The sequence below is a fragment of the Enterobacter sp. JUb54 genome, from assembly GCF_014298075.1.
Classification (GTDB): Bacteria; Pseudomonadota; Gammaproteobacteria; order Enterobacterales; family Enterobacteriaceae; genus Klebsiella; species Klebsiella lignicola.
In genome coordinates this window covers 862,890-919,192 of sequence record NZ_CP060418.1, presented here as the reverse complement: position 1 = coordinate 919,192, position 56,303 = coordinate 862,890, and the positions used below count along the sequence as shown (strand labels likewise).

The 56,303-nt window shown below is 55.6% G+C and carries 55 protein-coding genes, 1 other RNA gene and 1 other annotated feature (2 of these 57 cut by a window edge); of the genes, 20 read left to right on the top strand and 36 right to left on the bottom strand.

All coding sequences use genetic code 11. From position 1 onward, the window contains the following. From HF679_RS04115 to HF679_RS04105, 3 genes are all read right to left on the bottom strand, one after another. Positions 1–562 carry the 5' portion of a shikimate dehydrogenase family protein gene (locus HF679_RS04115; RefSeq protein ID WP_123754687.1) on the bottom strand. 275 nt of this gene lie to the left of the window's left edge, so only the first 562 of its 837 coding nucleotides appear in the window; the start codon lies at positions 560–562; its stop codon lies beyond the left edge, outside the window. A gap of 11 nt (positions 563–573) precedes the next feature. Further along, entirely contained in the window at positions 574–1,896 is a 1,323-nt protein-coding gene (locus HF679_RS04110; protein WP_123754688.1) for an MFS transporter, read from the bottom strand. Between the two features lie 81 nt (positions 1,897–1,977). Beyond that, on the bottom strand, positions 1,978–3,831 hold the full coding sequence (locus HF679_RS04105; protein ID WP_187042631.1) for a bifunctional sugar phosphate isomerase/epimerase/4-hydroxyphenylpyruvate dioxygenase family protein: 1,854 nt from the start codon (positions 3,829–3,831) through the stop codon (positions 1,978–1,980). Positions 3,832–3,955: 124 nt separating this feature from the next. Between HF679_RS04105 and HF679_RS04100 the strand changes: the two genes are divergently transcribed. Next, positions 3,956–4,603 (top strand): TetR/AcrR family transcriptional regulator, encoded by a 648-nt coding sequence (locus HF679_RS04100; protein ID WP_123754690.1) that lies wholly within the window; start codon positions 3,956–3,958, stop codon positions 4,601–4,603. Between the two features lie 26 nt (positions 4,604–4,629). Here HF679_RS04100 and fumD read toward each other — a convergent pair whose 3' ends face one another. Then, on the bottom strand, positions 4,630–4,845 hold the full coding sequence (fumD, locus tag HF679_RS04095) for a fumarate hydratase FumD (RefSeq protein ID WP_123754691.1): 216 nt from the start codon (positions 4,843–4,845) through the stop codon (positions 4,630–4,632). Positions 4,846–5,350: 505 nt separating this feature from the next. Here fumD and pykF point away from each other — a divergent pair. Both pykF and lpp read left to right on the top strand, forming a co-directional pair. Beyond that, entirely contained in the window at positions 5,351–6,763 is a 1,413-nt protein-coding gene (pykF, locus tag HF679_RS04090) for a pyruvate kinase PykF (protein ID WP_123754692.1), read from the top strand. A 307-nt stretch (positions 6,764–7,070) separates the two neighbouring features. After that, positions 7,071–7,307, top strand: a complete 237-nt coding sequence (gene lpp, locus HF679_RS04085; RefSeq protein WP_003029373.1) for a murein lipoprotein Lpp — start codon at positions 7,071–7,073, stop codon at positions 7,305–7,307. A 92-nt stretch (positions 7,308–7,399) separates the two neighbouring features. On the opposite strand, the gene HF679_RS04080 is transcribed toward lpp, so the two are convergent. The 7 genes from HF679_RS04080 to sufA form a co-directional block, all read right to left on the bottom strand. Beyond that, positions 7,400–8,404, bottom strand: coding sequence for a L,D-transpeptidase family protein (locus HF679_RS04080; RefSeq protein WP_123754693.1), 1,005 nt, complete (start codon positions 8,402–8,404; stop codon positions 7,400–7,402). A gap of 102 nt (positions 8,405–8,506) precedes the next feature. Next, the gene (gene sufE / locus HF679_RS04075; RefSeq protein WP_123754694.1) at positions 8,507–8,923 is read right to left on the bottom strand and encodes a cysteine desulfuration protein SufE; all 417 of its coding nucleotides are present in this window, start codon (positions 8,921–8,923) and stop codon (positions 8,507–8,509) included. A gap of 11 nt (positions 8,924–8,934) precedes the next feature. Further along, positions 8,935–10,155 (bottom strand): cysteine desulfurase SufS, encoded by a 1,221-nt coding sequence (sufS, locus tag HF679_RS04070; protein WP_123754695.1) that lies wholly within the window; start codon positions 10,153–10,155, stop codon positions 8,935–8,937. Then, positions 10,152–11,426: a Fe-S cluster assembly protein SufD gene (gene sufD / locus HF679_RS04065; protein WP_154145096.1), complete on the bottom strand. Its 1,275-nt coding sequence runs from the start codon at positions 11,424–11,426 to the stop codon at positions 10,152–10,154. The genes sufS and sufD overlap by 4 nt, the downstream gene beginning before the upstream one ends. Continuing rightward, positions 11,401–12,147, bottom strand: a complete 747-nt coding sequence (gene sufC, locus HF679_RS04060) for a Fe-S cluster assembly ATPase SufC (protein ID WP_123754697.1) — start codon at positions 12,145–12,147, stop codon at positions 11,401–11,403. Before sufC ends, sufD begins: the two co-directional genes overlap by 26 nt. Positions 12,148–12,178: 31 nt before the next feature. Beyond that, positions 12,179–13,666 (bottom strand): Fe-S cluster assembly protein SufB, encoded by a 1,488-nt coding sequence (gene sufB, locus HF679_RS04055; RefSeq protein WP_187042630.1) that lies wholly within the window; start codon positions 13,664–13,666, stop codon positions 12,179–12,181. 2 nt (positions 13,667–13,668) lie between these two features. Further along, entirely contained in the window at positions 13,669–14,046 is a 378-nt protein-coding gene (gene sufA, locus HF679_RS04050; RefSeq protein ID WP_123754699.1) for a Fe-S cluster assembly scaffold SufA, read from the bottom strand. 767 nt (positions 14,047–14,813) lie between these two features. On the opposite strand from sufA, the gene HF679_RS04045 reads away from it, so the two are divergent. Beyond that, positions 14,814–15,140: a hypothetical protein gene (locus tag HF679_RS04045; protein ID WP_123754701.1), complete on the top strand. Its 327-nt coding sequence runs from the start codon at positions 14,814–14,816 to the stop codon at positions 15,138–15,140. Between the two features lie 141 nt (positions 15,141–15,281). Here the strand turns inward: HF679_RS04045 and HF679_RS04040 are convergent, their stop codons facing one another. Further along, positions 15,282–15,530 (bottom strand): GlsB/YeaQ/YmgE family stress response membrane protein, encoded by a 249-nt coding sequence (locus tag HF679_RS04040; protein ID WP_123754702.1) that lies wholly within the window; start codon positions 15,528–15,530, stop codon positions 15,282–15,284. Positions 15,531–15,695: 165 nt separating this feature from the next. On the opposite strand from HF679_RS04040, the gene HF679_RS04035 reads away from it, so the two are divergent. Beyond that, positions 15,696–15,887, top strand: coding sequence for a YegP family protein (locus HF679_RS04035; protein ID WP_123754703.1), 192 nt, complete (start codon positions 15,696–15,698; stop codon positions 15,885–15,887). Positions 15,888–15,994: 107 nt separating this feature from the next. Here HF679_RS04035 and menI read toward each other — a convergent pair whose 3' ends face one another. Continuing rightward, positions 15,995–16,405 carry a 1,4-dihydroxy-2-naphthoyl-CoA hydrolase gene (menI, locus tag HF679_RS04030; protein WP_123754704.1) on the bottom strand — a complete coding sequence of 137 codons (411 nt, stop codon included), beginning with the start codon at positions 16,403–16,405 and terminating at the stop codon, positions 15,995–15,997. Further along, positions 16,402–19,458, bottom strand: coding sequence for an FAD-binding and (Fe-S)-binding domain-containing protein (locus HF679_RS04025; protein WP_123754705.1), 3,057 nt, complete (start codon positions 19,456–19,458; stop codon positions 16,402–16,404). Before HF679_RS04025 ends, menI begins: the two co-directional genes overlap by 4 nt. Positions 19,459–19,854: 396 nt before the next feature. Here HF679_RS04025 and ydiK point away from each other — a divergent pair, with 396 nt between their 5' ends. After that, positions 19,855–20,979, top strand: a complete 1,125-nt coding sequence (gene ydiK / locus HF679_RS04020) for an AI-2E family transporter YdiK (protein ID WP_123754706.1) — start codon at positions 19,855–19,857, stop codon at positions 20,977–20,979. A 171-nt stretch (positions 20,980–21,150) separates the two neighbouring features. Beyond that, positions 21,151–21,258, top strand: an RNA gene (gene rprA, locus HF679_RS04015) — antisense sRNA RprA. A 78-nt stretch (positions 21,259–21,336) separates the two neighbouring features. Here the strand turns inward: rprA and HF679_RS04010 are convergent. The 3 genes from HF679_RS04010 to ppsA form a co-directional block, all read right to left on the bottom strand. Beyond that, the gene (locus HF679_RS04010) at positions 21,337–23,706 is read right to left on the bottom strand and encodes a glycoside hydrolase family 3 N-terminal domain-containing protein (RefSeq protein ID WP_187042629.1); all 2,370 of its coding nucleotides are present in this window, start codon (positions 23,704–23,706) and stop codon (positions 21,337–21,339) included. 4 nt (positions 23,707–23,710) lie between these two features. Beyond that, positions 23,711–25,108: an MFS transporter gene (locus HF679_RS04005; protein ID WP_154145090.1), complete on the bottom strand. Its 1,398-nt coding sequence runs from the start codon at positions 25,106–25,108 to the stop codon at positions 23,711–23,713. Positions 25,109–25,351: 243 nt separating this feature from the next. After that, on the bottom strand, positions 25,352–27,730 hold the full coding sequence (ppsA, locus tag HF679_RS04000; protein ID WP_123754709.1) for a phosphoenolpyruvate synthase: 2,379 nt from the start codon (positions 27,728–27,730) through the stop codon (positions 25,352–25,354). A 341-nt stretch (positions 27,731–28,071) separates the two neighbouring features. Here ppsA and HF679_RS03995 point away from each other — a divergent pair, with 341 nt between their 5' ends. From HF679_RS03995 to hemP, 3 genes are all read left to right on the top strand, one after another. Then, a complete protein-coding gene (locus tag HF679_RS03995; RefSeq protein ID WP_123754710.1) occupies positions 28,072–28,905 on the top strand; it encodes a pyruvate, water dikinase regulatory protein in 834 nt (277 codons plus the stop codon). 154 nt (positions 28,906–29,059) lie between these two features. Then, entirely contained in the window at positions 29,060–30,106 is a 1,047-nt protein-coding gene (aroH, locus tag HF679_RS03990; protein WP_123755496.1) for a 3-deoxy-7-phosphoheptulonate synthase AroH, read from the top strand. A 184-nt stretch (positions 30,107–30,290) separates the two neighbouring features. Beyond that, complete coding sequence (hemP, locus tag HF679_RS03985; RefSeq protein WP_174509949.1) at positions 30,291–30,470, top strand: hemin uptake protein HemP; 180 nt, start codon at positions 30,291–30,293, stop codon at positions 30,468–30,470. A 42-nt stretch (positions 30,471–30,512) separates the two neighbouring features. Here hemP and selO read toward each other — a convergent pair whose 3' ends face one another. The 4 genes from selO to HF679_RS03965 form a co-directional block, all read right to left on the bottom strand. Further along, positions 30,513–31,955: a protein adenylyltransferase SelO gene (gene selO / locus HF679_RS03980; protein ID WP_123754712.1), complete on the bottom strand. Its 1,443-nt coding sequence runs from the start codon at positions 31,953–31,955 to the stop codon at positions 30,513–30,515. 127 nt (positions 31,956–32,082) lie between these two features. Next, positions 32,083–32,547, bottom strand: a complete 465-nt coding sequence (locus HF679_RS03975; protein ID WP_123754713.1) for a C40 family peptidase — start codon at positions 32,545–32,547, stop codon at positions 32,083–32,085. Positions 32,548–32,628: 81 nt separating this feature from the next. Further along, positions 32,629–33,378, bottom strand: a complete 750-nt coding sequence (gene btuD, locus HF679_RS03970) for a vitamin B12 ABC transporter ATP-binding protein BtuD (RefSeq protein WP_123754714.1) — start codon at positions 33,376–33,378, stop codon at positions 32,629–32,631. Then, on the bottom strand, positions 33,378–33,929 hold the full coding sequence (locus tag HF679_RS03965; protein WP_123754715.1) for a glutathione peroxidase: 552 nt from the start codon (positions 33,927–33,929) through the stop codon (positions 33,378–33,380). Before HF679_RS03965 ends, btuD begins: the two co-directional genes overlap by 1 nt. Positions 33,930–34,152: 223 nt before the next feature. Between HF679_RS03965 and HF679_RS03960 the strand changes: the two genes are divergently transcribed. Next, positions 34,153–34,953, top strand: a complete 801-nt coding sequence (locus tag HF679_RS03960; protein ID WP_123754716.1) for a MetQ/NlpA family ABC transporter substrate-binding protein — start codon at positions 34,153–34,155, stop codon at positions 34,951–34,953. 54 nt (positions 34,954–35,007) lie between these two features. On the opposite strand, the gene btuC is transcribed toward HF679_RS03960, so the two are convergent. Then, on the bottom strand, positions 35,008–35,994 hold the full coding sequence (btuC, locus tag HF679_RS03955) for a vitamin B12 ABC transporter permease BtuC (protein ID WP_123754717.1): 987 nt from the start codon (positions 35,992–35,994) through the stop codon (positions 35,008–35,010). Between the two features lie 150 nt (positions 35,995–36,144). Then, entirely contained in the window at positions 36,145–37,578 is a 1,434-nt protein-coding gene (locus HF679_RS03950) for a gluconate:proton symporter (protein ID WP_123754718.1), read from the bottom strand. A 277-nt stretch (positions 37,579–37,855) separates the two neighbouring features. On the opposite strand from HF679_RS03950, the gene HF679_RS03945 reads away from it, so the two are divergent. Genes HF679_RS03945 through HF679_RS03935 form a run of 3 tightly spaced genes read left to right on the top strand, consistent with a single transcriptional unit; the run spans position 37,856 to position 40,424 of the window. Then, complete coding sequence (locus tag HF679_RS03945; RefSeq protein WP_123754719.1) at positions 37,856–38,770, top strand: LysR family transcriptional regulator; 915 nt, start codon at positions 37,856–37,858, stop codon at positions 38,768–38,770. A 50-nt stretch (positions 38,771–38,820) separates the two neighbouring features. Continuing rightward, positions 38,821–40,074: a D-amino acid dehydrogenase gene (locus HF679_RS03940; protein WP_123754720.1), complete on the top strand. Its 1,254-nt coding sequence runs from the start codon at positions 38,821–38,823 to the stop codon at positions 40,072–40,074. Next, positions 40,071–40,424 carry a RidA family protein gene (locus tag HF679_RS03935; RefSeq protein WP_123754721.1) on the top strand — a complete coding sequence of 118 codons (354 nt, stop codon included), beginning with the start codon at positions 40,071–40,073 and terminating at the stop codon, positions 40,422–40,424. Before HF679_RS03940 ends, HF679_RS03935 begins: the two co-directional genes overlap by 4 nt. Before the next feature lie 62 nt (positions 40,425–40,486). Here HF679_RS03935 and ihfA read toward each other — a convergent pair whose 3' ends face one another. From ihfA to HF679_RS03885, 10 genes are all read right to left on the bottom strand, one after another. Continuing rightward, a complete protein-coding gene (gene ihfA / locus HF679_RS03930; protein WP_004851790.1) occupies positions 40,487–40,786 on the bottom strand; it encodes an integration host factor subunit alpha in 300 nt (99 codons plus the stop codon). A 4-nt stretch (positions 40,787–40,790) separates the two neighbouring features. Then, positions 40,791–43,178: a phenylalanine--tRNA ligase subunit beta gene (gene pheT, locus HF679_RS03925; protein ID WP_154145088.1), complete on the bottom strand. Its 2,388-nt coding sequence runs from the start codon at positions 43,176–43,178 to the stop codon at positions 40,791–40,793. A gap of 15 nt (positions 43,179–43,193) precedes the next feature. Further along, positions 43,194–44,177 carry a phenylalanine--tRNA ligase subunit alpha gene (gene pheS / locus HF679_RS03920; RefSeq protein WP_032687130.1) on the bottom strand — a complete coding sequence of 328 codons (984 nt, stop codon included), beginning with the start codon at positions 44,175–44,177 and terminating at the stop codon, positions 43,194–43,196. A 168-nt stretch (positions 44,178–44,345) separates the two neighbouring features. Next, positions 44,346–44,471: a sequence feature (Phe leader region), on the bottom strand. Then, the gene (gene pheM, locus HF679_RS03915; protein ID WP_001386830.1) at positions 44,422–44,466 is read right to left on the bottom strand and encodes a pheST operon leader peptide PheM; all 45 of its coding nucleotides are present in this window, start codon (positions 44,464–44,466) and stop codon (positions 44,422–44,424) included. (Overlaps the previous feature by 45 nt.) Before the next feature lie 145 nt (positions 44,472–44,616). Then, positions 44,617–44,973 (bottom strand): 50S ribosomal protein L20, encoded by a 357-nt coding sequence (gene rplT, locus HF679_RS03910; protein ID WP_004102963.1) that lies wholly within the window; start codon positions 44,971–44,973, stop codon positions 44,617–44,619. Positions 44,974–45,023: 50 nt separating this feature from the next. Then, positions 45,024–45,221: a 50S ribosomal protein L35 gene (rpmI, locus tag HF679_RS03905; protein ID WP_001124225.1), complete on the bottom strand. Its 198-nt coding sequence runs from the start codon at positions 45,219–45,221 to the stop codon at positions 45,024–45,026. 97 nt (positions 45,222–45,318) lie between these two features. After that, complete coding sequence (gene infC, locus HF679_RS03900) at positions 45,319–45,861, bottom strand: translation initiation factor IF-3 (protein WP_123754723.1); 543 nt, start codon at positions 45,859–45,861, stop codon at positions 45,319–45,321. Positions 45,862–45,864: 3 nt separating this feature from the next. Then, positions 45,865–47,793 carry a threonine--tRNA ligase gene (gene thrS / locus HF679_RS03895; RefSeq protein WP_123754724.1) on the bottom strand — a complete coding sequence of 643 codons (1,929 nt, stop codon included), beginning with the start codon at positions 47,791–47,793 and terminating at the stop codon, positions 45,865–45,867. A gap of 438 nt (positions 47,794–48,231) precedes the next feature. Further along, entirely contained in the window at positions 48,232–48,465 is a 234-nt protein-coding gene (locus HF679_RS03890) for a hypothetical protein (RefSeq protein WP_123754725.1), read from the bottom strand. A 282-nt stretch (positions 48,466–48,747) separates the two neighbouring features. Then, positions 48,748–49,506, bottom strand: a complete 759-nt coding sequence (locus HF679_RS03885) for a YdiY family protein (protein WP_123754726.1) — start codon at positions 49,504–49,506, stop codon at positions 48,748–48,750. Positions 49,507–49,928: 422 nt separating this feature from the next. Between HF679_RS03885 and pfkB the strand changes: the two genes are divergently transcribed. From pfkB to HF679_RS03870, 3 genes are all read left to right on the top strand, one after another. Next, a complete protein-coding gene (gene pfkB / locus HF679_RS03880) occupies positions 49,929–50,861 on the top strand; it encodes a 6-phosphofructokinase II (protein ID WP_123754727.1) in 933 nt (310 codons plus the stop codon). Positions 50,862–50,950: 89 nt separating this feature from the next. After that, positions 50,951–51,235 (top strand): type V toxin-antitoxin system endoribonuclease antitoxin GhoS, encoded by a 285-nt coding sequence (gene ghoS, locus HF679_RS03875; protein WP_123754728.1) that lies wholly within the window; start codon positions 50,951–50,953, stop codon positions 51,233–51,235. A gap of 105 nt (positions 51,236–51,340) precedes the next feature. Next, positions 51,341–52,213, top strand: coding sequence for a fructosamine kinase family protein (locus HF679_RS03870; protein WP_123754729.1), 873 nt, complete (start codon positions 51,341–51,343; stop codon positions 52,211–52,213). Positions 52,214–52,245: 32 nt separating this feature from the next. On the opposite strand, the gene tonB is transcribed toward HF679_RS03870, so the two are convergent. Beyond that, positions 52,246–52,989, bottom strand: a complete 744-nt coding sequence (tonB, locus tag HF679_RS03865) for a TonB system transport protein TonB (protein WP_123754730.1) — start codon at positions 52,987–52,989, stop codon at positions 52,246–52,248. Between the two features lie 211 nt (positions 52,990–53,200). Between tonB and HF679_RS03860 the strand changes: the two genes are divergently transcribed. Continuing rightward, entirely contained in the window at positions 53,201–53,497 is a 297-nt protein-coding gene (locus HF679_RS03860) for a YciI family protein (RefSeq protein ID WP_123754731.1), read from the top strand. 65 nt (positions 53,498–53,562) lie between these two features. Here HF679_RS03860 and HF679_RS03855 read toward each other — a convergent pair whose 3' ends face one another. Then, the gene (locus tag HF679_RS03855) at positions 53,563–53,736 is read right to left on the bottom strand and encodes a YciY family protein (protein ID WP_123754732.1); all 174 of its coding nucleotides are present in this window, start codon (positions 53,734–53,736) and stop codon (positions 53,563–53,565) included. 144 nt (positions 53,737–53,880) lie between these two features. Between HF679_RS03855 and cls the strand changes: the two genes are divergently transcribed. Both cls and HF679_RS03845 read left to right on the top strand, forming a co-directional pair. Further along, entirely contained in the window at positions 53,881–55,341 is a 1,461-nt protein-coding gene (cls, locus tag HF679_RS03850; protein WP_187042628.1) for a cardiolipin synthase, read from the top strand. A gap of 34 nt (positions 55,342–55,375) precedes the next feature. Continuing rightward, positions 55,376–55,705: an HI1450 family dsDNA-mimic protein gene (locus HF679_RS03845; RefSeq protein WP_123754734.1), complete on the top strand. Its 330-nt coding sequence runs from the start codon at positions 55,376–55,378 to the stop codon at positions 55,703–55,705. Between the two features lie 77 nt (positions 55,706–55,782). Here HF679_RS03845 and HF679_RS03840 read toward each other — a convergent pair whose 3' ends face one another. Continuing rightward, positions 55,783–56,303: the 3' portion of an ion transporter gene (locus tag HF679_RS03840; RefSeq protein WP_123754735.1), read on the bottom strand. Its footprint extends 316 nt past the window's final position; the window shows 521 of its 837 coding nt (coding positions 317–837); its start codon lies off the right edge, out of view — the gene reads right to left on this strand; it ends in the stop codon at positions 55,783–55,785.

The following is a 56,303-nucleotide window of genomic DNA, read 5'->3' as shown; positions in this document are numbered from 1 at the left end:
CTTGCGGATCGCACTGCATCAGGCTGATATCCAGCGTCGGATAGTGTTGCCATAGCCGGTCCGCCAGCGCTTTGGCGGCCTCCTGGCGGCTATCGAACAGCGTCAGGGCGCGCACTCCCGCCGCCGCCAGCGACGCGGCAATGGCCGAGCCGACGCCGCCGCAGCCAATCACCAGCGCCCGGGTACCCGCCGGCTGAAAGCCTTTCCGGCGGATGCCGAGGACAAAGCCGTCGCCGTCAAACATATCGCCGCTCAGGCTGCCATCCGCTTCGCGGCGAATGGCGTTACAGGCCCCGGCAATCATCGCCGCCGGGCTGAGGTGATCGACCAGCGCGCAGGTGGCAATCTTGTGCGGCATGGTGACCAGCGCGCCGATGATGTTGGTCATCGTAAACAGCGCCGGCACCAGGGTCGCGTACGCCTCCGGCTTCACCCCCGTGGGCACCACTTTGACATCCACCTGCTGATGGTCAAACCACGGGTTGTAGATCATCGGCGCTTTAAAGCTGGCGGTCGGATAGCCCAGATGGGCGATCAGGCGCGTATTACCACTAATTATCATCCCCTGCTCCTTTACTGCGATAACTCAATACGTTTGACATCGCCCAGAATAAACAGATACGCCACCACGCCGAGCAGCGCCGCGCAGCCGATATAGACCAGCGCATAGAAGAAGCTGCCGAAGGCCGCCACGATAAAACCGATCACCAGCGGAGTGAGGATCCCGGCAAGGTTGGCGCAGAAGTTAAACAACCCGCCGGTCAGGCCGCCAAACCCCTTCGGCGCAATGTCAGAGATCAGCGTCCAGCCTAAGCCGACCATCCCCTGGCCAAAGAAGGCGAACGACATCACCAGAATGACGGCTAGATCGCTGGTCAGCCAGTTGGCGGAGATAATGCTGCTGGCCATCAGCAGGCCGGCGACGATCGGTAATTTACGCGCCAGGTTGGCCGAGCCGGTGGCTTTCAGCAGTTTATCGGAGACCCATCCGCCGAACATGACCCCGCCGGCGGCGGCAAGAAACGGCAGAATGGCGAAGAACCCGACCTTCAGCCACGGCATATGACGTTCGGTCGCCAGATAGGTCGGGAACCAGGTCAGGAAGAACACCAGCACCGAATTGCCGGCGAACTGGCCAATGCTGGCGCCGAGAATCTGCCGTTTCGCCAACAGCTGACCCACAACCGACCAGCTGAACGCCACCTGCTGGTCGCTGACCGTCGCCAGGCCGCCGCCGTTGACGATATGATCGCGCTCCTGCTGGCTGAGGCGTTTGTCTTCATGAGGCTCGCGATAGCAGCGCCACCACACCAGCGCAAATAACACGCCCGCCACGCCGACGCTGATAAACAGCGCGCGCCAGCCGAAGCTGCCCATGATCCAGAACAGCAGCGGCGAGAAGCAGGCCAGCCCAAGATATTCGCCGACGGTATACACCGCCGTGGCCTTGGCCCTCTCCTGCTGGGGGAACCATACGCTGACCACCCGGCTGTTGACCGGGAAGCACGGCGCTTCGCTGACCCCTAAGCCAAAGCGGCACAGCAGCAGCGTTTTCAGGCCGATGGCCATGCCGTGAAACAGGGTAAACAGCGACCACAGGGTTAACGACAGAAAGTAGGTGATCTTGTTGCCGAAGCGGTCAAGGAACAGGCCGCCGGGAATTTGCGCCAGGGCGTAGGTCCAGGCAAAGGCCGAAAAGACGATCCCCATGACCGCCGCGTCGATACCCAGTTCAGAGGTTAAGCCGGGGGCGGCAATCCCGAGTATCGTGCGGTCGAGATAGTTAATCATTGTGCCGACGGCCAGCAGCGCGAGGATCCCAATGCGCCGCCGGGAACGCGGAACGGTAGCCGCGGCGTCCGCCGCCGCCGTCGGGTTATGGCTGTACGAGTTCATAGTCGTTTCCTGTCGTAGGGTGCAGATGAATGTTGTTGTTATGTTTGGGTTGTTATTTTTAATGAACCATTTGATACAAAACTAGCTGTACTGCATCGCCGAAAGACGCACGGCCGCGTTCGCCGCGCCATACAGCGCGTAGCCGCCCCGCCTTTCGGTCAATTCGAAGAAAAAGCGCCCCGCCGAGAAGGGCCGGGTGTACAGATGCAGGAATTCGCCGTCGTGCGGCCCCCGGTCATAGAGGATCTGCAGGCGTTTCAGGGTCTCCACGTTGGCCGCGTCGCCAAAGCGCGCCAGCAAATCGTCGTAGTAGTTTGCCGGGATCGGCAGCGCGTTCAGCGACACCTGCGGCAGGTCGTCAAGGGTAGCCGGCAGGTCGTGGCAGGCGAACGCCGCATGCTGCAGGCCCGCACCCTGGTAACAGGCGACGGAGCGGGCAATCTGGGTCGCGCGGCTCTGCGAGATATTCAGCGCCAGGCGAATATTGCCCTGCGGGCTGTGCACCGCCAGGCTGCGTACCAGGCCGTAAGGGTCCGGCAACGTCTGCTCATGCTCCAGCGTGAAGCCGAAAACGCTGCGGAAAAACATCACCCAGTTGTCGCGTTGATCGGCTTCCATGCCCAGCGCCAGGTGGTCGATACCGCTGTAGTCATGGCGCAGCGTCGGGCTATCGGACAGATGGAAATCGCGGGCGTAGATATCGTCCCCGGCTTCGATGAGGTAGATCAGGCTACCGTCGGGGGCGCAAATCGCGGGTATCGGGCTTTCATTGGGTCCGGCATCGCCCTGCCAGGTGGCGTAGCCGTAGGCACGGGCCCGTTCAACAATCGCGGCGCTGTGGCTCACGCGCAGGGCCATGGCGCACAATGAGGCGCCGTGACGCTGGTGAAAATGGTCGGCCCAGCTGTGGGGCTGATAGTTAACGATCGCCCGCGCTCCGCCGTTGCGCCACAGCGCTACCTGCTTCGAGCGATGGCGCCCCTGCTGGCAAAAGCCGAGCTGCGTCAGGCGCTCGCCAAGCGCTTTCGCTTCCGACGGGCTGGCGGCAAATTCGATAAACTCCAGTCCGAGGTACTGCGGCAGAGCTGCCGGTGCAAACAGCTGCGCGTCGCTGTGCCCCAGCTGCAGGCGGGTCTGCTCTTCCAGCCACTGCAGCGAACGGTAGCCATCTTTGGCGGTGGCGCCGTTTGGCGAGGCGCGGAAGCTGTCATTGAAGATCTCCAGCGACCACGACCCGCGATAGCCGCAGCGGGTTAACTCGCAGGCAAACTCCACCAGCGGCAGCTGCCCCTGTCCAGGGAAGCAGCGGAAATGGCGGCTCCATTCGAGCACGTCCATCTTCATCAACGGCGCATCGGCCAGCTGCAGGAAGGTGATCTTGTCGACCGGGACATCTGACAGACCCTGCAGCGTGTCGCCGCGGGCCAGAATATGGAAGCTATCCAGCACGATCCCCAGCGCCGGGCTGTCGACGCTTTTCACCCGCACCCACGCCTGATGCCAGCGGTTTACGTGGGTGCCCCAGGCTAGCGCTTCATAGCCGATGACAATCTTTTCCTGCTCGGCCAGCTGCGCCAGCGCCGTTAAGTCCGCTATCTGCAGCGAGACGTCCGCGGAGCAGTCTGGCTGGACGTTGCTGCACAGTAGTAAGGTGTCACAGCCCAGTTCATGCATCAGCTCAAATTTGCGCTTCGCCCGCTCCATGTTGGCGGCGAACTGGCTGCGGCTTGCCCCTTCGAAATCGCGAAAGGGTTGAAAAAGCGTGATTTTTAGCCCTAAATCCGCTGCCAGATTACGAATATCCGTCGGCGTACCGGTATAATAGAGCAGGTCGTTTTCGAAGATTTCGACGCCCTGATAACCCGCAGCCGCAATAGCATGGAGCTTTTCGGGCAAGGTGCCAGAAATCGAGACGGTGGCAATGGATCGCAGCATAAGTCCTCGTGTCATCAGTCGACGTGAGCACTGAATATGTATCATTTGGTTCACTCACGCCACATAAGGTTGCAAAATTGTGATCGTTATGTGTATTTTTTGTCCATTGGAAAAAGGAGTCGTTATGTCTGTCGTGGATCACGTGGATCAAGATGAAGCGCAACCGCTAAAGGAGCGGATTTTTGCCGCCGCCATCGTCGTCTTTGCCGAACATGGCTTGTCCGGGGCGCGAATGGAGCAAATTGCAACCGAAGCGCAGACAACCAAGCGGATGGTGGTGTACTACTTCAAAACCAAGGAACAGCTGTACCAGGCGGTGCTGCAACACGTCTATGCGCGCATTCGCGAAACCGAGCAGCAGCTCGGGCTGGAGCACCTGCCGCCGGTAGAGGCGCTGGTGCAGCTGGTACGCTGGAGCGTGCGCTATCACGCCACCCATGCGGACTATATGCGGGTTATCTGTATGGAGAATATGCAGCGCGGGAAGTGGCTGAAGTCGTCAGGGCAGTTAAAGCCGCTGAACCGTACCGCCCTGTCGATTCTGGAGGATATTCTCCAGCGCGGACAGCAGCAGGGTGTTTTTCAGGAGGGGCTGCAGGCACGGGATGTCCACCGGCTTATCAGCAGCTTTAGTTTTTATCAGGTCTCGAACTTTTACACCTTCAATAGCCTGTATCTCGACGATCCGCTGCCGGCCATCGACGATGAAGCGATGGTGGCGCACCACTGCGATATCGCGGTGAAAGCGGTGGTTCGCTTTGTGATTTCCTGAGAGCCTTTTAGCGTGATGCCGGCTGACTACTCATGGCCGGACAACGCATGAACCACTTTCTCCATGGCGGCTCTGGTCAGTTCGCTGCGCGCAATTTTCGGGTTGGCCAGCGCGGTGCGAACCACCCCGGCAATGACAATGTGTTTCGGCTCCTGGCCCAAATCGCGCATTTCCAGCACCACTTTCCCGACAACCCGGCACATTTCCTGATACAACTCGTCGTCTTTGGCTTTATTTCCCATTCTTTTTTGCTCATAAATTATCATTATCAATCAAATCATTATTGATAGGATTTTGGGATAAATCAAACTCCCCTCCTTTTTTCCCGCCAACGGACTATTTTTATTGCTGAACCGTGACAGGCAACCCCTGATAGCCATCAGTTAACTGTGCGACTGGTGGAAATTTGTGTTGCGAATACGATTGCTATTAGTGTGAGTTTTGTTACATTTTTATGGCATATAATGAAACGCTGTTTTCATTTTCTTTTTTTGTTTCAGCGTCGTATAATGCCCACCGATTCTTTCTTGAATGGTTTCAGCGCATTGGACTGCACAACTAAACGCATAAAATACTGCTCCTTTTTATGGGCTGAACCGCCAGCACACTTTCTTCTGCACGCTCTTTTGTTGTCATCTATTCTTAGAGCTTGGCATAGCAACTTTCGCAATACAGGTTTGACTCCACGGCGGCATGCCAACGGAGCGAGTTTTCCATATCCTTCACAACTTAAAGACTAAAACTTTCATGAAAAAGACCAAAATTGTTTGCACCATCGGTCCGAAAACCGAATCCGAAGAGATGCTGTCCAAAATGCTGGACGCGGGCATGAACGTCATGCGTCTGAACTTCTCTCACGGTGACTATGCTGAACACGGTCAACGCATCCAGAACCTGCGTAACGTGGTGAGCAAAACCGGTAAGACAGCCGCTATCCTGCTGGACACCAAAGGTCCGGAAATTCGTACCATCAAGCTGGAAGGCGGCAATGACGTCTCCCTGAAAGCGGGCCAGACCTTCACCTTCACCACCGACAAATCCGTAGTCGGCAACAGCGACATCGTGGCAGTTACCTATGAAGGTTTCACCACTGACCTGTCCGTCGGTAACACCGTACTGGTAGACGATGGTCTGATCGGTATGGAAGTCACCGCCATCGAAGGTAAAAACGTTATCTGTAAAGTGCTGAACAACGGCGACCTGGGCGAAAACAAAGGCGTTAACCTGCCGGGCGTTTCCATTGCCCTGCCGGCACTGGCAGAAAAAGACAAACAGGACCTAATCTTCGGTTGCGAGCAAGGCGTCGATTTCGTTGCCGCTTCCTTTATTCGTAAGCGTTCTGACGTGGTGGAAATTCGTGAGCACCTGAAAGCCCACGGCGGTGAGAACATTCAGATCATCTCCAAGATTGAAAACCAGGAAGGCCTGAACAACTTCGACGAAATCCTCGAAGCGTCTGACGGCATCATGGTTGCTCGTGGCGACATGGGCGTTGAGATCCCGGTTGAAGAAGTTATCTTCGCACAGAAAATGATCATCGAAAAATGTATCCGCGCACGTAAAGTGGTTATCACCGCGACTCAGATGCTGGATTCCATGATCAAAAACCCGCGTCCGACCCGCGCAGAAGCCGGCGACGTCGCTAACGCCATCCTCGACGGTACCGATGCGGTAATGCTGTCTGGCGAATCCGCTAAGGGTAAATACCCGCTGGAAGCGGTCACCATCATGGCGACCATCTGCGAACGTACCGACCGCGTGATGACCAGCCGTCTGGAGTTCAACAACGACAACCGTAAACTGCGTATCACTGAAGCAGTGTGCCGTGGCGCTGTAGAAACGGCTGAAAAACTGGAAGCACCGCTGATTGTGGTCGCAACCAAAGGCGGTAAATCTGCACGTGCCGTACGTAAATACTTCCCGGATGCGACCATCCTGGCGCTGACCACCAACGAAACCACCGCCCGTCAGCTGGTGCTGACCAAAGGCGTTGTGCCGCAGCTGGTTGCACAGCTGGACTCCACCGATGACTTCTACCGTCTCGGCAAAGAGCTGGCGGTACAGAGCGGCCTGGCGCGTAAAGGCGACGTGGTTGTGATGGTATCTGGTGCGCTGGTACCGAGCGGAACGACCAATACCGCTTCCGTACACGTGCTGTAATCTTTTACAAGTTAATTATTTTTATAAAACGCCTCTTCGGAGGCGTTTTTTTTATTCAATCCTTAGCTCCTCTTAATAAAAATGCAAATCGGAATTTACTATTTAATAAGAGATTATCTAAGATGAATCCGATGGAAGCGTGCTGTTTTCACAAAGAATTTTTAACTCGCCTGTCAAATTCGATGCTTCTTTGAGCGAACGATCAAAAATAAGCGTATTACCGTAAAAAAATATTCTCATCCCAAAAAAGTTTGTGTAATACTTGTAACGCTACATGGAGATTAACTCAATCTAGAGGGTATTAATAATGAATCGTACTAAACTGGTACTGGGCGCGGTAATCCTGGGTTCTACTCTGCTGGCTGGTTGCTCCAGCAATGCTAAAATCGATCAGCTGTCTTCTGACGTTCAGACTCTGAACGCTAAAGTTGACCAGCTGAGCAACGACGTGAACGCAATGCGTTCCGACGTTCAGGCTGCTAAAGACGACGCAGCACGCGCTAACCAGCGCCTGGACAACGCTGCTACCAAATACCGTAAGTAATAGTATTTGTAGCTGTGTTATAAAAATGGCGCACATTGTGCGCCATTTTTTTTGTCTGCCGTTTGCCGTTCCCTTCCCTGTTTATCCATCCGTTATTGCGTGACCCGCGTTTCTGACGCCGTCGCCGGCGTACCGTTCAGGACTGACTGCACCGAACTGGCCCCACTCGCATCAGGCGTCGCCCCGGTTGAAACCACCACCGGAACCCCCATGCGACGATGCATCGCTTTATCCGCCATCGCTTTATCCGTTCCCTTGTCGTTGGCGAACTGCGCGTAGCCTTCCGGCAGCACGTAGGCAATGGTCTGCGGGTTCTGCGTTTCGCTCTGGGTCATCGGGCGATGCACTTCCAGATAGCGCGTGCCGTTCGATTCGATGGAGAACTTCACCGGCTGGTTGATCACCCGCACCGGCGTGCCCACGCGAACCTGGGCAAACAGCGCTTTAATATCGTCGGTAAACATCCGCATGCAGCCGGAGCTGACGCGCAGCCCGACGCTGTTCTGCGCATTGGTACCGTGAATCAGGTATTCGCCGTTACCGTACGCCAGGCGCAGGGCAAAGCGGCCTAATGGGTTGTTCGGCCCGGCCGGCACCACCGCCGGTAAGGTGATGCCTTTTTCCAGCGAGCGCTGGCGAATACCGGCGGTCGGGGTCCAGGTCGGATTAGGAATTTTTTGCCCGACGCGGGTGGTCATCTCCGGCGTTTCAAGCCCGAGTTGCCCAATCCCTAACGGATAGACCTGCACCGTGTTGCCGTCCGGCGGGAAATAATAGAGCCGCAGCTCTGCCAGGTTCACCACAATCCCTTCACGCGGCACATCGGGCAGTAGCAGCTGTAGTGGAATAAGCATCTGCGTCCCGGGCTGTGGGACGGGTGCAACGGTGTTGTTGGCTTCCAGCAGGATCATCGCCGCGGTGTCAAAGCGCCGGGCAATGGTTTGCAGGCTGTTATCGCCCTCCTGCACCGTGTAGGTCTGATTCTGTCCCACCAGACGGCTACCGTTGGCCGGTAATGTGTATTCAACCGCTCTGGCGGCCTGAGACGCGCCGAGAGCACCTAAAAGCATAAGAGTGAGTAGAGACGCGCGTTTCATACTGAGTTTCCCTCTTAGTCACTGACAGGCCGTCAGAAAGTTGAACCACCCGCGAGACGGATACCCCGTCTCGCTTAACAGAATGAAAGCTTCAACAATAGTTTAGCTAAAAGTGAGAGCCTGCGCGCGAATTGCGCGGATCATTGCTTCCAGCCCCTGCGAGCGCGAGGGCGTGAGGTGTTGCGTGAGCGCCATTTTTTCAAACCACGGGCGCACGTCGAAATCAGTGATGTCTTTGGCGGTCATCTGGTCATACAGAATGAACACCACGGCGATCAACCCTTTGACAATCGCGGCGTCGCTATCCCCGCGCAGCGAAAGCACGCCGCCGTCACGCTGCTCCACCACAATCCACACCTGGCTCTGGCAGCCCTGAATGATGTGTTGCGCGGTATGTTCTTCAGCCGGCAGCGGTGCCAGGCGCTGGCCGAGCTCGATTATATAGAGGTACTTCTCTTCCCAGTTGGCGCAACGACTAAAGTTGCGCAGCAGTTTGTCTTTATCCGGTAACGCCGCCATGATTGCTTCCTTTAGCCTAATAGCGTGTGGATGCGCTGTAGTCCTGCGACCAGCCGATCCACCTCTTCCGTCGTATTGTACATCGCCAGCGATGCCCGACACATTGCCGGCACCTGATAGAACGCCATCAGCGGCATCGCGCAGTGGTGACCGGTGCGTATCGCAATGCCGTAGTTATCGAGGAAGCTGCCCACGTCGTAGGCGTGATGTTTGCCAAGGTTAAAGGCAATCACGCCCAGGCGATGGTCAGGCCCATAAATGGTCAGATCGGGCACGTTCTTCAGCGCCTGTAGCGCATAGTGCATCAGTGTCTGCTCATACTCGGCAATCTGGGTCAGGCCCAGCGCGTTAATATACTCGAAGGCCGCCCCGAGGCCGATAATGCCGCCGGTATTGGGCGTTCCCGCCTCAAAGCGCCACGGCGCTTTCGCCCAGGTGGTTCCTTCGGTCAGACTGACGGTGGCAATCATCGCCCCGCCGCCTTCCCACGGCGGCATCGCCTGCAGCAGCGCCTCTTTGACATACAGGACGCCAATCCCGGTGGGGCCATACAGCTTGTGTCCGGAAAAGACATAAAAATCGCAGTCCAGCGCCTGAACGTCGACCGCATGGTGCATCACCGCCTGTGCGCCATCGACCAGGACTTTAGCCCCATGCTGATGGGCCAGCGGGATCAGGGCCGCCAGCGGGTTTTCCGTGCCCAGCACGTTGGAAACCTGAGTAATCGCCAGCAGCCGGGTACGATCATCGAACAGGCCAGGGATCGCGTCCAGCTGCAAGGTGCCGTCTGGATTGAGCGGAATGACCCGCAGCTCTGCCCCAACCCGGGCGCACAGCATCTGCCACGGCACGATATTGGCGTGGTGCTCCATGGCGCTGATGATAATGTTATCTCCGGCACCAACGTTGGCATTCCCCCAGCTGTTGGCCACCAGATTGATCCCTTCGGTGGTCCCGCGCACGAACACCAGCTCTTCTGCAGAGCGGGCATTCAGGAAGTTGGCCGCCTGCTGGCGCACCTGCTCCATCCGCGCCGTGGCTTCCGCGCTGAGGGTGTGGATACCACGGTGAACGGCGGCGTAGCCATGGCGATAAAACTCCGCCTCGGCGCGAATCACCGCCTCTGGTTTTTGCGCGCTGGCGGCGCTGTCGAGATAGGCCAGCGGCTGACCGTTAACCTCCCGGCTGAGCACCGGAAAATCCGCGCGTATCCGTTCGGCAGAAAATGTCATGCTGATTCCTCCGGTAAACGTTGGCCAATGCGCGCCAGAATGGCAGCCCTGAGCGTGTCATCGGCGACCGCTTCCGTCAGTTCGGCGGCGAAAGCGTAGAGGATCATGTGCTGCGCCGCCTGCCCGGAGATACCGCGCGAACGCAGATAGAACAGCTGTTCGTCGTCGATCCGCCCGATGGTGGCGCCGTGGCTGCACTTGACGTCATCGGCATAGATTTCCAGCTGCGGCTTGGTATCCACTTCAGACAGGCGCCCCAGCAGCAAATTGTTGTTGGTCATCTGACCATCGGTTTTAATCGCGTGTTTCGCGACATTGATCAGGCCGTTAAAGACCGCCCGCCCTTTATTGTTGACGATGGTCTTGTGCAGCTGGCGGCTATTGCAGTAGCCCACCTGATGGTCCAGCCAGGTGCGGCTGTCGCACACTTCATTGTTCACCGGCATCGCCAGCGAGTTGATCCGCAGATCGCTGTTCTCGCCCTGCAGCCGGGTGCTGGTGTGGTGACGCAACACCGCGCCGCCGAGCAGGAAACTGCTGCTAAAGGCCGAGGCATCACGGCCAAGCGTAAGGTCATTGTGGGAGAAGTGATAGCTCCGGGCATTTTCAAACGCCAGCTTGAGATGCTGCAGGTGGGCGTTATCCGCCACCGTCATGGTCAGGCGCGCACCGGTAAAGTGGCGCTGTTCATCGAGGCTCAGATAGTGTTCGACGATGGTCGCTTCGGCACCGCTCTCCAGCTCAAGATGGTGGCGGTAATGGGCGCTGTTCATCTCGCCACCCGCCAGACCACGCGTCACATGCATCAGCAGCAGCGGCTTTTCCGGGCGCTGATGGCGTTTAACGCGGATGCGGGTCACCGTCTGCGCCAGGCTTTCGGTAAGGTGCAGGAAGACTTCCGGCTGTAGCGCCTCGGGGAGCCCCTGGCGCTGGTTGTCGACGCTGACCTCATAACCACTGCCGGCCAGATCGTCGCTCAGCGCTGGGCTAAACTGTCCGTCGATAAACACCAGACGCCAGGCATCCAGCCCCAGCGCGCGTTCGTCCCGCTGCGCCGCGCTGAAGTCGCCGGGCTGCAGGGCCACGAAGGTCTCGTTGCACAGCGCCTCCAGCGGCGTATATTTCCACTCTTCATGTTTGCGCGTCGGCAGGCCAAGACGCAGCACCTGCTGGAGATGCTGGCGGGCCTCTGGGGTGCGCTGCGCGCCCTGCGCCTCAAACAGATGGTGCCATTGCTGCAATGTGTTACTGCTGTTCGGTAAGCCAGCCATAGCCCTGCTCCTCCAGCTGTTTGACCAGCGTAAAATCACCGGATTTGACGATCCGCCCTTGATAGAGCACGTGCACAAAGTCCGGCTTGATGTAGTCGAGAATACGCTGGTAGTGCGTCACAATAATAAACGCGCGCTTGCCGTCGCGAAGCGCGTTGACGCCTTCAGAGACGATTTTCAGGGCATCGATGTCCAGCCCGGAATCGGACTCATCAAGGATGCACAGCTCCGGCTCCAGCACCGCCATTTGCAGGATGTCATTACGCTTTTTCTCGCCGCCGGAGAAACCGACGTTGACCGAACGGGTCAGTAAATCTTCCGGCATCTTCAGCAACTGAATTTTCTCTTCCATCAGGTCCTGGAAGTCGAAACGGTCCAGCGCCTCCTGACCACGATATTCGCGTACCGCGTTGAGCGCGGTTTGCAGAAAGAACTGGTTGCTGACGCCGGGGATTTCGACCGGGTACTGGAAGGCCATGAAGATCCCTTCGCCCGCGCGATCTTCCGGCGCGAGGCTCAGCAGATCTTTGCCTTTAAACTCCACGCTGCCGCCGGTGACTTCATAGTCTTCCCGTCCGGCAAGGGTCGCGGAGAGCGTACTTTTCCCGGAGCCGTTCGGCCCCATAATGGCATGCACTTCGCCAGGACGGATTTCCAGATCCAGGCCACGCAGGATCGATTTGTCTTCAACGGCAACCTGCAAGTTTTTAATACTTAACATCTTGTTTCCCTTAATTCGTGTCGCCTGGCGCTTAGCCGACGCTGTGTTCCAGACTGATAGCCAGCAGTTTTTGCGCCTCGACGGCAAATTCCAGCGGCAGTTCTGAGAAGACGTCTTTACAGAAGCCGTTGACGATCATCGAGATAGCATCGTCTTCGCTGATCCCGCGCTGCAGGCAGTAGAACAACTGGTCTTCGCCGATCCGCGAGGTGGTCGCTTCGTGCTCAAGCTGCGCGCTGTTGTTGCGGCATTCAACGTACGGGAAGGTATGCGCCGCGCAGTCCGGCCCAATCAGCATCGAGTCACACTGGGTGAAGTTGCGCGCATTGGTGGCGGTGGGCATGATTTTCACCAGCCCCCGGTAGCTGTTCTGGCTTTTCCCGGCGGAGATCCCTTTCGAGATGATCGTCGAGCGGGTGTTTTTGCCGATATGAATCATTTTGGTGCCGGTGTCTGCCTGCTGGTGACCGCTGGTCAGGGCGACGGAGAAGAACTCGCCGATCGAGTTATCACCGCGCAGAATGCAGCTCGGGTACTTCCAGGTGATGGCGGAACCGGTCTCGGACTGTGTCCACGACATTTTGCTGTTCTCGCCTTCGCACAGCGCACGCTTGGTGACGAAGTTGAGGATCCCGCCGGTGTTGTTATCCCCGGGGAACCAGTTCTGCACCGTGGAATATTTCACTTCGGCGTCTTTGTGAATAATCACTTCGACCACCGCCGCGTGCAGCTGATAGCTGTCGCGCACCGGCGCCGAGCAGCCTTCGATATAGCTGACGTAGCTCCCCTCATCGGCCACCAGGATGGTTCGTTCGAACTGGCCGGTTTTTTCGGCGTTGATGCGGAAGTAGGTGGACAGCTCCATCGGGCAACGAACGCCTTTTGGCACGTAGATAAAGGTGCCGTCAGAGGCCACCGCCGCATTCAGCGCGGCAAAGAAGTTGTCGTTGCTCGGTACCACGGTCCCGAGATATTTTTTCACCAGCTCCGGGTGGTCGTGAATAGCCTCCCCGAACGAGCAGAAGATAATCCCCTGCTCCGCCAGTTTTTCGCGATAGGTGGTCGCCACCGACACCGAGTCAAAAATCGCGTCGACCGCCACTTCTCGCCCTTCACGGACCGGGACGCCCAGCAGATTAAAGGCCTCTTCGACCTCCTGCGTCAGGTAGGCCGCCGGGCCGGTTTGCTGTACCGCACCGGGCTCGGATGCGCAGGTGTCATCGCAGTTACCGCAGGACGGTGCGGAGTAATAGCTGTAATCCTGGTAATTCAGTTGCTCATAATGCGCTTTCAGCCAGTGCGGCTCTTCCATCTCCAGCCAGGCGTTAAACGCGCGCAGGCGGAACTCGAGCATCCACTCGGGCTCATTACGACGGGCGGAGATGGCGCGCACCACCTCTTCATTAATGCCTTTCGCCAGCTCATCGGTTTTTAGTTGGGTAAAAAAACCTTCTTTATAATTCAGAGAGCCGTCGGACCAGGTTTTGACATCGTCAGTTGCTTCAGTATTACGAGACATAATTACTCCGCCTGAACCCCAAAGCTTTCACCGCAACCACATTCGTGCTGCGCTTTTGGGTTATGAAACTTAAAGATTTCATTTAATCCTTCCCGGACGTAATCCAGCTCCGTGCCATCGATAAACGGCATGGCCTGCAGCGGCGCCCACAGCTTCGCGCCGTCACGTTCAAACAGCAGATCGTCTTTCGCCGGTTCGGCAATCAGTTCGAGTACGTAGGCAAATCCGGCACAGCCGCTGGTTTTAATCCCCAGACGCAGGCCTTGCTTGTCGGGCTGCTTCGTCACCAAATCGCGAATATGGGCAGCGGCGGTCGGGGTCATCATCAGACCACGCCAGCTAAACTCATCGGGATTGAAGGTTCCAGTATCTAATTCCATCGCTCTACCTCATTGGTTGGCGCCATCAGGGCATGCAGCTATGTTAATGATAACGATTATCACTTCAACCCAGCTGGAGAAGGGATATTCCCTGCTCTGATGCTTTTTTAGCGCTTTTTATAAGCATAGACCCTGCCTCGCAGGTTAACAGCGGACTATTTACAAACGTAATGCATTGATAAATAGATAGTTAATGAGGATATAAGCGGGTGTTCGGGCGCAAGATAAAAGATGCATCGGAAATGCCTATTTTTGAAATAGAAAATGGCACCTTCTGTGAACAACAGGCATAACAAAATCAATGAATTAATTGTGAATAACGTTTTTCAGTGGTTATTTCATCCATTACCAACCAGAACAATCTATAAACATCGGTCGGGAAGATTGTTAGTTATCCGGAAAAATGAAGCGGCGATTCAGATAAATTCGGACAAAACCCTGGATTAAAGCGTATTAGTCTACTGGTAACTTGATGTACAATTCCCGCTTAAATTTCCTACAGTTTTCGGCCCAATGTCGTCGGAGTCACTGCTCACCCGGAGCTACGCAGTACAGAATGATAGATATCAGTATTATGTCGATGTGCATGGTAGTACTGCTGGTGATGAGCGTACTGCTGAACTAAATTAGCCCCCTTTCCGCTGTACGCCGCCAGGACTTCACATTCGTGATGAAATGAGGAGTTTTGGAGGATTCGCCCCCCGTGGGATTGTTCGCCAACCAGGTTATCTCTAAGCTTCCAGGCACACTCTAAAGAGGTAACTAAGATGAAAAGAACGATTATTGCTCTGTTAGCCACCGTATCTGTTGTCGCCGCCAGCGCATTTGCGGCAGATAAAACCGAGAGTCCAGCCCCTGCCGACCATTATGCCGGTCAGCCGATGATGGATATGCCCCAGGGCCGCGGCGCGATGCCCATGCCTTTACCACCATTCCCGCCGAGAAAGCCGGTGATATTCTCCGCCACCGTTGCCACCGACAACCCGGCTGAGACCATTAGCAAACTGACTCCGCTGATCCCGACGGATAAAGCCAAACATTATGAAGTGCGTGTGGAAGTGGTTCCCGTCCCTGATATGCCGGAACGCGGCTGAATTCATTCACTGACCTAATCTTTGAAGACAAAAAAAGCTGCCGGTGTTGAGGGCAGCTTTTTATTTTACGTCTAACTTCGTGCTACAAATCTTTATCCTCGTGGCAACCTGCGCCGAGGACGCATGAATGACGACGGGATATTAACTTTTAATCTTTCTGTAGATAAACAGTACAACTAATGCACCAATGACCGCGACTGCAAAGCTGCCGAAATTAAATCCATCGACCTTGCCGAAGCCAAAAAATGTGCTAATCCAACCACCTACAACTGCACCGATAACCCCCAGAACGATAGTGACGATAAAGCCGCCGCCGTCTTTGCCTGGCATAATCCACTTAGCCAAAATACCGGCAATAAGACCAAAAATGATCCAGGAAATGATACCCATAGTTAACTCCGTCCTCTATGTTACTCACAAGTATATCGTTCTTAAATAGTAGCATAAATAACGTGAATGATTCATGAATTATATTTTTAATAGTGATGACTTGCTGCATAAGCAATCATAGTCTACATATCAAGGGGTCATTGTTAATCCGCAAAGGAGTTAAAGATGGGTTATTACGTTATTAAAAAGTCTGAGAAAAGCGTGTCCCAGCCGTGGTATTTCCTGCTCAAAGCCGATAACCACGAAACCATTGCTACCAGTGAAATGTATTCCTCGAAGGATGCAGCGAAAAAGGGGATTGCCTCGGTGCAGAAGAATGGGCCGAGCGATACTATCAAGGATGAGACCGCATCCTGACGCGTAACTGAAGCGAGAAGATAAGGGGGAAACTACGCCCCCTTATTGGCTAACGAACGGCGCTAAACGCCGTGGGGCGAAGAGAGATGCTCTCTTCGCCGATGACCTCAGACAACCGCGGTGGTGAGCCGCGAAGAACAGCACAAACGCCCCTGTTCATCAGAGATATCAATCTGCCACACCTGATGACGAGAGCCGACATGGAGCGCCCGGCATACGCCGCGCACCCGGCCGCCGCGCACCGAACGAATGTGGTTGGCATTGACCTCCAGCCCCACCACTTTTTGCTCACCCTCACTGCACAAATAGCCGGCAACCGAGCCGAGCGTTTCCGCCAGGACCACAGAGGCCCCGCCGTGCAGCAGACCAAACGGCTGATGCGTGCGCTGATCCACCGGCATGGTGGCTTCGATAGTCTCATCGGTAAAGACATCAAAATGAATATCCAGCAGCCCGACCATGTTGCCTTCGCCCATACCGTTGAGCTGTTCCAGCGTTGTCTGACGTTTCCAAATCATCCAATAATCTCCAGCAGCGCCTGCAGCGGATGACGAACCCCGCTGCCTTCAATACGCTTCACCTGACTACGACAGGAGTATCCGGTCACCAGGCAACGATTGCGCGGTAAACGCTGAATCGCCTGTTGCCAGGAAAGCGCGTAGATATCCAGCGAGTTGGCATGGTTTTTCACCTCATGGCCATAGGTCCCGGCCATACCACAGCAGCCAACGCTGACGTTTTCCAGCTTCGCGCCAAAGCGCGCAAAAATCTCAGCCCACTGCTTCGGCGCGGCGGGTAGCGCCGTCACTTCGGTGCAGTGACCAAACAGATACCACGCTTCCCCGCTGCAATCCTGCTCGCGGGTCTCCGGCAGCGCTTTGGGCAGCCACTCGTGGACCAGCATCACGTGGAAATCGCCGCGCTTGTCGCCCAGCACCTGGTTGTACTCATCGCGATAACACAGCACCAGCGCCGGGTCGACGCCAACCATCGGCATGCCCAGCTGCGCCACGCGGTTGAGGAAATCTGCAGTCTTTTGCGCCGTGCGGGCAAAGCGCGACAGGAAGCCTTTGATGTGCTGGGCCTTGCCGTTCGGTGAAAACGGCAGCAGCACCGGCTGGTAGCCAACCTTTTCAACCAGACGGACGAAATCCGCCACCACCTGCGCGTCGTAGTAGCTGGTGAACGGATCCTGCACCACCAGCACCATCCTGGCTTTTTGCTCCGCGCTGAGGGTTTCCAGCAGCTCCAGAGTCATGTTCGCCGAACGATGCCCGACCATTTGTTGCTTCAGCGACGGCGTCGAGAGTAACGGCAGATCGACCATGCCGATATGCTTCTCGGAAAGCTTGCGCACCCACGGCTGATTAATAAAGAAGTTGAAGGTCTTCGGCGCATGAGCCATCAGCGGCGCGTAGGACTCGACCGTCGCCACCAGGTGGTCGCGCACCGGCCGCAGATAGCGGCTGTGATAGAGCTGCAGGAAACGCGAGCGGAACTCCGGCACGTCAATTTTAATCGGGCACTGGGTTGAACAGGCTTTACAGGCCAGACAGCCGGACATCGCCTCTTTCACTTCGTGAGAGAAATCATACTCGCCCTTGCGCGCATGCCAGCTATTGCGGGTACGCTCCACCAGGGTACGCAGGCTGGCGCGTTTTTCCGGCAGCCCCTTCTCCAACTGATTCGGGTCAACGCCGCGGTCGGCCAGCAGGCGCAGCCATTCGCGCACCAGCGTTGCCCGCCCTTTCGGCGAATGGATACGGTGATTGCTGACCTTCATTGACGGACACATCGGGCTTTTCACGTCAAAGTTAAAGCACAACCCGTTACCGTTACACTCCATCGCCCCACGCCAGGAGGTGCGCACCGCGATAGGGATCTGGCGATCCCAGGTGCCGCGCTTCACCGCGTCCACCTTCATCATCGGCGCGTCCACGCCTTCCGGCGGACAGATTTTGCCCGGATTGAGGCGGTTATGCGGATCGAACGCCGCTTTAATTTTGCGCAGCTCGCTGTACAGGGCCTCGCCAAAGAAGGCCGGGCTGTATTCCGCCCGGAACCCTTTGCCGTGTTCACCCCACAGCAGGCCGCCGTATTTTGCCGTCAGGGCCACGACCTCGTCGGAGATCTGCTTCATCAGCACTTCTTGCTGCGGATCGCACATATCCAGCGCCGGGCGGACGTGCAGCACGCCGGCATCCACGTGGCCGAACATGCCGTAGCTCAGGCCGTGCCCGTCCAGCAGAGCACGAAACTCAACGATATAGTCGGCAAGATGTTCCGGCGGGACGCAGGTATCTTCGGCGAACGGAATCGGCTTGGCGGCGCCTTTGGCGTTCCCCAGCAGGCCGACCGCTTTTTTACGCATCGCGTAGATTCGCTCCACGCCGTCCAGCTCGTTACACACTTGCCAGCCGATGACGCCGGCCTCGCTGGCGGCGATCAGTTCATCCAGGCGCTGGCACAGCGTGGTCACCTGGTCGTCGATAAGCGGTGCTTCATCGCCGGCAAATTCGACAATATTCAGCCCCAGCATCTCTTTATCCGGGACATCGGTGATCAGCTCGCTGACCGAGTGCCAGACGATATCTTCCCGCGCCAGGTTAAGCACTTTCGAGTCGACGGTTTCCACCGACAGCGCTTTTGCCTCGACCATAAACGGCGCGTTGCGTAACGCCGAGTCAAAGGAGTCATATTTGATATTTACCAGACGGCGCACTTTCGGCAGGCGGGTAATGTCCAGGCGCGCTTCGGTGATAAAGGCCAGCGTCCCTTCCGAACCGGTGAGAATCCGCGTCAGGTCGAACTCGCTCATATCGTCATTAAAGACGTGGCGCAGGTCGTAGCCGGTCAGGAAGCGGTTCAGTTTGGGGAATTTATCGATGATCAGCTGACGCTGCGCTTTACAGCGCTGGTATACCGTCCGGTAAATGCGCCCTATCGCCGACTGCTCCTGGCTTAGCGTTTCAGCCAGCGCTACGGGGACCGCCTGGGTATCAAGAATGTCGCCGCCCATCAGCACCGAGCGAACGCCCAGCACATGGTCTGAGGTTTTGCCATATACCAGCGATCCCTGGCCGGAGGCGTCGGTGTTGATCATCCCGCCCAGCGTCGCACGGTTGCTGGTCGACAGTTCCGGGGCAAAAAAGTAGCCGTAGGGTTTCAGATATTGGTTGAGCTGATCTTTAATCACCCCCGCTTCAACCCGCACCCACCCTTCTTCAGGGTTAATTTCGAGGATGCGGTTCATATAGCGGGACATATCGACAATGATCCCGGCGTTCAGCGCCTGACCATTGGTTCCCGTGCCGCCGCCGCGTGGGGTAAAGACCAGTGATTTAAAACGTTCTTCCGCCGCGATCCTTGCCAGCAAAACCACATCTGCCGTTGAGCGGGGAAATAATATTGCATCCGGCAGCAGCTGATAAACGCTGTTATCTGTCGCCATGGTTAGCCTGTCGGCGTAACTTGTGGCGGTATCGCCGGTAAATCCTTGTTGCTCCAGTACCTGCAAAAAATTCAATACCAGTTGAACGACACCTGGTGCTTGAGAAATTTGTGGGATCATAACGCTTGACCCTGCCTGACTATGTTGTGTTGTATAAACTTCATCCTTCAGACTGCCTCTCGTTGGCGCATTGGTGTGCGAGCCCGGGATGATTTTATGTATGGCTAATATACCCAAAATATTTCGAGTTGCTTGTAGGCGGCAAGGCCGTGAATCCCCAGGAGCTTACTCAGGTAAGTGACTGGGGTGAACGGGTGCAGCCAACACCCAAGCAACTTGAAGTATGACGGGTATAAACGATTGCGTAGCGCACTCAACTTTTTATCACATTTTTTTCATATGCGCCCACCAGATTTATGTGCAAAATCAGGCCCGTGAAATTATTGATATTATTATCAGTACATGGATTTACGCAGCGTCAGCATTTTGACGCCACTGGAAAGGTAAAATTTCTCTATGATTAACGATCGCCAGCCCCGGGATATACCGCAAGTTCTGCTGTCGGTACTGTTCTTGTCCCTGATAATTATCTCCTGCTTATGGGTGGTACAACCCTTTATTCTGTCTTTCGCCTGGGCAGGCACCGTCGTCATTGCCACCTGGCCGGTGCTGTTACGCCTGCAGCGTGTGCTGTTTGGTAAACGTGCCCTCGCCGTGCTGGTGATGACCATATTGCTGTTTTTACTGTTCGTGATCCCCATTGCGCTGCTGGTCAACAGCCTGGTGGATAACAGCGCGCCGTTGATCAAAATCATCTCCAGCGGCAACGTCAGCCTGCCAGATCTGGCCTGGCTCAACAGTATTCCATTGATTGGTAATAAACTTTACGCGGCCTGGCATGGCCTGCTGGATATGGGCGGCGCGGCCATTATGGCTAAGATTCGCCCCTATATCGGCACCACCACCACCTGGTTTGTCGGCCAGGCGGCGCATATTGGCAAGCTGCTGGTGTACTGCGGTCTGATGCTGCTGTTCAGCGCCCTGCTGTACTGGCAGGGTGAAAAGGTCGCCTACGGTTTGCGCTATTTTGCCACCCGTCTGGCGGCTAAACGCGGCGATGCGGCCGTGCTGCTGGCCGGTCAGGCGGTTCGCGCCGTGGCGCTGGGCGTCGTGGTCACCGCGCTGGTCCAGGCGGTGCTGGGCGGGATTGGTCTGGCCATCAGCGGCGTACCTTACGCCGCGTTGCTGACCGTGGTGATGATCTTCACCTGTCTGGTGCAGCTGGGGCCATTGATTGTGCTGATCCCGTCGATTATCTGGCTCTACTGGACCGGGGATACCACCTGGGGCACGGTGCTGCTGGTGTGGAGCTGCGTCGTCGGCACTATGGATAACGTTATCCGCCCGATGCTGATTCGAATGGGCGCCGACCTGCCGATGATCCTGATTCTTTCCGGCGTTATCGGGGGCCTGATCGCCTTCGGGATGATTGGTTTGTTTATCGGCCCAGTGCTGCTCGCCGTCTCCTGGCGCCTGTTCGACGCCTGGCTGCATGAGGTTCCGCCGCCGCCAAAAGATCCGGATCAAGTGCTCGCCGAACTGGAAGAGCTCAATGCGGTGAATAACAGCTGCGAGAAGTAAAAAATGAGGCGGGGAAACCCGCCTTAAATATAAGAAAATCTAATAAAAACACCCTTAACCTTCACCTTCTTCGCCGTATTTCCCGCCATTCTCACAATCATACTTCACACCAATTTAACTATTGAGATGAATCCGATCGACGCATTAATCAGCGATATCTACTATTAGGGCACGGTTATGAATCAATACGTTGATTTATAAGCATGGAAATCCCCTGAGTGAAACAACGAATTGCTGTGTGTAGTCTTTGCCCATCTCCCACGATGGGCTTTTTTTTATCCTGCTGCCTCAGATGATTCTGATGCGGACCTGTTTCCAGAGTCACAGGCCGCCTCTGTCGAATAAATACCTGAACGTTTAGCTCACTTCACAGCGGCTCATCATCTGCCAGTGTTGCGGCAGTTCACGGACCTGGCCGCGTACGGTCACGGTGGCCGTGCCACGGATATCCGCCGAAGATGCGCCGATCTGCAGTTCAAACTCGCCCGGCTCGACAATACGCTTGCCGTCACGGCGGGTGAAGTTCAGCATATCGACCGGCACGGAGAAGGTCAGCGTGGCGCTGGCACCGGCGTCAATCGTCACCCGCTGGAAGGCTTTGAGCTCCTGCAGCGGACGCACCATCGACGCCACTTTATCGCGAACGTATAGCTGGACGACTTCACTCCCGTGACGATCGCCGCGGTTGCGTACCGTCACCTGAAGGGCGATTTCCCCGTCCGACGCCACCTGGGACGCCAGCAGCTCGGGCTGGCCGTACTCAAAGGTGGTCCAGCTTTGCCCGTAGCCAAACGGATACCGTGAGCCAAAGTGGAAAGCAAACGGTGTTCCGCCGCTTTTGAGCTTGTGGTTGTAGTAATAAGGCATCGCACCGGCGCTTTTCGGCACGCTGACCACCAACCGCCCTTGCGGCTCCTCACGCCCGGTAAGTACGTCGGCGATGGCCCATCCACCCTCTTGTCCTGGCGCCCAGGCCATCAGCAATGCCGCCACGTGGTCCTCAAGCCCCTGCAGGTGATAAGGCCGCCCGCCGGTCATCACCACAATTACCGGTTTACCGGTGGCGACCAGCGCCTCCAGCAGCTGCTGCTGTACGCCCGGCAGATTCAGGCTATCGGTATCGGACCCTTCACCGACGGTTCCGCTCTGGAACAGCCCGGCCAGATCGCCCACGCAGGCGACGATAACATCGCTCTGCTGGGCCACGCTGACCGCATCGGGGATCAGGCTGATATCGAACGACACCGGCGAAGTCTGCATCGGTTTGCCGCCGCTGTCGCCGGGGAACACCGGCGCCCCCGCCATGCGCTGCTCGATGATATGGCAGCCTTTGGCGTACTTGACCCGCGCCTCACCCAGCGTGTGGCGCAGAGCCGCCAGCGGCGTGGTCACCTGAGACACCTCATCGACCATATCGCTGATGATCAGATGCACCGGGAAACTGTAGCCGCTGAGCAGCGCCAGCGGATCGTCGGCAGTGGGTCCCACCACCGCAACCCTCGGCTGTCCTTTCAGCGGGAGGATGCCGCGGTTTTCCAGCAGCGTCAGCGAACGGGTAGCCACGTCACGCGCCGCCTGACGGGCCGCAGGTGATTGCAAGGTAATGCCGGCTACATCGGTGTAGGGCTGTTCAAACAGGCCAAGCCGGAACTTCTCCGTCAGGGTACGCCCGACAATTTCATCGATTTTCTCGAGGGTGATCAGCCCCCGCGCCAGCGCCTGCTGTAGATGGCGCGCGCAGTCATCTTTCGGCAGCTCCACGTCAAGCCCGGCGTTGAAGGCCAGCGCAGCGGATTCCGCGGCATCATGGGCAATGCCGTGGTGCTGATGCAGCAGACTGACGCCGCCATAGTCGGCCACGATAATGCCGTCGAAGCCCCACTGCTCGCGCAGGAGGGTGGTCAGCAGGAAGTGGTCGCTGTGACCGGGCTGGTTGTCGATATCATGATAGGCCGGCATCACTGACCCGGCGTTTGCCAGCTTGACCGCCATCTCAAACGGCAGCAGGAAGGTATCGTTGAGTTCGCAAAATCCCAGATGCACCGGCGCATGGTTGCGGGCCCCTTCGCTAAACGAGTGGCCGACGTAGTGCTTCAGGGTTGCCAGCAGGTCGCGCTTTTCCCCCTGTAATCCCTCGACATAGGCGCAGGCCATGACTCCGACCAGCCACGGGTCTTCACCGAAGGTCTCCTCGGTGCGCCCCCAGCGCACGTCGCGTGACACATCCAGCACCGGCGCCAGCCCCTGCTTACAACCTGTCGAGCGCGCTTCAGCGCCGATTTCCCGCGCCGCCCGTGCCACCAGCGCCGGGTCCCAGGTCGAACCGTAGTTGAGCGACGAGGGGAACAACGTCGCCTCTTTACACAGCAGCCCCACCAGGCACTCTTCATGGAACAGCGCCGGGATCCCGAGCCGGGTCTCCTCGACCAGCATTTTTTGCAGGCGGTTGGCCGCGCGTACGCCGCTTTGCGCCGACACAATGTGGGTGCCTAGCGGACGGGTTATCTGCCCGACCCCAAGCATTAAACGTTCGGCCAGAGACGCCTGGGCGCTGACGCCGGCAAACTCGTCGCTCATGTCGCTGCGCTCCCGGTGTTCACCCTCTTCCGCGAGCACCAGCCAGTAGGCGTGCATCTGGGCAATTTTCTCGTCCAGCGTCATGCGCGCCAGCAAATCCGCGACGCGTTCCTGAATCGGGCGACGGGCATCCTGATAAATTTCGGTCATACAATTACTCCTGTAAGGCGGTATTCAGCGCCGGTTGCGCAGTGTCCGTGAGGGTGGTTTCGCGGCGACGGATAAGATCGCGGGCAATGCTGTCCGCCGTGGCGCTATTGAGCTTGTAGAACACCAGCAGCAGCGCCATCGCGATAAACAGAACCGCGGGTATCAAGGTGAACAGGGTATTAATGGTGCTCAGCACCGTCGCCGACTGGGTTGTGGCGTTAGGGATATAGTCGACAATGCCGAGAACCCACCCCACCACCGCGCCCCCCAGCGCAAGGCCGAACTTAATGGCGAACAATGCCGTGGAAAAGACCAGCCCGTCGAGGCGGCGACCGCTGCGATGCTCTTCGTAATCCACGACGTCCGAGAACATGGTCCACTGCAGCGGCGTGGTCAGGTTCTGAATAAAGCTAAAGACCACGTTAACGCCAAATATCAGCCACACCTGATTCGCCGGAATAAAGAAAATAGCCGTGGCAAAACAGACGAAAGTAATAATCGTCCACTGATAGGCGCGGACCCGGTCGAATTTACCCAATAAGCGTTCGGATAATAATGCCCCGAGCAGAGCCGCAATCATTCCGGAGACAATAAACGTAAACACCATATCCGGTCGCTGCATCACGTACTTGACGTAATACATGGTCGCCGACCCGCGTGTAACGACAGCCGTTAATAATAAAATGTTAAACACGAAGATGATTCGCCACTGGCTATTACCGGCCAGCAGTTTGAGGTCTTTTACTAATGAACCGGAGGTATCGCGCGGCGGGGTGAAGCGTTCGCGAGTGAGGAAAAAGCAGCTAAAGAAAAGCACGATGCCAAGCAGCCCCATCAGGCTCATGGCATAAAAATAGCCTTTCTGCGCATTCCCGCCCCCCAGATGAGCCACCAGCGGCAGCGCAATCACGGTGACAATCAGACCGCCGATAAACGATAACGCAAAGCGCCACGATTGCAGCGAATGCCGTTCGTGCGGGTCCATGGTCAGGGAGCCAGGCATCGCGCAGTACGGAACGTTAATCGCCGAATAGATAAAGCTCAGAATGGTGTAGGTCAGGCAGGCGTAAATGATTTTTCCGGTTTCGCCGACGTCCGGCACGTAGAAGGTGATGATGCAGCTGACCCCAAAAGGGATCGCAAACCACAGCAGCCAGGGACGAAAGCGTCCGTGACGAGTCTGGGTACGGTCCACCAGCGCACCGATGCAGGGATCGACCACGGCATCCACCACCCGCACGACTAAAAACATCGTGCCCATAATCGCGGCAGGCAGACCAAATACGTCGGTATAAAAATAGGCCAGAAACAGCGTGGCAGTTTGCCACACCAGCGCGCTGGCCATATCGCCAAGGCCGTAACCAATTTTATTTTTTATCGTCAATACAGAGGAGATAGTCATTATTATCCTTACACGCAAGATAGCGTTTATCACTAAGTCGTTAGTATCAGAATCCGATGACGCGGTATCAGTATTGAGAATGTCCGGCGAGGCAACAATTGTCGAAATTCACTGCGTGATTACGATATTTTGTTTTTTTCTGTTTATGTGACTGACTGCAAATATGCGGTTGAGCATCAGGAAAAGAAAATAAAAAAAATCCCCGTCATTACTGACGGGGATTTTGTGGTTTTAACGCCGGGCTTATTTATTCAGTTCAGCCAGGCCAAGCCAGGTTTGCACGACGGTGTCCGGGTTGAGGGACAGACTGTCGATCCCCTCATCCATCAGCCACGCGGCAAAATCTTCATGGTCTGACGGGCCCTGCCCGCAAATACCGACATATTTACCCTGTTTCTTCGCTGCGCGAATCGCCATCGACAGCAGCGCTTTCACCGCCTCGTTGCGCTCATCAAACAGCTCAGAAACCACGCCGGAATCGCGGTCGAGACCCAACGCCAGCTGCGTCATGTCGTTCGAACCGATAGAGAAGCCGTCAAAATACTCAAGGAACTGATCGGCCAGTAACGCATTCGATGGGATTTCGCACATCATAATGATTTTCAGGCCATTTTCACCACGCTTAAGTCCCTGACGCTCCAGCTCTTCAACCACCGCTTTCGCCTGAGCAACGGTACGTACGAACGGCACCATGATCTCGACGTTGCTCAGCCCCATATCGTTACGCACGCGCTTAACCGCATCACACTCCAGGGCGAAGCAATCGCGGAAGCTGTCGGAGACGTAACGACCGGCGCCGCGGAAGCCAAGCATCGGGTTCTCTTCTTCCGGCTCATAACGCTCGCCGCCGACCAGGTTGGCGTATTCGTTAGATTTAAAGTCAGAGAGACGAACAATTACGCGCTTCGGATAGAACGCCGCGCCGAGGGTAGCGATCCCTTCGGTCAGGCGACCGACGTAGAACTCTCTCGGTGAGTCGTAGCCTTTCATCAGCTCGCGGATTTCGTTCTGCAGCGCAGGCTCCTGGTCATCAAACTCCAGCAGCGCGCGCGGGTGTACGCCAATCATCCGGTTGATGATAAATTCCAGACGCGCCAGACCCACGCCTTCGTTCGGCAGACAGGCGAAATCGAATGCACGGTCCGGGTTACCGACGTTCATCATGATTTTCAGCGGCAGATCCGGCATTTCACCGACGCTGGAGCTCTTGATGCTGAAATCGAGCAGCTCGGCGTACACGTAGCCGGTATCACCTTCGGCGCAGGAGACGGTCACGTTCTGGTTTTCCTGAATGCGATCCGTCGCGTCGCCGCAACCAACCACCGCCGGGATCCCCAGCTCACGGGCAATAATCGCCGCGTGACAGGTACGCCCGCCACGGTTGGTGACGATCGCCGCAGCTTTCTTCATGATCGGTTCCCAGTCCGGGTCGGTCATGTCGGTCACCAGCACGTCGCCCGGCTCGATACGGTTCATTTCACTGATATCGTGAATCACCTTAACCGGACCCGCCCCGATGCGATGGCCGATGGCGCGGCCTTCAGCCACTACCTGACCTTGCGCATGCAGGGTATAGCGTTCCATCACCTGACCGCGGGAACGGACGGTTTCCGGACGCGCCTGCACGATAAACAGCTCACCGGTGTGGCCGTCTTTCGCCCATTCGATATCCATCGGACGGCCGTAGTGCTTCTCGATCTGTACCGCCTGGACGGCCAGCGCCTGCACTTCGTCATCGGTTAACGAGAAAATGTCGCGCTGTTCCTGCGGCACGTCTTCGATACGTACCTGCTTGCCATGCTCCTGGGTCGGCGCATAGATCATGCGGATCTTTTTCGACCCCATGGTGCGGCGCACGATCGCCGGGCGGCCAGCGGCCAGCGTCGGTTTGTGGACATAGAACTCATCCGGGTTCACCGCCCCCTGCACCACCATTTCGCCGAGGCCCCAGGCGGAGGTAATAAACACCACCTGGTCAAAACCGGACTCGGTATCGATGGAGAACATGACGCCGGATGAGGCGAGGTCGGAGCGCACCATCCGTTGAACCCCGGCGGATAACGCCACGCCGCGATGGTCATAACCCTGATGCACGCGATAGGAGATCGCGCGATCGTTAAACAGCGAAGCAAACACGTGCTTCACGGCGACGAGCACGGCATCAAAGCCCTGCACGTTGAGGAATGTCTCTTGCTGCCCGGCGAAGGAGGCGTCCGGCATATCTTCCGCGGTGGCGGAGGAGCGCACGGCAAAGGAGGCCTCGGCATTGTCAGCGGACAGCTGTCGATAAGCATCACGAATGGCGTCTTCCAGTTCGCTCTGGAACGGCGTGTCAATGATCCACTGACGGATCTGGGCGCCCGCTTTCGCTAATGCGGAAACGTCGTCAATGTCGGTTTCATCCAGCAGCTCATAGATGCGCTGGTTAACACCGCTTTGGTCCAGGAACTGATTAAAAGCATCAGCGGTGGTGGCAAAGCCGTTCGGTACGGAAACACCCATACCGGACAGATTCGTAATCATTTCACCAAGGGAGGCATTTTTGCCCCCAACTCTGTCTACATCATTCATGCCGAGTTGGTTATACCAAAGCACCAGCGGTGACGAGCCATTGTTGGACATCGAGACAATCCTTTTGTGATTTAATACCAGTGATAAAAAACTCACGATCAACTACGGGATTTATCCTGACATATTTATGCGGCTTAAAAAAACGGTGAATCGTTCAAGCAAATTATTTTTCCTGTTTTAGGACAGTTCCAGCAATATACCTAAGCCAATGATTCTGCTGAAATCTGCTGCAATTTGATACAGAATCCAGAAAAAACAGAAAACTGAACCATCCTTTTCATTAAAAATAAAAATACCGTTTCATTTTTAAAATGAGACAAGCCGAGGGGGGATATGCTTAAATTTAATATCTGCTTTCAGGTAATTAAACTCATTATACCGGATGGTCAAAAATGGAAAGTGCTGTAGATCGCCACGTATTTTATATTTCTGACGGTACTGCCATTACGGCAGAAGTGCTGGGGCATGCGGTGATGTCGCAATTTCCTGTTGCCATCAGCAGCTTTACCCTGCCGTTTGTCGAAAATGTCAGTCGCGCGCGGGCCGTCAAGGAGCAGATTGACACCATCTACCAGCAGACCGGCATCCGTCCGCTGGTGTTCTACTCCATCGTGATCCCGGAAATTCGCGATATCATCGTGCAAAGCGAGGGTTTTTGTCAGGATATCGTGCAGGCGCTGGTGGCTCCGCTACAGCAGGAGCTGCGTCTCGACCCGACCCCCATCGCCCATCGGACCCACGGCCTGACGCCGGGTAACCTCAATAAATACGATGCCCGTATTGCGGCCATCGACTACACCCTCGCCCACGATGACGGTATTTCGTTGCGTAACCTCGATCAGGCACAGGTGATTCTGCTCGGGGTGTCCCGTTGCGGTAAAACCCCTACCAGCCTCTACCTGGCCATGCAGTACGGCATCCGCGCGGCGAACTATCCGTTTATCGCCGACGATATGGATAATTTAATCCTGCCGGCCTCCCTTAAGCCGTTGCAGCATAAGCTGTTCGGACTGACCATTAACCCGGAGCGCCTCGCCGCTATCCGCGAGGAACGTCGCGAAAACAGCCGCTATGCTTCGATGCGCCAGTGCCGGATGGAAGTCACCGAGGTGGAAGCGCTGTACCGCAAGAATAAAATTCCCTGCCTGAATAGTACCAATTATTCGGTTGAAGAAATTGCCACTAAAATCATGGACATCATGGGGCTGAATCGAAGAATGTACTAATGAGCTAGTGCATTGGATAAAATATGTTTATGCTATCACCCGTGGCCTATACAGGATCATGACCTGCTCTTGCAATAAGCAGAGATTGGTTTATCGTGATGCGCATCACTTCCCGGCATTTTCGCCGCGGAAGAAACAGATTTTTGAGACTCCAATGAATAAAACAGACGAATTGCGTACCGCGCGCATTGAAAGCCTGGTGACGCCCGCGGAACTGGCGCAGCGCCACCCGGTGTCTGCCGATGTTGCGGCGCACGTCGCCGCCTCCCGCCGTCGGATAGAAAAGATCCTTAATGGTGAAGATCGCCGCCTGCTGGTGATTATCGGCCCGTGCTCCATTCACGATACCGACGCGGCGATGGACTATGCCCGCCGCCTGCAGGAGATGCGTGAGCGTTACCAGCCGCAGCTGGAAATCGTGATGCGCACCTACTTTGAAAAACCGCGTACCGTGGTGGGCTGGAAAGGGTTAATTTCCGATCCTGACCTCAATGGCAGCTACCGGGTAAACCATGGTATCGAACTGGCACGCCAGCTGCTGCTGCAGGTGAACGAGCTGGGCGTCCCCACCGCAACCGAGTTTCTCGATATGGTGACCGGACAGTTTATTGCCGACCTGATTAGCTGGGGCGCCATCGGCGCGCGTACTACCGAAAGCCAGATCCACCGTGAAATGGCCTCGGCGCTCTCCTGCCCGGTAGGCTTCAAAAACGGTACCGATGGCAACACCCGCATCGCTGTTGACGCCATTCGCGCCTCCCGCGCCAGCCATATGTTCCTGTCGCCGGATAAACAGGGACAGATGACGATCTATCAGACCAGCGGCAACCCGTATGGCCATATCATCATGCGCGGCGGGAAACGGCCGAATTATCACGCGGAAGATCTTGCCGCGGCCTGCGAGGCGCTGCGCGAGTTTGCGCTTCCGGAACAGCTAGTGGTGGATTTCAGCCACGGCAACTGCCAGAAGCAGCACCGTCGTCAGCTGGAGGTGTGTGCCGATATCTGCCAGCAGATCCGTGCAGGCTCCACCGCCATTGCCGGCATCATGGCGGAAAGCTTCCTGCTGGAAGGGACCCAGAAGGTGGTTGCCGGTCAGCCGCTGACGCGTGGGCAGTCGATTACCGACCCTTGCCTGAGCTGGGAAGACAGCGAGCGACTGCTGGCCGAACTGGCCGCCGCTACCGCTACCCGCCTGTAGTTAGTGTATTGCCCTGTCCCTGCCACTCTGTGGCAGGGCTGTTTCATCCCTTCGTTGTACGCTATTCCCCCGCTAACACCCCCAAAATCCAGGGTTTTCACAAATAACGCTTGCCGTAAAAATTAACATTACTGATAATGATTATCATTGTTGCTTTTATTTTTATTTTGGTGCTATGACGCGAATGGATAACACTGCCACAGCAGAAAAAACAAAAGACAATGCCCCTTACCCCGTGCCGACGGATCGTAAGATAAACAGCCGCACCCTGCTCGGGCCGGAAGGCCGGGTGGTGATTGAACACGGCGGCCAGCACTATCTGCTGCGCCAGACCCATGCGGGCAAACTGATCCTCACCAAATAAGCCCTCTCCAGCCACCGGGCGGAGAAGGCACTTAGCGTGGCATCAGCTCGAGCAGCTGACCTCCAGATGCCTTCCCCAGTCGGGAGGACGATTAACATAATCGTCCTGGCGGTCGCTAAACGGCTGGGTTAATACCTGATGCAGACGCGCCAGTTCAGCCATATCGCCCTGCTCTGCTTGCTCAATGGCGCGCTGCGCCAGCCAGTTTCGCAACACCAGCGCCGGGTTGACGCTCTGCATCTGCTGCTGACGCTGAGCATCATCAATCTGCTCGTCACGCAAACGCGCACGATAGCGGTCGAACCAGCTATCAAAGGCTGCCCGGTCGATAAACTCGTCGCGCAGCGGCGATGCGGCACTGTGCTGCTCGCTGACGCTGAGCATCCGGAAGGTGCGGGTATAGTCGCTGCCTTCGTGGATCATCAGGGCAAACAGGCCATCCAGCAGGTCGTTATCGCCTTTCTGTTGGCTAAACAGGCCCAGTTTGTCGCGCATACGGCGGCCATATACCGTCAGCAAAGCATGCTGATAGCCATCTAATGCCGCATTCAGCGCCTCAACCGGAATAAACGGTGACAGCGACTGCGCCAGGCGCTGGAGGTTCCACAGGCCAACAGCCGGTTGATTCTCGAAGCTGTAGCGCCCCTGATAATCGGAGTGGTTGCAGATAAAGTCAGGTTTGAAGTCATCGAGGAAGCCATAAGGACCGTAGTCCATGGTCAGGCCAAGAATCGACATGTTATCGGTATTCATCACCCCATGGGCAAAGCCCACCGTCTGCCAGCTGGCGATCATCGTCGCCGTCCGCGTGACAACGTCACGGAACCACAGCACGTACTTATCCGCTTCATCGTTCAGTTCTGGCCAGTGGTGGCGGATCACATAATCCGCCAGCTGCTGGACCTTCTCCGGCTCGCGGCGGTAGTAGAAGTGCTCAAAATGGCCGAAACGCACGTGGCTCTCGGCAATACGCATCAGCATCGCCCCGCTCTCGAGGGTTTCACGTTGTACCGGGGTGTCGCTGGTGACCATGGCTAAGGCGCGGGTGGTCGGGATCCCTAACGCATGCATCGCTTCCGATGCCAGACTTTCACGAATCGTTGAACGCAGTACGGCCCGCCCGTCTCCCATTCGTGAATAAGGTGTCAGCCCGGCGCCTTTCAGATGCCAGTCTACGCGACGACCATCGGGCAATTGCTGCTCGCCGAGCAGGATCCCCCGGCCATCGCCCAGTTGCCCGGCCCAGCTGCCAAACTGGTGGCCGCTGTAGACCTGCGCCAGCGGCGACATGCCGGGCAGTAACGTTTCGCCGCCCCACACGCCAGCGCCCTGCGCCGGGTGGAACAGTGTGTCAGGGACGCCCAGGGTTTGCGCCAGCGCCGGGTTATGCCAGATAAGCCGGGCATTGTGCAGCGGTGTGGGCGCGAGCGCAGTATAGAAATCCGGCAGTTCATCACGCCAGTGGGTAGTAAAAGACAGGGTCATGGTTCCTCCTGTCTCCAGTGTAGTGCCTTCAACAAGGTATTAACACGGGTGAACCGCAGGGTTATCAACATAAAAAAAGGGAAGCCCGCGCTTCCCCTTTCATTGCATCTACAGTACCTACCCGATGCTATATTCTGCGCGCCTGCCAGAATTTCTTATTCCAGTAGACGTTATCCAGCGAAGAGCGTGTCACGCCCTGGCTGGTTGAGGCGTGGATAAACTGATTATCGGTATCGTAGATCCCTACGTGCAACCCGCTCTCACCGGACCCGGTTTTGAAGAACACCAGATCCCCCGGCAGCAGGTCGCTTTTATCAATTTTGGTGCCGACTTCCGCCTGTTCGCGCGTTTCGCGCGGCAGCTGCATCGAGAACTTGTCGCGGAAGGTCATCACCACGAAGCCGGAACAGTCCACGCCGCGCGGCGACATGCCGCCGTAGCGGTACGGTGCGCCACGCCAGTTGCGCAGCTGCTCGTTTAGGTTGGCGATAACGGTGATGGAATCTGCCAGCCGCGGATTCGGCGGCGGCGCCCGGTGGTGGCTACAGCCAGCCAGAAATAGCGCCGTCAATAAAATGAACCACAAACGCATCTCAGACGATTCCTCTGTTCCCTATGATTTCGTCAGGATAATTTAGCTGGTTTATCAATGCACTGGCAAGGTAGCATCGTGCTACTGTGATGCAACGAGCATAAAATGACCAGCAACCGCAATACGCTCAAAGGGAATGTCGTAAGCGGCGATTAAATTCTCTTCGGTTAATACCGCGCATGTATCGCCACAGGCGATCGCCTGCCCGCGACAGATCAGCCACGCCCGCTGCGCGTGCCGCAGGGTATGGTTTAGATCGTGACTGCTCATCACCACCGCTACGCCCGCCTCGCACAGCCCGGCCAGGACGCGATCGAGAGCCGCCTGTTGCGCGACGTCAAGGCTGTTCATCGGTTCATCCAGCAGCAGCAACTGCCCCGCCGGATTGGCTCGCGGATGAACCTGCAGGATCACCGCGGCCAGGCGCACGCGTTGCCACTCCCCGCCCGACAGCTGGCCGACCTGACGCCCGAGCTTGTCGCTCAGGCCCAGCTGCGCGGCCACCGTGCCGAGCAGTTCGTTTTGCACACCGTTTTGCAGATGCAGCGACAGATAATGCCAGACCGGCATGGCGAAAGGCGGCGCCTGATGCTGACTCAGATAGGCCCGGTGCCGGGAGAGTTCCTGCGCCGGCCACTGCGTCAGCGGGCGTTCATTGAAGAGAACCTGTCCGGGGCCGCTGCTCAGCCCCGCCATGCGCATCAGTAAGGTGCTTTTGCCAGCGCCGTTTGGCCCCACCAGATGCACCATTTCGCCCGGGCGGACCTGCGCGCTAAACGGCGCCAGCCGCCCGGCCTCTTCGACATCTGCAAGCTGCATCAAAAACGGCATTATTTCGCGAGCGCCCCTTTAATGGCGGCAACCAGCTGCGGATCGTCCGGGGTCATATCCGGCGAGAAGCGCTGGATAACCTGGCCATCTTTGCCGATCAGGAATTTTTCGAAATTCCACAAAATGTCGTTGCTGTTGACCGGCGCGCGGCCTTTGCTGGCCATTCGCTCGTAGAAACCGCTGCCTTCCGGCGCCACGGCCTGCGGCGCCGCATCGACCAGTTTCTGATACAGCGGGTGACGATGTTCGCCGTTGACATCAATTTTGCTGAACAGCGGGAAAGTCACGCCGTAGGTAGTGCTGCAGAAGGTTTTAATCTCGTCTTCGCTCCCCGGCTCCTGGCCCAGGAACTGGTTGCACGGGAAACCAAGCACGGTAAACCCGTCGTTTTCGAGATCCTTTTGCAAGGTTTCCAGCTGCTCATACTGCGGCGTCAGACCACATTTTGATGCTACGTTCACGATCAGCAGTACCTGACCCGCGTAGCCCGCCAATGTCGTTTTTTCGCCATCGATAGTGGTGACTTCCGTATTCAGAATATCGTGTTGCATAGCCTTCCCTCAGTCGATAAAACCGGTTGTTGTTTAAGGTGATCCCTATCTACTGTAGCGGATTCACAGCGCGCTATTGTACTTTGAATCCGCTATCGGTTACACCGCACCGGCCCTCTGGCAACATGAATTCCTCTCAATATGGTCGAAGGGCAATTCAGTGTAGAGTGTTAAATGGATGTAATAGCATTTTCTTATGGACTAATTTGAGAGAGTTTTTGAGATGAAAAAGTTGTTAAGTTCGGTGTTAATCGCCACATCGGTGGTGTTGTTATCGGCCTGCTCTCCTGACGATAACAACAAGGTGAAAGTTGCGATCAACACCGGCCCGGATGAAGCTATCTGGAAGGTGGTTGAGCAGGTTGCAAAGGAAAAATATAACCTCGATGTCGAGGTGATCTCCTTCAATGATTACGTGCTGCCTAACGAAGCGTTAAATAATAAAGACGTGGATGCTAACGCCTTCCAGACGCTGCCCTACCTTGAAGCACAGTCAAAAGAGCGTGGCTACAAGTTTGCTGTCGTCGGCAAGACCTTTGTCTTCCCGATCGCCGCCTACTCGCGCAAAATTAAAAACCTCAACGAGCTCCCGGATGGCGCGACGGTGTCCATCTCCAACGAAACCACTACGCTGGGCCGCAGCCTGCTGCTGTTACAGGCGCAGGGCTTAATTAAGCTCAAAGACGGCGTCGGCTATCTGCCAACCTCGCTGGATATCATCGACAACCCGAAACATTTAAAAATTGTTGAAGTGGACACCCCGCAGCTGACCCGCACGCTGGACGACCCGAACGTCGCGCTGTCGATTATCAACACCAACTTCTCGGCGCAGGCGGGGCTTTCGGCCGCCCGTGACGGCCTGTTTATGGAAGGACCGGACTCGCCGTATGTCAATGCTATCGTCGCTCGCGATGACAACAAAGACAGCAAGAAGATTCAGGAACTGACCGCAGCCTTCCAGACCAAAGAAGTCGCGGATAAAGCGATGGAAGTCTATAAAGGCGATGCCATCAAAGGTTGGTAATCCCTGTGCTGGCGCGGCGGCCTGCGCTGCGCCAGCTTACTCAAGCGTTGTCGCTTAGTGCGAATGGACAGATTTCAGTAACAGCCAGATAAACACCGGCGCCCCCAGCGTCGCGGTGACCACCCCGATCGGCAGTTCCGCCGCCGACAGCGCCAGGCGGGCAATAATATCCGCCCCCAACAGCGCGCTGGCGCCGCCGAGCACGCAGGCAGGCAGCAGGACGCGGTGATCGCTTAATCCACAGAGCCGCAGAATATGAGGGATAACCAGGCCAATGAAGCCAATGGCCCCCGCCAGCGCCACGCTCACCCCCACTAGCCAGCCGGTCGCGACCACCAGCAGCCGCCGCCATAACCACAGCGGCAGACCCAGCTGACGGGCCGAGACTTCACCCAGCGCCAGAAGATTCAGCGCTTGCGACTGCAGGCATCCCCAGACCAGCACAGGCAGCAGCGCCAGCATCAGCCAGAGCTGCTGCCAGTCCACGCCGCCAAACCCGCCCATCATCCAGTACATCAGCTGACGCAGGTCGAAGGAGGTTGAAAAGTAGACCGCCCAGGTCATCAGCGCGCTACAGATGATCCCCAGCGCCACGCCCGCCAGCAGCAGACGGCTGGTTGAGAGATGGCGGCGGGCAAAACGCAGCAGAATAAAGGTGATCAGCAGCGCGCCGGCAATGGCGCATAGCCCCAGCGCCCAACCCGGCAGATAGCCTTTCCCCAGCAATACCGCGGCAATCAGCCCGACTCCGGCGCCGTTAGAGACCCCGAGCAGCCCCGGCTCCGCCAGCGGATTGTCGAAAAGCGCCTGCATAATGGCCCCGGAGAGCGCCAGCGCGCCGCCCACCAACAGCACCGCGACGGTGCGCGGCAGGCGAATCTGCCAGATAAACAGCTGCCCTTTGGCGCTGAACCACTCTTGCGGGCCGATCCATTGTTCTCCGGCGCAGAGGCTGACCACGACCATGGCGAGGAGCAACAGCAGTAAAGCGATAAGCCAGCGCCGGCTGCGGCGCTGTTGAATCTGAGCAAAGGTCAGCATAATTTCCGTGACGCAAGAAAGAGATGCCGTTGATTTTACGGTGGGGATCCGGGGGAGAAAAGCAAAACCTCCGTCGACAGCATTTATCGCGGAGGGTTCAGGAAGCGCGGCGCCAGAGATTCCGGGCACCGCGCGACGGCTGAAGAGCGCTTACACCAGCACCTGGAACAATAGCGCAAAGAGAATAATGTTGGCGATGACGATAGCCCAGCCGTTATAAAGCATATATTTGAGATGCGTCGACTGCGCCAGCCCCATCTGACCAAACATATCCGAGGACGGGAACGGGCCAAACCAGTCTACCTGCGATGAGGCCAGCAGCACCGCGGTGGTTCCCTGCGGCGGCACCCCGGCGGCCATCAGCATCGGGCCAAAAATTTTGTGGGTGAAGGTCATCTGCGCCACCGCTGCGCCAGGCACGTGGCCGATAATATTGAACGCAAAGATACAGAAGCACAGCCAGGCCGGCGAGATCCCCTCCAGCAGCGGCTGGGTATAATCCAGCAGGCCCTGATAGGCATGGAGCCCGTCCATCAGCTCAAGAATCGGGTTATACAGCCAGTAGAGGATAAACATCCACACCAGACGACCGCAGCCATGATACAGCGCCTGCAAAATCTGCGTGGGCCGCAGTCCCCCGACCAGCCCGGTGATCAGCGCCACCAGCAGCATCACAATAATCGCGAAGCTAAAGCCGGCTTTAATCACCACCCCAATCACCGCCATCACGATAATGGTTGCCGCAAAGGCCAGGGCGCTCAGCTTCTTGCGGCGAGACACCGCAGGGCTCTCTTCCTGCTGAACCTTTTCCGACAGGTCAACCTCATAACACAGTTTACCTTCGGTCATTTTCTGAATCCGCCCCGCCATCACCCAACCGGCCAGCAGGGTGACGGCGCTCATTGGCAGCCCGACATACAGCAGGTAATCCGGGTAGCTCAGCCCCCCGAGTTTAAGGATGGTCACGGTGCTGGGAGTAAACGGCCCGGTAAAAAGACCGATCGAACCGGCGGTCATCATCAGCGCGGCGACCGTCGGCGGCGTCAGCCTGACCGCAGCAGCAACGGGAATAATAACCGCCACAATGATCGCGTTTCCGCCGGCCATCGTGCCCAGCGCCCCGCAGATCAGGATCGACGAGATGACGATGCCAAATTTAACCCGGGTCTGGCTGGACAGGCCGATGCGATGCACCACAAATTTCACCAGTTCCACTGCCGCACCGGTGCGGGTGGCCACTTCGCCGACCCCGGCGCCGAGCATGATAATCAGACCAACGGTGGCGATAAAAGAACCGGTGGACTTCGCCAGCATCGTGCCCATTTCAGGCAGGCCGGTAGAGGTCATGATCATCGCGATAATAATGGAAGAGATCACCGCCAGCACAATATCCACGCCGACAATCGACAGCACCGCTAATGCAACCAGCGGCGTAAAACTCAGCAAGCCTAATTCCGCGACGGGCTGGTTGTGACACCAGAGCGCGGTCAATAAAAACACCCCTAACAGCAGGCCAATAAAAATATTTTTTCTGGTGATATTTTGTCTGGATATCGGGTTGCCAGAGAGCGTTGAGTCACTCATATAACTCCTTATTGCCAATCAAACCGGCCGTTATTTCAGGGCGGCGTTTTCGGACCTGCTCAGAAAATATCCCCCCTCGTTATCATTGTTGGCTCTGTCGCCTGAGGGGTGTGTAGGGTTTACAGATCATGTTCTGAGAATCGGATTATCCGCCTGACGGCGGCGCAGCCAGCGCAATATGTGAACGGTGCGCTGAACGCGGATTAAATTTATGTTAACTTACTGTTATTGGAAAATGACTTTTTATCTGATCTCTATAACCCTGAGTTAACTCGTCATGAAACTGCGTCACCTGGAAATCTTCCACGCCGTGATGACCTGCGGCACACTTTCTCGCGCGGCGGAATCGCTGAATATCTCTCAACCTGCCGCCAGCAAAGCGCTGAAAAACGCCGAGCAGAAGCTCGGTTTTCAACTCTTCCAGCGAGTTCGCGGTAAGCTGCTGCCGAGCAGCGAAGCGCTGACGCTGTTCGAAAAAGCCCAGAATATCTACCAGGATCTGGATAACCTGCGGCTGCTGGCCGATAACCTTGCCCGCGACCCGAGAGCGAAAATCAGCCTTGGCTGCCTGCCGAGTCTCGGCCTGAGTCTGGTTCCGGAACTGGTTACCGATTTCTATCAGCAAAACAGCAATCTGGTGATGACCCTCAGTACCGAACATACTGAGACCCTGGTCAAAAAACTGGACCTGCGCGAGATCGATCTGGCCCTGACGTTACAGCCTGTTCAGCAAGGGGAGATCACATCCACCGTGATTGCCGAGGTTCCGCTGGTCTATATCGACCGGGATTTCCGTCAGGGTGCGGTGGCGATTGATGAGATTGACCAGCAGCGCTGGATCTCGCCCGGCCCTCATTCGCTCTCCGCCGCCATCGCCACCCGCCGTGATTTTTTAACCACCCGCCTGAACGTGCAAACCTATTACATGGCCACCGAGTTCGTGAAACGCGGAATGGGATGCAGCATTACCGATATTTTTTCCGCCCGGCATAACCTCGACCCGGCGCTGATTCACCCTATCGAGCCGCCGATGCTGCTCCCCCTGTGCCTGCTGCGACGGGCGGATGTTTCGCTCAGTCCCATTAGCCAGAAACTGGTCGATTTTCTCTGCAAGCAACTTCGCCACCAGCTGCAGGAGATTAACCTGGAGTTATACCCTGAAAATAAAAAGTCAATTGCGCCACACCGGTAAATGCTTTGACATAAAGCGCAGGTATTTATCAGTGGCGGATATATCAGGATATGAAAAAGCGCATTGTCATTATCGGCGGCGGAGTGATTGGGCTGGCAACGGCCTATGAGTTAATTAAAGGCGGCCACCAGGTTCAATTGCTGGAGCGTCAGGCACAACCCGGTATGGCGACCAGTTTCGCCAATGGCGGACAGCTTAGCTACCGTTATGTGGCACCGCTGGCCGACCGCGGCGTTCCCCTGCAGGGAATAAAGTGGATGGGGAAAAGCGACTCTCCGCTGAATATGCGTTTGAAAATGGCGCCGGATCAATGGCGCTGGCTGCTGCAGTTTCTCCTCGCCTGTAACAGCCAGACCAATAAGGTCAACGGCGACCATATTCTGCGTCTGTCATTATTGAGCCGTCAGGTGATGCAGGAATGGCTGAATGAGGATAATCTGAGCGACTTTCACTGGCGACGTTCCGGGAAATTAATTGTTCATCGCCGGGCATATGATTTCAATAAAGCCGCAAAAGGTATCAACCCGCAATATCAGCAGGCGCTGAATGCCGATGAGTGTATTCAGCTTGAGCCGGCATTGAAATACATTCACTCCGCGCTGCAAGGCGGTATTTATTCCCCTGGCGATGAAACCGCCGACTGCCAAAAATTCTGTCAGGCGCTGCTTCGCAAGCTGAACGCCAGCCCCAGCTTTACGCTGACCAGCCATTGCGAAGTGCAGCAGTTGAATAAACAAGCCGGCCGCATTCACTCCGTCGACACCAGCCAGGGAATCATCGTCGGCGATGAGTACATCGTGGCGGCGGGTAACGGCAGCGCGCCCTTACTGGCAACGACCGGGGTGCGCGTGCCGCTGTGTGCGCTAAAAGGCTACAGTCTGACCCTGCCCTTCCCGACAGCGCCCGGTATCGCCCCGGACCTCAGCGTCACCGACTACGGCCATAAGGTGGTCTACGCCCGCCTGGGCGACCGCCTGCGCATTGCGGCGATGGTCGACATCGGCTACGACGGCGATGAACTGCGCCCGGAGCGGATCCAGGCGCTCAAAAAGATCGTCGCCCGTAGTTTTCCGGAGTTACAGGGTATTGAGGATGCTGAAGCCTGGTGCGGCATGCGCCCTTCAACACCGGCCGGGCCGCCGCTGCTTGGCCGTGCCGGCTATCAGAATCTGTGGATGAACCTCGGTCAGGGGAGCCTTGGCTTCACCCTGGCTGCCGGCAGCGCGGTAGTCCTTGCCGCCCTGCTCAATGATGATAACCCTGCAATTTCTTTAGCAGGCCTGACATGGGAACACGCCGTATGACCATCCAACGTAACCACCCGCAACCCCGTCTTTCCGCCAGCGTCGGGTATGGCGATCTGATTTTTTTATCCGGGCAAACCCCGATTAGCAGCGACCAGGATATCCGGCTGCAGACCCGGGAGGTGTTAGCGAAAGTTGATGCATTGCTGGCAGAGGCCGGGAGCGATAATCGCCACCTGCTTTCCGCGCAGGTGTGGCTAAAGAATATGGCGCAAGATTTTGCCGGATTTAATGAGGAGTGGGTTGCGTGGTTGCCGGAAGGTCACAGCCCGGCACGAGCGGCGGTGCAGGCCGAGATGGCGCGCCCGGACATTCTGGTCGAAGTGATGATAACGGCCGTAAAGTCTTAACGTTCAATACAAAAAATGCCAAAGAAAAAGGCCGCAGAAGCGGCCTTTTTAGTTAGTTCAGATTATTTTTCTCTGGGCGAAGCGTTTTCGACACGGCTTTTCAGTTTCTGACCGGGTCTGAAGGTCACCACACGCCGGGCTGTAATGGGAATATCTTCCCCCGTTTTCGGGTTACGACCCGGGCGTTGGTTTTTATCCCGCAAATCGAAGTTGCCGAACCCGGAGAGTTTAACCTGTTCTCCGTTTTCCAAAGCACGACGAACCTCTTCGAAAAACAACTCTACCAGTTCTTTGGCATCCCGCTTGCTAAGCCCAAGCTTATCAAACAGATATTCTGACATTTCAGCTTTTGTAAGCGCCATAGGTTCAATCCCTCAATGATGCCTGGAATCGCTCTTTTAATGCCTCTACACATTTGGCGACGGTAGCGGCAATCTCCTCTTCTTCGAGTGTACGGCTGGTATCCTGAAGGATTAGGCTAATCGCAAGGCTTTTACTGCCTTCCGCCACACCTTTACCGCGGTACACGTCAAATAAGTTTACGCCAACTACCTGATTTACGCCAACTTTCTTACACTCGGTCAAAACATCAGCTGCAGGTACGTTTTCAGCGACTACAACAGCGATATCGCGGCGGTTCGCCGGGAAACGCGAAACCTCGCGCGCCTGAGGCACCACGCGGTCTGCGAGCTTGTTCCACTCCAGTTCGAAGGCTAAAGTGCGGCCGTTCAAATCCAGTTTACGTTCCAGCTCCGGGTGAACAACCCCAATGAAACCAATACGTTCACCTTTCAGATAAATCGCTGCTGACTGGCCCGGATGCAGGGCGCTGTGCGTTTCTGCACGGAACTCGATGTCGGCTAATTTACCGGTCAGGTCCAGAACGGATTCCAGATCGCCTTTTAAATCATAGAAATCGACGGTCTCTTTTGCCAGATTCCAGTGCTCATCATTGCGGTTACCGCAGATAACACCGCCCAGCATCACGTCCTGGCGAATCCCCAGCGGCGCCTGAGTATCAGGTACGAAGCGTAAACCGCTCTCAAAGATACGCACACGGCTTTGCTGACGGTTCTGGTTATACACAACCGTACCCAGCAAGCCGGTCAGCAGCGACAGGCGCATGGCCGACATTTCGCTGGAGATCGGGCTCGGCAGAATCAGCGCTTCTTCACCCGCGTGAACCAGTTGCTGTACTTTCGGATCAACGAAGCTGTAGGTGATCACTTCCTGATAGCCTTTGTCGTTGAGCATCGTTTTTACACGTTTCAGCGACAGATTGGCTTCACGGTGGGTGCCCATAATCAGCCCCGCCTGCACCGGCCGATCGGGAATATTGTTATAGCCGTAAACGCGGGCGACTTCTTCCACCAGATCTTCTTCGATTTCCATATCGAAACGCCAGCTCGGTGCCACCGCCTGCCATTCGCCATTACCTACCGTCACTTCGCAGCCCAGACGGGTAAGGATGTCGCTGACCTGCGCATCATCAATATGATGGCCAATCAGACGATCGAGCTTGCTACGGCGCAACGTGATGGTTGCAGCTTTCGGCAAGGTCGCTTCGTTGCTCACGTCGATGACCGGGCCGGCTTCGCCGCCGCAGATATCGATCAGCAGACGGGTTGCACGTTCCATCGCTTTGTATTGCAGCGCGGAATCAACGCCACGCTCATAGCGATGAGAGGCATCGGTGTGCAGGCCGTGACGACGTGCGCGACCAGTGATTGACAGCGGGCTGAAGAAAGCACATTCCAGCAGCACGTTCTGGGTTTCATCATTGACGCCAGAGTGTTCGCCGCCAAAGATGCCGCCCATTGCCAGCGCTTTGTGATGGTCGGCAATCACCAGGGTGTCGGTATCGAGTTTGGCTTCACTGCCATCCAGCAGAACCAGCTTCTCGCCCTCTTTCGCCATACGCACGACGATGCCGCCGTCAATACGGTCGCAGTCGAACGCGTGCATCGGCTGACCCAGCTCAAGCAGCACATAGTTGGTCACGTCAACGACCGCATCGATCGAACGAATGCCGCAGCGACGCAGCTTCTCTTTCATCCACAGCGGCGTCGGCGCTTTGACGTTGATGCCTTTGACCACTCGGCCCAGATAGCGCGGACAGGCGTCCGGCGCTTCAACGCTGATAGGCAGCGTATCGGCAATGGTCGCCGCGACCGGTGCGATCTCCGGCGCATTCAGCGGAGATTTGTTCAGCACCGCCACATCACGGGCCACGCCGATGATACCTAAGCAGTCAGCGCGGTTCGGGGTGACGCTGATTTCGATGGTGTTATCGTCCAGCTTCAGGTATTCACGGATATCGGTGCCAATCGGCGCATCCGCCGGCAGTTCGATAATACCGCTATGATCGTCGGAAACTCCGAGTTCGGAGAACGAGCACAGCATCCCTTCAGACGGCTCGCCACGCAGTTTAGCCGCTTTAATTTTGAAGTCGCCCGGCAGTACGGCACCGATCGTCGCGACCGCAACTTTCAGACCCTGACGGCAGTTTGGCGCGCCGCAGACGATGTCCAGCAGACGTTCGCCACCGACGTTGACTTTGGTCACCCGCAGTTTGTCAGCGTTCGGGTGCTGGCCGCACTCAACCACTTCGCCAACCACGACGCCATTAAACGCACCCGCCACCGGCTCAACACCGTCAACTTCCAGGCCAGCCATGGTGATCTGGTTCGCCAGCGCTTCGCTGTCGATCGCCGGGTTCACCCACTCGCGTAACCACAGTTCACTGAATTTCATTATTCTGTCCTGCCCTTATTTAAACTGTTTGAGGAAACGCAAATCGTTTTCGAAGAACGCACGTAAATCGGTCACGCCGTAGCGCAGCATCGTCAGACGCTCCATCCCCATCCCGAAGGCGAAGCCGGAATAGACTTCCGGGTCAATGCCGACATTACGCAGGACGTTCGGGTGCACCATGCCGCAGCCAAGCACTTCCAGCCACTTACCGTTTTTACCCATCACGTCAACTTCCGCGGACGGTTCGGTGAACGGGAAGTAGGACGGACGGAAACGAATCTGCAGATCTTCTTCAAAGAAGTTATTCAGGAAGTCGTGCAGCGTCCCTTTCAGGTTGGTGAAGTTGATGTTGGTGTCAACAATCAGGCCTTCCATCTGGTGGAACATTGGGGTGTGGGTCTGGTCGTAGTCGTTACGATAGACGCGGCCCGGGGCAATGATACGGATCGGCGGCTGCTGGTTTTCCATGGTGCGGATCTGCACGCCAGAGGTCTGGGTACGCAGCAGACGCGTGGCATCAAACCAGAAGGTGTCGTGATCGGCACGAGCCGGGTGGTGACCCGGAATATTCAGCGCATCAAAGTTGTGGTAATCATCTTCGATTTCCGGACCGGTCGCCACGGTAAAGCCCAGCTCACCGAAGAAGTTCTCGATACGGTCGATGGTGCGGGTTACCGGATGCAGGCCACCGTTTTCAATACGGCGCCCCGGTAAAGAGACGTCGATGGTCTCAGCGGCGAGGCGGGCGTTCAACGCGGCGCCTTCCAGGTCAGCTTTACGCGCGTTAAGCGCCTGCTGAACCTGCTCTTTCGCTTCGTTGATGACCGCGCCAGCAGCCGGACGCTCTTCTGGCGGCAGCTCACGCAGGGTGGTCATCTGAAGGGTCAGATGCCCTTTCTTACCCAGGTATTCCACGCGGACGTTGTCCAGCGCGGCAACATCTGATGCCTCATTAATGGCTGCCTTCGCACTGGCAACCAGCTCTGCGAGATGTGACATGGTTTTCCTCATTATGTCGGTGCAGACACCGGTTATGGTCATTATGTTGTTCTGACTATTTCGAGTTACAGGCAGCGCCGCGCATCACGTGGCAAAAAGGTCTCTGTCGTCGCGGGCGCAAACTGACTAACGCCCCTGCAGCTTGAAATAGCATGAACGGGTTCATATACGAAAAAAGCCTCCACAGTGGGAGGCTTTCTGGCGCTGTTTTCCGTTTCATCTTTCACGCGCTAGCCTCCTGGATTCAGGTGCTAAAGTAAAAAAAGAAGCGGAAAATAGCAGCATTCATGCTTGCATTACCTTGTCAGGAACTAAACGTAAGAGCTGTATTGAAAAGCTTACAGCAATAAAAGTCAATCTTCTGATAGGGTTATGCCCGAAATAATTCTAAGACGGGCATAAACAAAAAGAGGGAGACAAGCTCCCTCTTTCAACTGGCTTATGCCAGAGCTGCTTTCGCTTTTTCGACCAGCGCGGTGAACGCTAATTTGTCGAATACGGCGATGTCAGCCAGGATCTTACGGTCGATTTCAACAGAGGCTTTTTTCAGGCCGTTGATGAATTTGCTGTAAGAAATACCGTTCTGACGTGCTGCTGCGTTGATACGCGCAATCCACAGTTGACGGAACTGACGCTTTTTCTGACGACGGTCACGATAAGCGTACTGACCAGCTTTGATAACAGCCTGGAAGGCAACGCGGTATACGCGAGAACGCGCACCGTAGTAGCCTTTAGCTTGTTTCAAAATTTTCTTGTGACGTGCACGGGCAACTACACCACGTTTTACGCGAGCCATATGTGCTCTCCTGTATCTATTCTAATTAAAAAGTTAAAAGGGTTAACGACTTATGCGTACGGCAGGCACGCGATTACCAGGCCCAGATCGCCTTTGGAAACCATGGCTTTCGGACGCAGGTGACGTTTACGCTTGGTAGCTTTTTTGGTCAGAATGTGACGCAGGTTAGCGTGCTTGTGCTTAAAACCACCTTTACCGGTTTTTTTGAAGCGCTTAGCAGCACCGCGTACGGTCTTAATTTTTGGCATTTTAATAACTTCCACTTCGCATTGTTAATAAACGAAACGTAGGCGAGCAACAACTGCGGAACCTAAAAGGCTCCACAGACATTGCTACTTGAAGGCCTTACTGTTTCTTCTTAGGAGCGAGCACCATGATCATCTGGCGGCCTTCGATCTTCGTTGGGAAGGATTCGACTACTGCCAGTTCACTCAGATCGTCACGGACGCGCGTAAGCACTTCCATACCGATCTGTTGGTGGGCCATCTCACGACCGCGGAAACGCAGCGTGATCTTGGCCTTATCGCCATCTTCCAGAAAGCGAATCAGGCTGCGGAGTTTTACCTGATAGTCGCCATCATCGGTACCAGGTCGGAATTTGATTTCCTTAACCTGGATAACTTTTTGCTTCTTCTTCTGTTCCTTAGAAGACTTACTCTTTTCATAAAGGAACTTGCCGTAGTCCATAATACGACAAACTGGCGGTTCGGCGTTAGGGCTGATTTCAACTAAATCTACTCCGGCCTCTTCAGCCTTTTCGATAGCTTCTCTCAGACTCACAATACCCAGCTGCTCACCTTCCAGACCTGTTAAGCGAACTTCCAGGGCGCGAATCTCGCCATTGATACGATTCGGACGTGCCGTTTGAACTCGTTTTCCGCCTTTAATACCTTATTCCTCCAGTTGTTGAAGACTGCGGCTGCGAATCTCTTGTTGCAGCTTTTCGATCACTTCGTTTACGTCCATGCTGCCGAGGTCTTTACCACGACGGGTACGCACCGCAACTTTGCCGGCTTCGACTTCTTTGTCGCCACAGACCAGCATATACGGGACACGACGTAAAGTGTGCTCGCGGATTTTAAAGCCAATCTTCTCATTTCTCAAGTCCGCTTTTACCCGAATACCCGCATTTTGTAGTTTACGGGTCAATTCGTTAACGTATTCAGACTGAGAATCAGTAATATTCATCACTACAACCTGCACCGGCGCAAGCCAGGTTGGGAAGAAGCCGGCGAACTCTTCGGTCAGGATGCCGATGAAGCGCTCCAGTGAACCAAGAATGGCACGGTGAATCATTACCGGGACCTGACGCTCGTTGCTTTCGCCAACATAAGAGGCGCTTAAACGCTGCGGCAGGGAGAAGTCCAGCTGTACAGTACCGCACTGCCATGCACGATCGAGGCAGTCATACAATGTAAATTCAATTTTCGGACCGTAGAACGCGCCTTCACCCAGTTGATATTCAAACGGGATATTGTTTTCTTCCAGCGCGACTGCCAGATCCGCCTCAGCACGATCCCAGGTCTCGTCACTACCGATACGTTTTTCCGGACGAGTTGAGAGTTTGACGACGATTTTCTCGAAGCCAAAAGTGCTGTACATATCGTAGACCATACGAATACAAGCGTTTACTTCATCACGTACCTGATCTTCAGTACAGAAGATGTGTGCATCATCCTGTGTGAAGCCACGTACGCGCATCAGGCCATGCAGTGCACCCGACGGCTCGTTTCGATGGCAGCTACCGAACTCTGCCATACGCAACGGCAGATCGCGGTACGATTTCAGACCCTGGTTAAAGATCTGGACGTGACCCGGGCAGTTCATCGGCTTGATGCAGTATTCACGGTTCTCGGAAGAGGTAGTGAACATCGCATCTTTGTAGTTGTCCCAGTGCCCGGTTTTTTCCCACAGCACGCGGTCCATCATGAACGGGCCTTTCACTTCCTGATACTGGTACTCTTTCAGTTTAGAACGAACGAAAGTTTCCAGTTCGCGGAAGATAGTCCAGCCGTCATTATGCCAGAACACCATTCCCGGAGCTTCTTCCTGCATATGATACAGGTCGAGCTGCTTACCGATCTTGCGGTGGTCACGCTTAGATGCTTCTTCCAGACGCAGCAGATGCGCGTTAAGCGCTTTTTTATCGGCCCATGCGGTGCCGTAAATACGCTGCAGCATCTTGTTGTTGCTATCGCCACGCCAGTACGCGCCTGCGGTTTTCATCAGTTTGAAGTGATGGCAGAAACGCATGTTCGGTACGTGCGGTCCACGGCACATATCGACATATTCTTCGTGATGGTACAAGCCAGGCTTGTCATCATGGGCGATGTTTTCATCAAGAATTGAAACCTTATAGGTTTCGCCACGCTTGACGAAGGTTTCACGCGCTTCGTGCCAGCTGACTTTCTTCTTGATGACGTCGTAGTTCTTTTCGGCGAGCTCGTGCATACGTTTTTCGAGCGCGTCGATATCTTCCTGGGTCAGCGTATGGTCGAGGTCGACATCATAATAGAAGCCGTTGTCGATAACCGGGCCGATGGCCATTTTGGTATTGGGCCACAGTTGCTTAATGGCGTGACCTAACAGATGCGCGCAGGAGTGACGAATGATCTCCAGACCATCTTCATCTTTAGCGGTGATGATAGAGAGGGTTGCATCGTTTTCGATAGGGTCGCAGGCATCAACCAGCTCACCATTAACACGTCCGGCGATAGTCGCTTTCGCGAGGCCTGGACCGATATCCAGAGCAACATCCAGCGGGCTGACTGCGTGGTCAAAATGGCGTTGGCTGCCATCAGGAAGCGTAATTACAGGCATTTCATGTCCTTATTTGCAGTGGTGCCCCGCACGAAAGAGCACATACAAAACAATATAATCATAATTATCAACAAGTTGTAGCACAGCTCCCGCTTCACTCTGCGAAATATGAGGACGCCCGTTTACCGAACCGTTCCCACCTGTAGCCGCCTGCTGATAACACCGACCTTTAGTCTACACATCATTTCTGCGGGTTAAAAGTCTGAACAGGATAAATGGTTGCAATGATTGATAAAACAATGGGGGTGGATAAAAAGTTATGGGGTAATTCGTCAGGGGATAAACCATGAAACCACGCTGCCGTCATTAAAATAATCAGGCGTGGAATTCAGGAGAAAACATAAATAACTTTGAAGTAAAACTCGGGAAATAAACCGGTACATCTTTACCCGGCTTTATATTTCCTGAATTTAATATACGCGATGTACAGGCGAAATATCAGGACCACTCACCGGCAACAAGAGTATGCACATTAAAAGCATCATCCATAGTGTGACCGGTTGATTGTGAACCGGGAGCAATATTAGAACCCGCTTCGACATCCGTCGCTTTGGCAATGCCAATTTGTGTATGTTCGGTAGCGCCTGACGGTGGGACCTGATCGGCGGCGAATGCGCCAAACGACAGGGTGCACAGCACGGCAGCCGCCATTGCGATTTTGCTATTTTTCATGATGGTGGTTCTCTTATTTACTTAAGGTTTTTCGGCAAAGCGCTCGTCTCTGTCGATAAACCACAGTATAGATCCAGATCACAACTTTGTCCGAGCCAATATTTAGCTATTTGTGTCAAATTAACGTAAAACATGTCAGAAGGCGTGTCGAATTAAGCAATTGTGAAGGAAATATGGAGGCTATTTTCTTTTTATAAAAAACAAAACTGAAGACCAAAAATAATAATGTCACTTATTGCTAATTTCAAAACAATCAGGCCGGATTTACCGGCCTGAAATATATTACATTTTATAACCTAGCGACAGCGTGGTGCGACGATCGGTATGCTCTGGCGCCGATGCCGGCGGCTCGGAGTTCCAGGTCAGATTGTAGGCAACCCGCAGTGCGAAATGCGCATTGATTGCGACGTTTAATGCACTTTCCGAGTTCAGCGTCGTGTCCTGCGCGCCAAAGACCGATACACCCTGAGTGAACTTGGTGTTATCCGTCATCTGCCAGGCCCAGGTACCGGACGCATAGCCCAGCGGTTGGGTGTCGTTATCGCCGTCGGTATACTCGTCATAGCGTACGCCAGGACCGAATTCAAAACGCAGACTGTGGACCGGGCCGTTGAGGATCTGGCGACCGTAACCGGCGGTTAATACATCGCGCTGCTGATAACCGTTATAGCGGTCGGTCAACCAGCTGGCCTGGCCAAAGACATAGTTGCTGTCGGTCAGGTTGTAACGGCTACGGCCACCCACCGCATATTTCTCGGAAGAGCGCTGGTCGTTCGACGAGGTGTTGCTGGCATTACCCCACAGCGACCATGCCGTGGTGCTGCCGTACCAGGTGAGTGTTGAATCCGCAGTCATTGAAGAACTTTTCGTATTTCCGGACTGCGCCAGATAACCGGCGTTAACAGCACCTTCGAAAGGTTTTTTGGCAGTGGAAGGGTCATCCATAACAGTAAAAACGGAATCATCGGCCAGTGCGTGCATAGACGCAAAGAGCCCCCCCGCCAGCAATGCCGCTGCGGGTACTGTCATCAAAAGCTTCATTTAATTTAGAGTCCGTACAACAAAAAGAGAGACCCGTCGGGTCCCGGAAACTTTCGCAAGGATCGCTATACGCGTCATCCTTCAGGCTACTTCTTTGCTGGCGCCGCTAAGACTTCCTCTATCACAGCATGTGCTGTGCTCCCGGAGGTAAATCTTTCCTTGCCGCCTCGACGCATCTTGAATGATTTTTTGTATCTTGCAGGTCCAATGAAAGGCAAAGAATTATAAAAAAGCACGATTAACATAGCAATCAATTACTATTTCATTTTTTGAATAAGACGGCTCTCAGAACAATCTTTATTTCATAATGATAAAAATAAATAGCGCTTTACAAAACACCACCTGCCACCGCTTCCCCTTCCAGACAAGAAGTGCCATGCTTAAAAGCACAGCAGCTAAATTCGTATCATGGAGGAATCTGGATGACCAAAATCTATACGCTTACGCTGGCCCCTTCGCTCGACAGCGCCACGCTGACCCCGCAAATCTATCCTGAAGGTAAACTTCGTTGCAGCGCGCCGGTTTTCGAACCCGGCGGCGGCGGTATTAATGTCGCGCGCGCCATCACCTTCCTTGGCGGTACGGCGACGGCGATTTATCCGGCCGGCGGCGCCACCGGGGAGCACCTCACCGCCCTGCTGGAAAGCGAACATGTCCCGGTGGACACCATCGACGCTCAGGACTGGACACGGCAAAACCTGCATGTGCACGTCAGCACCAGCGGCGAACAGTACCGTTTTGTCATGCCAGGGGCCGCCTTAACGGCAGAGGAATTCCAGCGGCTGGAAGAAAAAGTGCTGGCTATCGAACCGGGTTCGTTGCTGGTCGTCAGCGGCAGCCTTCCGCCGGGCATTAGCGTGGATGACCTGACCCAACTGGTCAAAAACGCGCAGCAGCACGGACTACGCTGCATTATTGACAGCTCCGGCGACGCGCTGGCGGCGGCATTGACCGTCGGCAATATCGAGCTGGTCAAACCCAACCAAAAAGAGCTCAGTGCTCTGGTCCAACGCGATCTCAGCCAGCCGGATGATGTGCGCCAGGCGGCGGAAGAGTTAATCCATTCGGGTAAAGCACGCCGGGTGGTGGTTTCTCTCGGTCCCCAGGGGGCGCTGGGCGTTGATGCCAGCGGTAGTGTTCATGTCGTTCCACCGCCGATGAAAAGTCAAAGCACCGTCGGCGCCGGTGACAGCATGGTCGGCGCCATGACCCTGCGTCTGGCTGAAAATGCCAGTCTGGAAGACATGGTCCGCTTCGGCGTCTCCGCCGGTAGCGCCGCCACCATCAACCAGGGCACCCGGCTGTGCTCGCTGGAAAACACGCAAAAAATCTACCGCTACCTCTGCGGTCGCTAATTCCCCTTCCCTCTGCTCACGCAGAGGGAGTCGCCAAATCATCATCTTGGTCTATGCTAAAAATTTCATGGATTACAACAGGGTGAAAAATGAGCACAGAAATTGTTACTCACGTCGCAACGGTTAACTTTCAGGAAGAGACGCTAACCGAAATTAACGAACTCAGTAATCACCTCACCCGTGCAGGATTCACGCTCGTGCTCAATGATGAGAACGGCAAGGTTCATGAGCTGGGTACCAACACCTTCGGCATGATCTCAGCGCAGACGGCGGATGAAGTCAAAGCGTTGTGTGCCGGGCTGGCGGAAACCGCCCTCGGTCGTCCCGTTGACGTCACAGTCACCACATTTGATGCGTGGTTGAAAGCTCAATAAGTGCGATTAGCGCAGCGGAAAGCACCAGTTGTGCGTCAGTTCGAATTTTACACCGGGGTTATGAGCTAACCTTATGAAATGGTGGAAAACAAGGGGAGAGACAGCATGTGGCAAGCTATCAGTAATTTGTTAAGCGACTGGCACACTGAAGCAGCTGAAATCGAACTGCGCAATGAACTACCCGGTGGTGAGATTCATGCAGCCTGGCACCTGCGTTTCGGTGGGCGAGATTACTTTGTCAAATGTGATGAACGTGAGTTGCTGCCTATCTTTACCGCTGAAGCCGACCAGCTGGAGCTGTTGTCGCGCAGTCACACCGTTAGCGTCCCGCAGGTTTATGCCGTCGGCAGCGATCGCGATTACAGCTTTGTGGTGATGGAGTATCTGCCCCCTCGCCCGCTGGATGCGCACAACGCCTTTTTACTCGGGCAGCAAATTGCGCACCTGCATCAATGGAGCGATCAGCCGCAGTTCGGGCTGGATTTTGATAACGACCTTTCCACCACGCCGCAGCCCAACGCCTGGCAACGCCGCTGGTCGACGTTTTTTGCCGAACAGCGCATCGGCTGGCAACTGGAGCTGGCTGCCGAAAAAGGGCTCAACTTCGGCGACATCGATACGATTGTCGATCATGTGCAACAGCGCCTCAGCAATCACCAGCCTCAGCCGTCGCTGCTGCACGGCGATCTGTGGTCCGGTAACTGCGCGCTTGGGCCAAACGGCCCCTACATCTTCGACCCCGCCTGTTACTGGGGTGACAGAGAGTGCGACCTTGCCATGCTGCCGCTGCACCCGGAACAGCCGCCGCAAATCTACGACGGCTATCAGTCGGTTTCGCCGCTACCTTCCGGGTTCCTCGACCGCCAGCCGGTGTATCAGCTTTACACGCTGTTGAACCGGGCGATTTTGTTCGGCGGTCAGCACCTGGTGGTGGTGCAAAAAGCGCTGGATGACGTGCTACTGGAAAAGGCCCCATAGGGGCCTTATTACGGTTACTGATGACTGCGCGGTTAGCTGATTTCCACACCTTTCAGGCGGAATTTGATGGTCATCGTCACGCCGGAGCCCGGTTTGCCCGCCTCGTAGCGCCATTTACGCAACGCGTTTTTGACTTCACGTTCAAACATATTCGCCGGCTGTGCGGAGAGAATGACCACGTTATCAATCCGCCCGTCTGGCGTCACATCGAATTTAACGCGAACTGAACCTTCAATACGCAACGCCTGGGCACGTGCCGGGTATGCGGGTTGGTTGCGGCTCAATGCTCTCGGACCACTCGGCGTCGTCAGCGTTGGCTTCGCGTTCGCCGTGGCGGTGCTCGGCTGGGTACGCGCCGGTGCGGTATTCGTCGATTCAAACGGTGAGACCGCTTTCGGTTCCGCCGGCTTCACTTCGCGCTTCGGCTGCTCAACTTTTTTCTCTGGTTTTGGCTTCGGCTTCGGCTTTGGTTTTGGCTTCGGCTCGGGCTTATGGATAACCACCGGCGCTTCTTTCGGCGGCTCCGGCTCCGGCACCACTTCCGGTTCAGGCTCTGGCTCAACGACAGGTTCAGCCACCGGCTGCACTGCCTGAGGCGGTTCGAGATCCGCTGGCGCGACCATGGTTATCTCGATGGGCTGAGAGGGCGATGGCCTTTCAATAACCTGATGTACCGAGGTGTAAAGCAGCCCGGCTACAACGGCACCGTGGATAACCACGGACAGCAGCGTCGGCCACGGGAAGCGGCGAGGTAAATCAAGGGTCATTGCGCTCATAGTCGTTTCTGTTGAAAAATGATGGTCTGATTTTAAATGCAAATAGCAATCATATTCAATAAGCCGTGTTATCTGGCATCAATATTTGCCTCATTTTGTGGAAAAAAAACCTTGAGGCCAGACATTTTCGTGCTGACTCGCATCTTTGCATTGCAGTCAACGGTGGATTCACTTAACGTGATTCGCCAATTTATTGATAAGGAGCCTTGCCGTGCTTTACGTTATCTACGCTGAAGACATCGCCGATTCTCTGGAAAAACGCATGTCGGTTCGCCCTGCCCATCTGGCACGTTTACAATTATTACGTGATGAAGGTCGTCTGCTGACCGCCGGGCCAATGCCGGCAGTTGACAGTAATGAACCTGGCGCGGCTGGCTTTACCGGTTCAACGGTCATTGCAGAGTTTGAATCGCTGGAAGTGGCAAAAGCATGGGCAAATGATGACCCTTATAACGCCGCTGGGGTATATCAGAACGTGTCAGTAAAACCTTATAAGCAGGTTTTCTGAGACCGGTTGGGCGCTTAAAGAACAGAGGCACCGTAAACGGTGCCTTTCGTATCGGTATTCAGCTATCAGTAATCAGTGAAGACAAACAGCAGGGAGCCACGTTGTCGTTTCACCAACTCCTTTCTGATAGAAAGGATGCGCATGTTGCGGCGCGATTGGGCCTCCAGCCAGCGGGACTTACGGCGACTCACCTGTCTTAGCATACGCCAGCGCCCTACTTCCGTTCTACTACGCTTCATTGCTACTACTCTACAAGTGAAAAACAGTCCACATTATAAACCTATGAATCTGGCAGACCAACGCTTTCGCTGTGTTTTTATTTGCCAGATGCATGTTGATGCGTAAACTCATGACATAGAGTAATTCAAAAGGATTTTTCATCTATGACAACCTTTTACACGGTAGTGAACTGGCTGGTCATTCTTGGTTACTGGCTACTCATCGCCGGTGTAACGTTACGCATATTGATGAAACGGCGCGCCGTTCCCTCCGCAATGGCGTGGTTACTCATTATCTATATTCTGCCGCTGGTCGGGATTATCGCCTATCTCTCCTTCGGCGAACTGCATCTGGGCAAACGTCGGGCAGAGCGAGCCCGGGCAATGTGGCCCTCTACCGCCAAATGGCTTAACGACCTTAAAGCCTGCAAACATATCTTTGCCGATGATAACAGCCCGGTTGCGGAATCCTTGTTCCAGCTCTGCGAGCGCCGTCAAGGGATTGCCGGTGTTAAAGGTAACCAGCTCCAGCTGCTGACGGAGTCGGATGATGTCATGCAGGCGCTGATGCGCGATATTCAGCTGGCCCGGCACAACATTGAGATGGTGTTTTACATCTGGCAGCCTGGTGGCATGGCCGATAACGTTGCCGAATCGCTGATGGCCGCGGCACGACGCGGCGTTCATTGCCGCCTGATGCTGGATTCGGCCGGGAGCGTCGCCTTCTTCCGCAGCCCGTGGGCGGCGATGATGCGCAACTCCGGGATTGAAGTTGTCGAAGCGCTGAAGGTCAATCTGATGCGTGTGTTTCTGCGCCGCATGGACCTGCGCCAGCACCGCAAAATGGTCATGATTGATAACTATATTGCCTATACCGGCAGTATGAACATGGTCGATCCGCGTTTCTTTAAACAGGATTCCGGTGTAGGCCAGTGGATTGATTTGATGGCACGTATGGAAGGCCCGGTCGCCACCTCAATGGGCATCGTCTACTCCTGCGACTGGGAAATTGAGACCGGTAAGCGCATTCTTCCGCCGCCGCCGGACCTCAACATCATGCCTTTTGAAGAGGCCAGCGGCCATACCATCCACACTATCGCCTCGGGCCCGGGCTTCCCGGAAGACCTGATTCATCAGGCATTGCTGACCGCCGCCTATTCCGCCAAAGAACACCTGATCATGACCACGCCGTACTTCGTGCCCAGCGACGATCTGCTGCATGCGATCTGTACGGCAGCGCAGCGCGGGGTCGACGTCAGCATTATCCTGCCGCGGAAGAATGATTCGCTGCTGGTCGGCTGGGCCAGCCGGGCCTTCTTTACCGAGCTGCTGGCCGCCGGGGTAAAAATTTATCAGTTCGAAGGTGGCCTGCTGCATACTAAGAGTGTCCTGGTTGACGGCGAGCTTAGCCTGGTCGGCACGGTGAACCTCGATATGCGTAGCCTGTGGCTTAATTTCGAAATCACCCTGGTGATTGATGACGTCGGATTCGGCGGCGATCTGGCGGCCGTTCAGGATGATTATATTTCCCGCTCGCGCCTGCTGGATGCGAAGCTGTGGTTAAAACGTCCGCTGTGGCAACGGATCGCTGAGCGACTGTTTTACTTCTTCAGTCCGTTGCTGTAAAACGTGCCAATCAGATGTTTAACGGGTAGCAATCATGGATATGGATTTAAACAATCGCCTGACCGAAGACGAAACGCTTGAACAAGCGTATGACATCTTCCTGGAGCTGGCTGTCGACAACCTCGATCCGGCGGATGTCATTCTGTTCAACCTGCAGTTTGAAGAGCGCGGCGGCGCCGAGCTGTTTGACCCTGCGGCGGACTGGGAAGAGCATGTCGATTACGACCTGAACCCGGACTTCTTCGCCGAAGTGGTGATTGGCCTTGCCGATACCGATGGTGGCGAAATTAATGATATCTTCGCGCGCATTCTGCTGTGCCGTGAAAAAGATCATAAGCTGTGCCATATCCTGTGGCGTGAATAAGCGCCCCGCTCGCCGCACCAGCTAAAAAAATGGCAGCCGCTCATCAGAGTGGCTGCCATTTTATTTTCACTCTCCCGTCACTCCGGCAGTTCACTCCCGCAGGCATTGCAATAACGTGCATTTTTATCATGCGCCGTGTGCTGACAGCTGGGGCACGTCCGACGAGCGCGACGCTCCTGCAACGAGCTGGTCATATGGGTGGTAATCAGCCCTGTCGGGATCGCAATAATCGAGTAGCCGATTAAGATTAGGATCGACGCCAGCACCCTTCCCATTGGGGTATGCGGGGTGATATCCCCATAGCCGACCGTTGTGATGGTGACGATTGCCCAGTACACCGACGCATTTAAGGTGGTGAAACCATATTCCGGGCCTTCAATCAGGTACATCAGCGATCCGAAAATCACCATCACGATCGCAATAAATGAATAGAACAGGATTAACTGATGGCGGGCGCTGACAACGGCCACCCAGAAAATATTCAGTGACGGCATAAACCGCAGCAGTTTGAGAATACGCAAACAGCGGATCGCCCGCATCGCTCGCCAGGCAAAAACATAATTAAGGCTCATTTCCGGCCACATCCACATAACATAGA

What these genes read in the sequence shown, in the direction of transcription:
- HF679_RS04110 (WP_123754688.1), bottom strand. Translation starts at nt 1,896, where the DNA reads ATGAACTCGTACAGCCATAACCCGACGGCGGCGGCGGACGCCGCGGCT.
- HF679_RS04105 (WP_187042631.1), bottom strand. Translation starts at nt 3,831, where the DNA reads ATGCTGCGATCCATTGCCACCGTCTCGATTTCTGGCACCTTGCCCGAA.
- HF679_RS04100 (WP_123754690.1), top strand. Translation starts at nt 3,956, where the DNA reads ATGTCTGTCGTGGATCACGTGGATCAAGATGAAGCGCAACCGCTAAAG.
- fumD (WP_123754691.1), bottom strand. Translation starts at nt 4,845, where the DNA reads ATGGGAAATAAAGCCAAAGACGACGAGTTGTATCAGGAAATGTGCCGG.
- pykF (WP_123754692.1), top strand. Translation starts at nt 5,351, where the DNA reads ATGAAAAAGACCAAAATTGTTTGCACCATCGGTCCGAAAACCGAATCC.
- lpp (WP_003029373.1), top strand. Translation starts at nt 7,071, where the DNA reads ATGAATCGTACTAAACTGGTACTGGGCGCGGTAATCCTGGGTTCTACT.
- HF679_RS04080 (WP_123754693.1), bottom strand. Translation starts at nt 8,404, where the DNA reads ATGAAACGCGCGTCTCTACTCACTCTTATGCTTTTAGGTGCTCTCGGC.
- sufE (WP_123754694.1), bottom strand. Translation starts at nt 8,923, where the DNA reads ATGGCGGCGTTACCGGATAAAGACAAACTGCTGCGCAACTTTAGTCGT.
- sufS (WP_123754695.1), bottom strand. Translation starts at nt 10,155, where the DNA reads ATGACATTTTCTGCCGAACGGATACGCGCGGATTTTCCGGTGCTCAGC.
- sufD (WP_154145096.1), bottom strand. Translation starts at nt 11,426, where the DNA reads ATGGCTGGCTTACCGAACAGCAGTAACACATTGCAGCAATGGCACCAT.
- sufC (WP_123754697.1), bottom strand. Translation starts at nt 12,147, where the DNA reads ATGTTAAGTATTAAAAACTTGCAGGTTGCCGTTGAAGACAAATCGATC.
- sufB (WP_187042630.1), bottom strand. Translation starts at nt 13,666, where the DNA reads ATGTCTCGTAATACTGAAGCAACTGACGATGTCAAAACCTGGTCCGAC.
- sufA (WP_123754699.1), bottom strand. Translation starts at nt 14,046, where the DNA reads ATGGAATTAGATACTGGAACCTTCAATCCCGATGAGTTTAGCTGGCGT.
- HF679_RS04045 (WP_123754701.1), top strand. Translation starts at nt 14,814, where the DNA reads ATGAAAAGAACGATTATTGCTCTGTTAGCCACCGTATCTGTTGTCGCC.
- HF679_RS04040 (WP_123754702.1), bottom strand. Translation starts at nt 15,530, where the DNA reads ATGGGTATCATTTCCTGGATCATTTTTGGTCTTATTGCCGGTATTTTG.
- HF679_RS04035 (WP_123754703.1), top strand. Translation starts at nt 15,696, where the DNA reads ATGGGTTATTACGTTATTAAAAAGTCTGAGAAAAGCGTGTCCCAGCCG.
- menI (WP_123754704.1), bottom strand. Translation starts at nt 16,405, where the DNA reads ATGATTTGGAAACGTCAGACAACGCTGGAACAGCTCAACGGTATGGGC.
- HF679_RS04025 (WP_123754705.1), bottom strand. Translation starts at nt 19,458, where the DNA reads ATGATCCCACAAATTTCTCAAGCACCAGGTGTCGTTCAACTGGTATTG.
- ydiK (WP_123754706.1), top strand. Translation starts at nt 19,855, where the DNA reads ATGATTAACGATCGCCAGCCCCGGGATATACCGCAAGTTCTGCTGTCG.
- HF679_RS04010 (WP_187042629.1), bottom strand. Translation starts at nt 23,706, where the DNA reads ATGACCGAAATTTATCAGGATGCCCGTCGCCCGATTCAGGAACGCGTC.
- HF679_RS04005 (WP_154145090.1), bottom strand. Translation starts at nt 25,108, where the DNA reads ATGACTATCTCCTCTGTATTGACGATAAAAAATAAAATTGGTTACGGC.
- ppsA (WP_123754709.1), bottom strand. Translation starts at nt 27,730, where the DNA reads ATGTCCAACAATGGCTCGTCACCGCTGGTGCTTTGGTATAACCAACTC.
- HF679_RS03995 (WP_123754710.1), top strand. Translation starts at nt 28,072, where the DNA reads ATGGAAAGTGCTGTAGATCGCCACGTATTTTATATTTCTGACGGTACT.
- aroH (WP_123755496.1), top strand. Translation starts at nt 29,060, where the DNA reads ATGAATAAAACAGACGAATTGCGTACCGCGCGCATTGAAAGCCTGGTG.
- hemP (WP_174509949.1), top strand. Translation starts at nt 30,291, where the DNA reads ATGGATAACACTGCCACAGCAGAAAAAACAAAAGACAATGCCCCTTAC.
- selO (WP_123754712.1), bottom strand. Translation starts at nt 31,955, where the DNA reads ATGACCCTGTCTTTTACTACCCACTGGCGTGATGAACTGCCGGATTTC.
- HF679_RS03975 (WP_123754713.1), bottom strand. Translation starts at nt 32,547, where the DNA reads ATGCGTTTGTGGTTCATTTTATTGACGGCGCTATTTCTGGCTGGCTGT.
- btuD (WP_123754714.1), bottom strand. Translation starts at nt 33,378, where the DNA reads ATGCCGTTTTTGATGCAGCTTGCAGATGTCGAAGAGGCCGGGCGGCTG.
- HF679_RS03965 (WP_123754715.1), bottom strand. Translation starts at nt 33,929, where the DNA reads ATGCAACACGATATTCTGAATACGGAAGTCACCACTATCGATGGCGAA.
- HF679_RS03960 (WP_123754716.1), top strand. Translation starts at nt 34,153, where the DNA reads ATGAAAAAGTTGTTAAGTTCGGTGTTAATCGCCACATCGGTGGTGTTG.
- btuC (WP_123754717.1), bottom strand. Translation starts at nt 35,994, where the DNA reads ATGCTGACCTTTGCTCAGATTCAACAGCGCCGCAGCCGGCGCTGGCTT.
- HF679_RS03950 (WP_123754718.1), bottom strand. Translation starts at nt 37,578, where the DNA reads ATGAGTGACTCAACGCTCTCTGGCAACCCGATATCCAGACAAAATATC.
- HF679_RS03945 (WP_123754719.1), top strand. Translation starts at nt 37,856, where the DNA reads ATGAAACTGCGTCACCTGGAAATCTTCCACGCCGTGATGACCTGCGGC.
- HF679_RS03940 (WP_123754720.1), top strand. Translation starts at nt 38,821, where the DNA reads ATGAAAAAGCGCATTGTCATTATCGGCGGCGGAGTGATTGGGCTGGCA.
- HF679_RS03935 (WP_123754721.1), top strand. Translation starts at nt 40,071, where the DNA reads ATGACCATCCAACGTAACCACCCGCAACCCCGTCTTTCCGCCAGCGTC.
- ihfA (WP_004851790.1), bottom strand. Translation starts at nt 40,786, where the DNA reads ATGGCGCTTACAAAAGCTGAAATGTCAGAATATCTGTTTGATAAGCTT.
- pheT (WP_154145088.1), bottom strand. Translation starts at nt 43,178, where the DNA reads ATGAAATTCAGTGAACTGTGGTTACGCGAGTGGGTGAACCCGGCGATC.
- pheS (WP_032687130.1), bottom strand. Translation starts at nt 44,177, where the DNA reads ATGTCACATCTCGCAGAGCTGGTTGCCAGTGCGAAGGCAGCCATTAAT.
- rplT (WP_004102963.1), bottom strand. Translation starts at nt 44,973, where the DNA reads ATGGCTCGCGTAAAACGTGGTGTAGTTGCCCGTGCACGTCACAAGAAA.
- rpmI (WP_001124225.1), bottom strand. Translation starts at nt 45,221, where the DNA reads ATGCCAAAAATTAAGACCGTACGCGGTGCTGCTAAGCGCTTCAAAAAA.
- thrS (WP_123754724.1), bottom strand. Translation starts at nt 47,793, where the DNA reads ATGCCTGTAATTACGCTTCCTGATGGCAGCCAACGCCATTTTGACCAC.
- HF679_RS03890 (WP_123754725.1), bottom strand. Translation starts at nt 48,465, where the DNA reads ATGAAAAATAGCAAAATCGCAATGGCGGCTGCCGTGCTGTGCACCCTG.
- HF679_RS03885 (WP_123754726.1), bottom strand. Translation starts at nt 49,506, where the DNA reads ATGAAGCTTTTGATGACAGTACCCGCAGCGGCATTGCTGGCGGGGGGG.
- pfkB (WP_123754727.1), top strand. Translation starts at nt 49,929, where the DNA reads ATGACCAAAATCTATACGCTTACGCTGGCCCCTTCGCTCGACAGCGCC.
- ghoS (WP_123754728.1), top strand. Translation starts at nt 50,951, where the DNA reads ATGAGCACAGAAATTGTTACTCACGTCGCAACGGTTAACTTTCAGGAA.
- HF679_RS03870 (WP_123754729.1), top strand. Translation starts at nt 51,341, where the DNA reads ATGTGGCAAGCTATCAGTAATTTGTTAAGCGACTGGCACACTGAAGCA.
- tonB (WP_123754730.1), bottom strand. Translation starts at nt 52,989, where the DNA reads ATGAGCGCAATGACCCTTGATTTACCTCGCCGCTTCCCGTGGCCGACG.
- HF679_RS03855 (WP_123754732.1), bottom strand. Translation starts at nt 53,736, where the DNA reads ATGAAGCGTAGTAGAACGGAAGTAGGGCGCTGGCGTATGCTAAGACAG.
- cls (WP_187042628.1), top strand. Translation starts at nt 53,881, where the DNA reads ATGACAACCTTTTACACGGTAGTGAACTGGCTGGTCATTCTTGGTTAC.
- HF679_RS03845 (WP_123754734.1), top strand. Translation starts at nt 55,376, where the DNA reads ATGGATATGGATTTAAACAATCGCCTGACCGAAGACGAAACGCTTGAA.